The sequence below is a fragment of the Pseudomonas sp. SDT291_1_S447 genome (assembly GCF_054070155.1).
On record NZ_JBSVXS010000025.1, the window covers coordinates 1 to 57,671 of the forward strand.

Here is a 57,671-nt window from a genome sequence, read left to right on the forward strand (position 1 = left end):
AGTCACCGTAAATGGCACTGACACACCGCTATCGCGAGCAGGCTCACTCCTACAAGGGAATGTGCCCGGCCTCGAAATTTCACCCACAAAAAAACCGCATCGCTGCGGTTTTTTTGTGTCTGCAAGAAGCGCTTAAACGAACAGCGACAACAGCAGGATAAAGCCCAACGCGACGATGGAGAGGATGGTTTCCATCGCCGTCCAGGTCTTGAACGTCTCAGCCACGGTCATGTTGAAGTATTGCTTCACCAGCCAGAAACCGGCGTCGTTCACGTGCGACAGAATCAACGAACCAGCGCCAGTAGCGAGTACCAGCAGCTCACGGTTAACGCCCGGAATCATCCCCACCACCGGCACAACAATGCCCGCGCCGGTGATGGTCGCCACAGTTGCCGAACCGGTCGCGATACGGATCACCGCCGCCACCAGCCACGCCAACAGGATCGGCGAAATCTGCGCGCTGACCGCCATGTGGCCGATCACGTCGCCCACGCCGCTGGTCACCAGCATCTGCTTGAAGCCACCACCAGCACCGATGATCAGGATGATCGCCGCGGTTGGCGCCAGGCTTGCGTCGAGCCACTTGAGCATTTGCTGGGAACCGATGCCCTGCTTGTGCCCGAAGGTGTACAGCGACAGCAGCAACGCCAGCAGCAGTGCCGAGATCGGGTGACCGATCATGTCCATCCAGATACGGAAGAAGTGACCGTCCGGCAGCGCCACGTCAGCGAAGGTTTTCAGCAGCATCAGGAACACCGGCAGCAGCACGGTGATCAGGGTGATGCTGAAGCTCGGCAGCGTAGTCGAGTCGTCATTTTCGCGGGCCAGTTGATCGACCAGTTCCTGATTCGGGTGACCCGGAATGTGCTTGGCGATGAACGTACCAAAGATCGGACCGGCAATGATCGCGGTCGGCAGCGCAACGATCAGACCATAAAGAATGGTCTTGCCGATGTCAGCGCCGAACACGCCGATAGCCAGCAGCGGGCCCGGGTGCGGTGGCACCAGACCGTGCACGGCGGACAGGCCGGCGAGCAGCGGGATACCGATCTTGATGATCGACACGCCGGTGCGACGCGCAACGATGAACACCAGCGGAATCAGCAATACGAAGCCGATTTCGAAGAACAGCGGAATGCCCACCAGGAACGCGGCAAACATCATCGCCCACTGGACTTTATCCTTACCGAATGCGCGGATCAGGGTCTGGGCGATCTGATCCGCCCCGCCCGACTCGGCCATCATTTTGCCGAGCATGGTGCCCAGCGCGAGGATGATGCCGACGAAACCGAGCACGCCACCGAAGCCGTCCTGGAACGCCTTGATGATGGTGCCGATCGGCATGCCCGACGTCAGGCCGAGGAACGCTGCGGCGATGGTCAGGGAAATGAACGGGTGAATCTTGAATTTGGTGATCAGGATAATCAGGCCGATTACCGTGACCACTGCATCGAGCAGCAGGAACGTCTCATGGGACATGCCAAACATTGGGGGTGTCTCCTGGATTGTTGTTGTTATTAAAGCGGGTTAAACAGAAGTCGGGAGGACAGCGCTATCTCTTTCAACACACTCATACCGCCTGCTTCAGACCGTGGGCCTGCCACCAGACATGAGCCTGGGACGCCAGTTCTTCAACGCTGTGGATCGAAGCGTTCAGTGCCAAGGTCAACGGCTCGCCCTTGGGCGACTCGAGGGTGGCGAACTGGCTTTCGATCAGCGTGGCCGGCATGAAGTGGCCCGGACGATGGGACACACGCTCAGCGGCAACTTCAGGGGTCAATTCAAGAAACACGAAGCCCAGGCCCGGCAAGGCACTGCGCAACACTTCGCGATAACTGTGTTTAAGGGCCGAGCAGGTCAGCACCGGGCGTTTGCCCAGCGCATCGACGCGACGCAGTTCATCGCACAGGCTGTCGAGCCAGCCGGCACGGTCGTCGTCGTTCAGGGGGATCCCCGCGCTCATCTTTTCGATGTTCGCGGCCGGATGGAAAGTATCGCCTTCAATGGCAGTGGCGCCGCTCAATTGGCACAGGGCCTCGCTGACGCACGTCTTGCCGCAACCGGCAACGCCCATGATGACCAGGGCGGTGATGGGATGACTCATATAACACCTCAGCGCGCAGACAGCGCTACCTTTGCTAGCTATGACTCTAGTGCACAGGCAGAAGTTGCCGACGCCTTCTTGTCGTTTTTTTGGGTTGCAGCAGGTTTGTTCCCAACACCAAAAAGCGAAGATCAGGCAGGACCTCGCTTACGCATTTACAGCTGCATCAGGACAGCGCTACCTTAGTGCCTTGATTTTTGTTTGGCAAGCCGCCCGATGACCTCCCCTAAAAACGATAAAAACACTCGCACCACCGGCCGTCCCACCCTCAATGAAGTTGCCCGCCTGGCCGGTGTCAGCCCGATTACCGCCTCCCGCGCCTTGCGTGGGGTCAGCACGGTCGCCACCGAACTGGTGGAAAAAGTGCAGAAAGCCGCGCTCGAGCTCAACTATGTCGTGAACCCTGCTGCCCGCGCGTTGGCCTCGGCGCAGAGCCATTCGGTGGTGGTTCTGGTGCCTTCGTTATCCAACTTGCTGTTCATCGATACGCTGGAAGCCATTCATCGGGTGCTCACGCCCAAAGGCTTCGAAGTGCTGATCGGCAACTTCCACTACTCGCGCGATGAAGAAGAAAACCTGCTGCGCAACTACATGGCCTATCAGCCACGTGGTTTCTTGCTGACCGGGTTTGATCGCACGGAAAGTTCGCGGCGGATGATCGAGGCGAGCAACATTCCCTGCGTGTACATGATGGAGCTGGACAGCGCCGCCGGAGTGAACTGCGTGGGGTTTTCGCAACTGAGTGCCGGTGAAACGGCGGCCGAGCATTTACTCTCACGTGGACGCAAGCGTCTGGCTTACATTGGCGCGCAACTCGATCAGCGCACCTTGTTGCGTGGCGAAGGTTTTCGCAAAGCGCTGCAGAAGGCCGGGCGTTATGACCCGGATCTGGAAGTACTGACGCCGCGTTCTTCATCGGTGGGCTTGGGCGGGGAACTGTTTATGCAATTGCTCGCGGCGCATCCGGATGTTGATGCAATCTTCTTTGGTAACGACGACCTGGCGCAGGGAGCGTTGCTGGAAGCACTGCGCCACGGCATCAGGATTCCCGAGCAGGTGGCGATTCTCGGTTTCAACGACTTGCCGATGTCCGAACACATGGTGCCGCGCCTGAGCAGCATCAACACCCCGCGTGAAGCGATTGGCCGGCGCGCGGCGGAGCAGATGCTGACGTTGATGGCGGGTAACAGCGTAGCGCGCCCGGTTGAAGATATGGGCTTTGAACTGAAGATCCGCGAAAGTACCTGACCTCCCTCAGGTTTTTGTGGTGTTCACAAATCCAGGGTTCGACCACAATCCCTGTGGGAGCGAGCTTGCTCGCGAAGGCGTCATTTCAGTCGACATCTTTGTTGGCTGATCCACCGCTTTCGCGAGCAAGCTCGCTCCCACAGTTGGATCTGCGCAATGTTCAATGGCTGAGCAGGTCGACGAGGGCCAGCGCGCCTTTCTGTAGTGGTTGGCTCTTGAGCCACACCGCGTGCACCGGCATCACCAGACCGTTTTCGATGTTGCGGAAGTTCAGGCGCTTCAGCCGCCCGGACTCGATCCGCGACTGCACCACCGACAGCGGAAAATTGCCCCAGCCCAATCCTGCCTCAACCATTTCCATCGCCGTCTCAAGACTGTCGGTGCGCCAATACGACTCCGCCACCAACGGCCGCGTCTCACTGATCGGCAAGTCCCGGCTTGCGACGATGATCTGCCGCACATGCACCAGATCTTCCAGAAACAGGTCCTGCTGCCCCCGTAACAACGGGCTGTCCGCCGCCAGCGTAGCGATCATCCGTTCGCTGCCGACAAACTGAAAACGCTCCAGCACGTTCATGCTCAATCCGGCGAACGCCAGGCACACGCTGACCCGGCCGCTGTGCAGCATCGCCAGCACATCATCCTGCGGCGCGGTCAGCACTTCGATATCGAGCAGCGGATGACGCTCGGCGATCAGCTTGATCGCCGCCAGCAAACCGCGCCGGTCGATGTCCGCAACCACGCCGATCGACAACTTGCTCTCCAACCCCAACGACAATTCCACGGCATGCACTTGCAACTGCTTGAGCTGCTCGGCAATCAGCCGCGCATGCGGCACTAGCGACAGCGCCATTGCCGTGGGTTGAGGTTCGCGATGGCTGCGGTCGAAGAGCAGATAACCCAGCTCCGCTTCAAGATTGCCAATACTCATGCTGACGGCGGAAGGCACCCGACCTAACGCACGCGCCGCCGCTGAAAACGAGCCGCGTTCGATCACGGCAAGAAACAGCTCGATGCTATCGCTGTTGAAATTCACCCTGAACACCTATCAATAGAACTGAAAGTAGCTGACTTTTTCTGTCAGCCCTATTGAAGCTATCTTTCGCCGCCTTCGCCAGTCCCACTGGCCAACAAACGGCAAGAAAGAGGCAAATCCCCATGCAAGGCGTTAAACGCAAACTGGTCTATGTATCGCTCTACGAAGTGATCGGCATGACCTTCTCCGCCCTCGGTCTGGCGCTGTTGTCCGGCACCTCACCGGGCAGCACCGGGCCGCTGGCGGTGATCATCACCACCATCGCCGTGACCTGGAATTTCATCTACACCACGATGTTCGAACACTGGGAAAGCCGCCAGGTATCGCGCACACGCACGGTGAAACGACGCATTGCTCACGCCGTCGGCTTTCAACTGACGCTGATCGTGTTCCTGATTCCGTTGATCGCGTGGTGGATGAACATCAGTCTGGTGCAGGCGTTTCTACTCGATCTGGCGTTGATCATTTTCATCCCGTGCTACACGTTCGCCTTCAACTGGCTGTTCGACCGGATCTTCGGCTTGCCGGCCTCGGCGCTGCCAGATTCAGCCGCTGCGGCATAAATCGTTAATTCGTAAGCAGATATTGCAAGAATTCAGCGGTTTGTCTGTTTAATCCGCCGATATTCACAATCCGCCAACTCCGATAGCAGGCTAAGCTTTTCCATCAATAAAAAATGGATCAGCCCATGACTGCACACGCCCCCGCCGCCGCGACAAGCAACGGCATCGACCCGTTCCGCGCCGCCCAAGTGTCCGCCCGCATCGATCGCCTTCCGGCGGTCGCGACGATCTGGCGCTTGGTGGCGCTGCTGTCGATCGGTGGTTTTTTCGAACTCTACGATCTGTTCCAGACTGCGTACATCAGCCCCGGGCTGATCCGCGATGGCATTTTTGCCACCGGTAATCAGGGCGTGTTCGGTTTCTCCGATCAAGCGGCGTTTGCTTCGGCGACGTTCCTCGGCCTGTTCCTCGGCGCCAGCCTGCTCAGCCCGTTGGCGGATCGCTTCGGGCGTCGCGCGATCTTCACCTTCGCGCTGGTCTGGTACACGCTGGCGACGGTGTTGATGGGGATTCAGAGTTCAGCGCTGGGCATCATCTGCATGCGTTTTCTGGTCGGCATCGGTCTGGGTATCGAACTGGTGACCATCGACGCCTACCTCTCGGAACTGGTGCCCAAACGCATGCGCAGCTCGGCCTTTGCCTTCGCGTTTTTCATACAGTTCCTCTCGGTGCCGGCAGTGGCGCTGATGTCGTGGTGGCTGGTGCCACAAGCGCCGTTCGGCATCAGCGGCTGGCGCTGGGTGGTGTTGGCGAGCGCAGTGTTTGCACTGTTTATCTGGTGGCTGCGCAAGCGTCTGCCGGAATCGCCACGCTGGCTCGCGCAGCATGGCCGCTTTGATGAGGCCAACCGAATTCTCGACACTATCGAGGCTCGTTGCGAGAGGGATCACGGTAAACCGCTGGACGCCCCCGAAGCCGTTCCGGTCGACGTCGAAGGCAAGGGTCGTTTCGCCGATATCTGGCAACCGCCGTATCGTCGTCGCGCGTTGATGCTGATTGTCTTCCACATTTTCCAGGCGATCGGTTTCTTCGGTTTCGGCAACTGGTTGCCGGCGTTGCTGTCCGGCCAGGGCGTCAGCGTCACCCACAGTTTGATGTACGCCTTCATCATCACCCTCGCCTACCCGCTCGGGCCGTTGCTGTTCGTGAAGTTCGCCAACCGTTTCGAGAACAAATGGCAAATCGTCGGCTCGGCCCTCGGCGCGATGACCTTCGGCACCTTGTTCGCCTTGCAGACCAGCGCGTTCGGGCTGATCTTCTGCGGGGTGATGATCACCTTCTGCAACGCCTGGTTGAGCTTCAGTTATCACTCGTACCAGAGCGAACTGTTCCCGACCAACATCCGCGCCCGCGCCGTCGGTTTCTGTTACTCGTTCAGTCGCTTGTCGACGGTGTTCAGCAGCCTGTTGATCGGTCTGTTTCTCGACAACTTCGGCACACCCGGAGTGTTGGCGTTCATCGTCAGCAGTATGCTGATCGTGATGCTGACCATCGGCTGGTTCGGCCCGCGCACACGCAATCTGGCACTGGAGAACATTGCCCATCGCTGAAGCTGGCAACGGTCATCCTCTGCCGCTTATCGGCAAAGGATGACCGCCGCGAACGCCTGACCGACGATCAACCTTCTGAAATAAAAGGATTTATTCAGAAGGCACGGTAATTGCTCCGATACGCCAGTCAGCAATTACCTACAGGTCCACACATCATGTTGATCAGTGCCAAGCAACAGCAAATCATTCATCTGCCCAAAGCGCTGAATGACGATGCGACGTCCATCGCCGCAGCCGGTCTGCAAGGTGGTCTGCACGGCGCCATGCTGCAAACCCTGCAAAACCAGACCCAGGCGCAAACCGCCGAAGCCACTGCCAAGGTGCAGGACTCGGCCACGCAGATCGCTACCCAGCAAGTCAGCGAAGCCACGCGCATCAGCGACAACGTCGACGAAGCGTTCGCCAAGACCCGCGTCAACCTGCAAGCCACCGATGCCACCACTGTCGCCGGTAAAAGTGCGACCGACGAATTCAAGGACTACATGAGCAAGACGCCGGAGCAGCGTCTGCGCGACAAGATCCTTGATGAGCTGGGTATCACCGAGGAGGACATCAAGACCATGCCACCGGAGAAGCAACTGGCGATCGAAAAACAGATCGGTGAGCGTGTGAAGGACGAGATGAAGATGGCGCAGGTAGAGAAAGACAACGACGTGAAGGACAGCGACAAGCAAGCGGACAAGTTTCTCGCTGCGCTGTGATTTCCAGGTCGCCTGAAATCAAATGTGGGAGCGAGCTTGCTCGCGAAGGCGGTGTATCAGTGAAACTTCCACCGACTGACACACTGCTTTCGCGAGCAAGCTCGCTCCCACATTGATTGTATCCAGCTGAAGAAATCAGTTCAGTTGCAGGGTTTCATTGAACTGGCTGATTGCATCCACCACATGCCGCGATCCCTGCTGAATCTCCAGAATCACCTCCCCCGCTTCATTCGCCAGCTCAACCCCGAGCCCGGTGCGACTTAAGCTCGACTGCATGCTCGACACCGCACTCAGCGACAGGTCATGGTTCTTGCGCACCACGTCGACAATTTCCAGCGTCGCCTGACTGGTCCGCGCCGCTAGGCTACGTACCTCATCCGCAACCACCGCAAAACCGCGCCCATGCTCCCCGGCCCGCGCCGCTTCGATCGCAGCGTTGAGCGCCAGCAAGTTGGTCTGATCGGCAATGCCACGAATGGTCTGCACGATGGTGCCGATGATGTCCGACTGTTTGCTCACCGCATCGATACTCGCCGCGGCTTCGTTGAGGTCGCGGGAAATGTCCTGAATGATCTGCACGGTTTGCTGCACGACCTGTGAGCCTTTTTGCGCGCAGGCGTCGTTTTGTACCGAAGTGCTATGGGCCGATTCCGCAGCGTTCTGCAACGTGGTCATTTGATGGGTGATGTCGCTGGCGAACTTGACCACTTTGTACAGGCGGCCCTTGGCGTCGAACAACGGGTTGTACGACGCTTCGAGGTAAACCATCTGCCCCGACTTGTTCTTGCGTTCGAAACGATGCGAGTGATATTCGCCGCGATTGAGCGAGGCCCAGAATGCCTTGTATTGCGAGGACTCGGCTTCGGCGCGATGGCAGAACAGGCTGTGATGATGGCCGACGATTTCGTTGAGCGAGTACTGCATGGTCTTGAGGAAGTTGTCGTTGGCGGTGATGACATTGCCTTCCGGGGTGAACTCGATCACCGCCATGGAGCGACTGATTGCCGCCAGCATGCTTTCTTCTTCGTGTTCTTTATTCACCCGAGCGGTGATGTCGGCAGCCACTTTGATCACGCTCTGGACTTGCTTGTCCGGGCCATATACCGGCATGTAACTGGCTTCGAGCCAGACTTCCCTGCCGGCCTTGTTCAAGCGCAGGAAAGTCCCGCTGATCGGCTCACCGCGCGCCAGGTCACGCCACAATTTGGCGTACTCCTCGCTGCGATAGAAAGCCTCTTCACAAAACACCCGATGATGTTTGCCACGCACTTCATCGGCGCTGTAGCCCATGGTCTTGCAGAAGTTTTCATTGGCATCCAGAACGATGCCCTCAGGGGTGAACTCGATCATTGCCATCGAACGGCTGATCGCTTCCAGCTTGGCGTTGGCCTCGGTCAAGGCGCAGCTGAATCGCTCGATCTGCTGCAGGTCAGCCTTGTGATGTAGGTTGAACATGGTTGTATCACCTTCCGCGCGGACTTTTGATTTGATGAAAGTTCAGTTCTTTCACGATCCACCACTACGTTCCACAGAACAGGCACACGCATTCCTCCACGGGAGGAAGTTGTCAGGTGATAAATGATGATCAATCGGAGCGTCCATGCAGCGGCGCTCTAATCAAGACATCCTTCTCTTGATAGCCCGCACGCGGGCCAGCCCTAACGCGTTGAAGAACTTCCATGTAAGCGACGCTCCTTGTTGGTTCAGTGTCGGTGCCTCGGGTTGCGCACTCTGGCAGCATGAATTCACGGACTAACCCTGTGGATCAGCCATGTTTTGACATGACGGTCGACATAGTTAGTTACGAGAAGCATAGCCAGTGCAAAGACCTGCGCAAGGCCACTAGTCGGCCAGTATCTGGCACTTTTTGCACAAGAAACGGTTCAGCGCGGGGAGAATTGTTGCCGGGGCGGACGTTTTCGCGAGCAAGTTCGCTCCCACAGGAGAAACGCATTCCAATGTGGGAGCGAGCCTGCTCGCGAAGGCGCCATAGGAAGCACTACAAAAACAACAGAAATGACTTACAGACTTCCAGCCACTTTGGTCGCCACCTCAGCAGGCACCCAAGGCTTCCAGACCTGCGGCTGATCACGCAAGAACGCCTCCGCCACCAACCTCGGCTGCAAACGTTTTTCACTCATCCCGGCCAAGGTCTGGTTCAACAGATCAATCGGCAAATCGACCTTTTCAAAGAACGTCACCAGCTCCGGATACTGCGTCTTGAACGGTGCCGAGACACCAATCGCCAGGCTCGCCGGCATCGACCGCGTGCCCTTGGGGTTCGGGTTGTTAGCATCGGCCAGGGTCTTCCAGGCCTCAGCATCGAACGGCGGTTCTTCCAGTTTGACCAGTTTGAATCGGCCAAGCAGCGGCGTCGGTGACCAGTAGTAGAACAACACCGGTTTGCCCCGTTTGATTGACGATGCCACCTCGGCATCCAGCGCCGCGCCGGAACCGGTGCGGAAGTTGACGAAGCTGTCATTTAGCGCATAAGCCTTGAGCTTCTGGCTGTTGACGATCTCCGAGGTCCAGCCGGTCGGGCTATTGAGGAAGCGCCCGCGAGACGGATCTTCCGGGTCGCGGAACACGTCTTTGTAGCGCGGCAGGTCCGCCACCGACTTCAACTCCGGCGCCAACGCTTTGATCCCGCGTTCAGGGTCGCCCTTAATCACATACTCAGGTACCCACCAGCCTTCGGTGGCGCCTTTGACCGTATCGCCCAAACCGAACACCTTGCCTTCGGCGGCCGCCTTGACCCACGCCGGACTGCGCCCGGCCCATTCTTCGCCGATCACCTGAATATCGTTTTTCGCCAGTGCGGCCTCAAGGCTGACCGTACTGCCGGGCAACGTGTCGGTCGGGTAGCCATAGCCTTTTTCAACGATCAGGCGCAGCACTTCGGTGATGAAACTGCCGCTCTCCCAGGTGATGTCGCCGAAGTGGATCGGCGCGGTTTTCTCCGTAGCCGAAACAGCACCAACACTGAGGCTCAACGCCAGCAGCGAAGTGCCGAGCAGGGTTTTGATCGATCTCATGCAGACCTCTTGTTTTGCAGGAATTGGTTGGCGCTGTGGCGATCGCACAGCGCTTGGGAACGGCTCATGTACACGCTGACCGAACGCTGGGAGATACCCAGTTCGGTGGCGATTTGCGGGTAGGTCAGGCCGTCGATGCGGGCGAGCAGAAACGTCGCGCGGACTTTGCCGGGCAAGCGCTGCAAGCTGTGATCGATGCGGTTGAGGGTTTGCGACAGCGTTACGAGGTCTTCAGGCGAAGCGGCGTAATCGACATCGATGTGCTGGCGATGGTGACGCTCCAGATCACCGCGTCGCCAGCGCTGATAAAGCAGGCGTTGGGCGATAGTCGTCAGCAGGGCGCGAGGTTCACGAATGGCCCTCAGCGCTGGGGCTTCGAGCAATTGGGCGAAGGTTTCGGCGGCGATGTCTTCGCTGCTGGCCGCGTCATGCAGATGACGGCGCAGATAAGCACAGAGCCAACCATAGTGGGCGCGAAACAGGCCGTCCACGGTGTGACGATGGGAAAGGTCGGCGCCGGACATAGGGGCTCCTTGATGAGGGGTCGCTGAATGTCCGGTGTTCCGGTGGCGCGATCGTAGCAAGGCGCCTTATTCGTTAAAAATACTTAAAACGAATTCTTATATTCTCTAAATGCATTAGCGAAGACGGCCATAGCCCAAGCGATCGGCCTGCTGTTGATAGTCGAGGAGAATCTGGTAATCGCTGGTGTTCGCCGGAAGTACTTCCGGCAAGCCCAGTGTCTGCGAGACGTCGGGCTGTTCGCGCAAGGTCTGGTTCATCACGTGCCGAAGTGTTTCGATCTGCTCGTCCGTGGCGCTGGCAACGGTAATGAACGGCAGGGTCGGGCTCAGGGCGCTGCGCGCGATCACCCGCAAGGCGCTGACTTCTTCAGGCACATACCGGGCGAGATAGGCGTAGGTAACGCTGTCGATGGCGGCCAGATCGGCGCGGTTTTCGCGCAGCCAGCGCAGGCTCTCGCGATGGCCGCCGCTGATGCCGACCGAGGCGAAGAACTGCCCGTTTTGCTGCAACGACGCCAGACGCTGACGCAGCAGGTTCATGCCACTGTTGGAATCTTCGCTGTTGATCACCCCTCGACTGTTTTGAAAGTCCGCCAAGTTTTTGCGTGAGTCATCAGCGCGGCTGAGGATCAGGCTGCAATGGTAGCCGGCGCTGGCATCGGGGAGTTCGTAGCGCGGACGGCCGACGATACGCACCTGGCCGCGCAACGCGGTCATCAGCGGGTAGCCGCAGGTTTGTGTGAGCAGTAGATCGGGGGATAGCCAGAGTTCTGGCAGCGACAGGCCTTCAGCACTCAAGCGAGTGTGGCCAAGCAGCTCAAGAATGCGCGCAATCCAGCGCTCATTGGCCACGCGGATTGACTCGGGGGCGACGTACATCAGCAGTTCGGTGTGGTGTTGAGCCATACACATATTTTCCGAGTTACAAATAGCCAATGTGGGAGTGAGCCTGCTCGCGAAAGCGCTGGGTCAGACAACAGACCTATCAACTGACACGACGCCTTCGCGAGCAGGCTCGCTCCCACAGGGTTTTGCGGTGGTCTTGGGTCAGTGGAAGGGATGCTCGGGACTGTCGATTGGCTTGAAGCCATTACTCCGCCAGAACTCGCCATACCCCTTAACGAGAAACCCGCCACTGCGCGCGATCCATTGCTCGCGATGCATCCGGTAAACCCTGGGCAAGTCGTACCACGCCAGCTTCGGCAAGTCGTGATGCACCAGATGAAAGTTCAGATTCAGGAACAACCAGCGCCATGGCCAACCCGCTTCGTTCAAGACGGTGCGCTGCTCCGGCTGCGCATGCGGGCGGTGTTCATAGTAGGAGCGGATCATCGCGATCGACAGCGCCGGTACGCTGATCAGCAGCACGTAATGCCAGACCGGCAGCACGCTGACACGGGCGACAAACCACAGCATCAATAATGTAAACGCACCATGAGTCAACCACATCAGCCAAGCCTGGCGCTCGCCGCTTTTCAGCCGCAGCAACTGTTCTTTGGCCAACGCTAGCAGCGCCAGCGGGGCGCCAATCAGGAAGCGTCCGAGCACGGTTTTGTTCAACCAATGCAAGCTGCGCTCGAACAGCGAACGGCCCTGCCAGCCAACGCGGGTCAGATAGCGGCTTTCCGGATCGACGCCGGGCACGGTGAGATCCTCATCACGGTGATGCAGCAAATGGCTGTCGCGATACAGCGTGTACGGATACCACACGGCAAAAGGCGCGTAGCCAAGGATCTTGTTGAAGCGAACCCAGCGCGTCGGATGCCCGTGCAGCAACTCGTGTTGCACCGACAGCCACAGCACCAGCAACGGGATCAGCAACAGCGTGCTCAAGGCACGGCCCAGCCAATGACTATTGAGAACAATGGCAAACCAGCCGCCATAGACGCCGATCAGCAACAACCAGGTCGGCCACTCGGTACGGGCAGTAAAGCGTTGGCGCAGGGTTTCGATCTGCTGACGATGGGCGGCGTCGAAGTAATGGGGCATGGCATTGCTCGGAACGGGACTCTTGCCCTTCTGTGCAACGACGCGGTGCAATCTTGCAGATTATTTTCGGGTTCAGGCAGGAGCCCGAGAACCGGGCTCCGGAAAGGCGTGATCAGTGACCGAAGATGTCGACCTTTTTGGCTTTCTTCTCTGCGCGTTTTTCAATCGCGGTCTTGGCCGGTTTTTTCTTTGCGGCTTTCTTTGAATCCATACCTTTGGACATGATGCGTACTCCACTCATAGGGGATGTAGGCTCAGGTATACACCTATCCTGTTGCGCGCGTTCTTTTATAATCGCCGCTTTCAGCGCCGACAGTCCGATCCCATGCCCGACACCCAATACAGCCTGCTCGACGAGTCGTTATGGCCGTTGATGAACAAGTTTTACCGCAGCCATCAATCGTCGATGAAAGCTGTTCGCGATGCGCAGCTGTGGGTCGCGCGACGCGGAGAAATTGTTGCCGCGCTGTGCTTGCGGCCGGTCGCGGGCGGGCATTGGTTGACCGGGTTGTTCGTAGATCCGGGCTGTCGGGATCAGGGGCTCGCCGCGCAGTTGATTGCGGCGGCGGTGCAGGATGTGAGCGAGCCGGTGTGGCTGTTCTGTCATCCGGATTTGCGTGGATTTTATGAGCGACGCGGATTCACGTTCGACCCGACGCTGCCGCAAGCGATGGCAGAGCGCTTGAGTCGGTATGCGCGGAGCAAGCCGATGATTGCGATGGAGCTGATTACTGCTCAATCCTGAGGGACATGCAAAAACCAATGTGGGAGCGAGCCTGCTCGCGAAAGCGGTGTGTCAGTCACAGAATCTGCCACTGATATTGCGCATTCGCGAGCAGGCTCGCTCCCACAGGAGTATGTACTGGGTCTTGGATCAATCGTCGGCCGTGGGATCAAGGTCCGGGAACATCACTTCAGTGAAACCGAACTTGCTGAAATCGGTGATCCGCGACGGGTACAACCGGCCGATCAGGTGATCGCATTCGTGCTGCACAACCCGTGCGTGGAAACCCGACGCAGTGCGCACAATCGGCTCGCCCTTCGGATCAAACCCTTCGTAACGAATCTGCTGATAACGATCCACCGCACCGCGCAACCCCGGCACCGACAGACAGCCTTCAAAGCCCTCTTCCGTCAGCGGACTCAACGGTGTGATCAGTGGATTGATCAGGATCGTCTGCGGCACCGCTTCAGCGTCCGGGTAGCGTTCGCTGTGTTCAAAACCAAAGATCACCAATTGCAGATCGACACCGATCTGCGGCGCGGCCAGGCCAACGCCACCGACGCTTTCCATGGTCTGGAACATATCGTCGATCAGTTGCCACAGCTCGGGGCTGTCGAACATCTCGGCCGGCACTGGCGGGGCGATGCGCAGCAGGCGCTCGTCGCCCATTTTCAGAATTTCACGGATCATGATCAGACTTCGTCAGTGTCCGGCTTGAGCGAATGATCGCGGCCCAGGCCCGAGACGTGTTGTTTGGGATGCTCATCGAGTTCGCCGGGGACTTTCTCACCCGCATCCTTGCCCTCGCTGGACATGTGTTCGATCACCGCATTCATCTCGGCGCCAAGCAACAGCACCGCAGCAGAAATGTAGAAGTACAGCAACAGCACGATGATCGCCCCGATGCTGCCATACATCGCGTTGTAGTTGGCGAAGGTTTTCACGTAGAAGGCGAACCCCAACGAGGCGATGATCCACACCACCACCGCCAGGACCGAACCGGGCGTGATGAAACGGAATTCCTGTTTGACGTCGGGCATCACGTAGTAGATCAATGCAACGGCGACCATCATCAGAATCACGATCACCGGCCAGCGTGCGATCGTCCATACGGTGACGATGAAGTCTTCCAGCCCCACCTGTGCCGCGATCCAGCCCATCACCTGCGGCCCGAGCACCATCAGCGCGGCGGCCACCAGCAGCATGCCGGCAATGCCGACGGTGTAGAAAATCGACAGCGGGAAACGCTTCCAGACCGGTCGGCCTTCGACCACGTCGTACGCCGCGTTCATTGCGCTCATCATCAAGCGCACGCCCGCGGAGGCGGTGTACAGGGCGATGACGATACCGACGGAAAGCAGGCCCCCCTTGGACTGCTGCAACTGGTCGATCACCGGATTGACCTGCTCCAGTGCCTGCGGCGGCAAGACCAGTTCCGATTGCAGGCGCAGCCAGGAGAAGAAGTCCGGCAGGTGCAGGAAACCGATCAAGGCGATCAGAAACAGAATGAACGGGAACAGCGAGAACAGCATCTGGTAGGCCAGTGCCGAGGCGTAGGTCGACATCTCGTCGTCGACGAATTCAGTGACCGTGCGCACCATCACCCGGTGCAGGGGCAGACCTTTCATGTCCGGAAAAATCATTCGCGTCTCCTTTCGCCGCAATACAGGTTGAAGTCGTGGCGACTCAGGGGCCGTTTTTTACATCACGGTAGCCTGTTTGGCGAACCTCGTCGGGTCGCTGCAGGCTTTTGACACAAAAACGGCCATCCTTGGATGGCCGTTCATGTATTTCGTTCAAGGCTGGATTACGCCTTGTCGACGCCTTTTTTGACCGCGTCCTTGGCTTTGCCGACAGCTTGCTGGGCTTCGCCTTTTTTCTCTTGAATCTTGCCTTCGGCTTGCAGCTTGCTGTTGTCGGTGGCTTTACCGACGCCTTGCTTGACGTTGCCGACCGCTTCGTTGGCCATGCCTTTTACTTTATCGCCTGTGCTACTCATGGTGTTTCTCCTTGGTGCAATTAGGGGGAAAAGTCAGTACGTAATGATTGACTGGCCGGGTTTGCGCCAAGTTTCATTTATTTTCAGGGGTTCATTTCGTCGCGGCGTGCAGGTTGGGCTTTATGTTTGCGTGCGTAGCCCCGAGAATGCGCAACATATGGGCGCCAAGCGCCAGGAACTGATCCCGCAGGAATGTTATGAAACTCGATAAAACGCAGGCCATCGCCCGACGCAACAAGGAACTGGGCGGTGCCGTGCTCGGCACCAACAACTGCCACTTCGCCGAACTGAACCGCAACCGCAACATCTGGTGGTTCGACCTGCCGGTGTCGCGCCTGGCCATCGGTCAGTACGAGTGGATTCACCTGCTGATGCACACCCCGGCCACTGACGAGTTGCTACACCTGAAGGTGCCAACGGTGTTTTTGCGTGAAAAGCTTGAAGGGCTGGTGATTCGCAACGAAGGCAAGCGTAAAGCGGCGTTGAGCCTGGAGTTGAGTGCAGACAAGGATTCGTATCTGCAGGACATGCGTCCGGCGGGGACCAATGTGAATTTTGCGCCGTTCCGTCAGTAGGATTTGTGCTGTCCCCTTTTCCCCTCACCCTAGCCCTCTCCCAAAGGGAGAGGGGACTGACTGAGTTGTTTGGGCGAGCTACACCGACCTGAAATGTCGAGTCGAACTCAGGTCTTGAACTGCACGCGATCGGTTCCCTCTCCCAGAGGGAGAGGGAATTGAACGAAGTGTTTGCGTGAGATACGCCCGACTTGAGGTATCGAATCGAACTCAGGTTCTGAAAGGCCCCCGATCGGCTCCCTTCCCCCTCGCCCCCCTGGGGGAGAGGGTTGGGGTGAGGGGGTAGATTTACCAGGCACTGCAAATCTACAGCCTGCCCCAACAAAAAGCCCCGCATCTGCGGGGCTTCGTGTTTTCAGGCGGCGGACTTGGCCTTGATCTTCTTCAGCTCTTCATCCCGCAGCTCACGACGCAAGATCTTGCCGACGTTAGTGGTCGGCAGCGCATCGCGGAATTCCACCGAACGCGGCACCTTGTAGCCGGTAACGTTGGCACGCATGTGATCCATCACCTGTTCTTTGGTCAGGGTCACGCCTGGTTTGGCGACGATAAAGATCTTGATCGCCTCGCCCGACTTCTCGTCCGGCACGCCGATGGCCGCGCACTGCAACACGCCAGGCAGGGTCGCCAGCACGTCTTCCAGTTCGTTCGGATAGACGTTGAAACCGGAGACCAGAATCATGTCTTTCTTGCGATCGACAATGCGCATGTAGCCGTCCGGCTGGATCAGCGCGATGTCACCGGTCTTCAGCCAGCCTTCGCTGTCGAGCATTTCATCGGTGGCTTCCTGACGCTGCCAGTAGCCCTTCATCACTTGCGGACCTTTGACGCACAGTTCGCCGATTTCACCCAGCGGCTGCTCGACACCGTTATCGTCGATGACTTTGCACAAGGTCGATGGCACCGGAATACCGATGGTGCCGATCTGGATGTGCTGGATCGGGTTGACCGTGGCCACCGGGCTGGTTTCGGTCATGCCGTAACCTTCGCAGATGGCGCAACCGGTGACCGCTTTCCAACGCTCGGCAGCGGCCAGTTGCAGGGCCATGCCGCCGGACAAGGTGACTTTCAGTGCGGAGAAATCCAGCTTGCGGAAACCTTCGTTGTTGCACAGCGCCACGAACAACGTGTTGAGGCCGACGAAACCACTGAACTTCCACTTCGACAATTCCTTGACCATCGCCGGCAGGTCGCGCGGGTTGCTGATGAGGATGTTGTGGTTGCCGATCAGCATCATTGCCATGCAATGAAAGGTGAACGCATAGATGTGGTACAGCGGCAGCGGCGTGATCAGGATCTCGCAACCTTCATTGAGGTTGGAACCCATCAGCGCTTTGCACTGCAGCATGTTGGCGACGAGATTGCGATGGGTCAGCATCGCGCCTTTGGCCACGCCAGTGGTGCCGCCGGTGTATTGCAGCACCGCCACGTCGCCGCTGTGCGGATTGGCTTCGGCCACCGGTTGGCCCTGGCCCTTGCTCAGCACGTCGTTGAACTTGACGGCTTTGGGCAGGTGATAGGCCGGGACCATTTTCTTCACGTACTTGATGACGCTGTTGATCAGCAGGCGCTTGATCGGCGGCAGCAGGTCGGCGACTTCAGTGACGATGATGTGTTTGACGCCGGTTTTCGGCACCACGGCTTCGGCCAGGTGCGCCATGTTCGCCAGGCACACCAGCGCCTTGGCACCGGAGTCGTTGAATTGGTGTTCCATTTCCCGCGCGGTGTACAGCGGGTTGGTGTTGACCACGATCAGCCCGGCGCGAATCGCACCGAAGACGGCGACCGGGTACTGCAGAACGTTGGGCAGTTGCACGGCGATTCGATCGCCGGGCTGCAAATCGGTATGCTGTTGCAGATACGCAGCAAACGCACCGGACAATTCGTACAATTCACCGTAGGTGATTGTCTTGCCCAGGTTGCTGAAAGCCGGTTTGTTGGCGAAGCGTTGGCAGGATTGCTTCAACACTGCCTGAATGTTCGGATACTCGTCCGGATTGATGTCGGCAGCAATTCCAGCCGGGTATTTATCCTTCCAAAAGTCTTCGATCATGGAAGCCCACTCCTCAGCAACGCGAATTCTTCACCGCATTTGATGCGATTATTATTGGTGTGTGTTTGGTATTGGTGAATCTGGCTTTTACATAGGCCGAGAAGTCACAAAGCGCGCCGAGAGTAGCAGCTTTGCCAAGGGTCGACTAGAGCCAAAAGCGGCCCCTACAGTCATATTCATGACTCAAGACTATCTAGCAGTCATTTTAGAGCAAAAATCCTAGACCTCCTTGAAAGCCCCGGTTTTCGGGGACTCAAAGCAAAAGATCGCAGCCTTCGGCAGCTCCTACAGGAAATGCATTCCAAGGTAGGAGCTGCCGAAGGCTGCGATCTTTGTGTTTTTGACTTTTACGCGATATCGCGCAACTCGCGCCGCAGAATTTTCCCGACAGGCGTCATCGGCAATGACTCACGCAACACGATGTGTTTCGGCACCTTATACGCAGTGAAATTCTCTTTGCAGTAAGCCTTGAGCTCTTCGAGGCTGACCCCGGTTTCCCGCGCCACCACAAACAGCTTCACCGCCTCCCCCGAACGCTCGTCCGGCACACCGATCACTGCGCAGTTAGCGACTTTCGGATGGGCCATCACCACGTCTTCGATTTCATTCGGATAAACGTTGAAACCGGAGACGATGATCATGTCCTTCTTGCGATCAACGATGCGCACAAAACCGTCCGGATCGATCACCGCAATATCGCCGGACTTGAACCAGCCCTCGGCATCCAGCACTTCGGCGGTGGCTTCAGGTTTGTGCCAGTAGCCCTTCATGATCTGCGGGCCTTTGATGCACAGCTCGCCGCGTTCGCCCATAGCCAGCTCGACGCCATCGTCATTGATGACTTTCAGCAACGTGCCCGGCACCGGCAAACCGACCGTGCCCAGCCGCGATTGATCGCCGTACGGGTTGGTGCAGGCCACGGGTGAGGTTTCGGTCAGGCCGTAACCTTCGGTGATGCGGCAACCGGTTATCTGCTCCCAGCGCTCGGCGGTAGCCTTGACCAGTGCGGTGCCACCGGAGTTGGTGAGCTTGAGGCTGGAAAAATCGAGGGTCTTGAAATCCGGGTGATCCATCAACGCCACGAACAAGGTGTTCAAGCCCAGCAGCGCCGAGAAGCGCCAGTTTTTCAGCTCCTTGATGAATCCGGCGATGTCGCGCGGGTTGGTGATCAGCACGTTGTGGTTGCCGGAAACCATCATGCACATGCAGTTCGCGGTGAAGGCATAGATGTGGTAGAGCGGCAGCGGCGCGATCATCACTTCCTGGCCTTCGCGCAACAGCGGCTGACCGTCCGGGCCGAGTTGCGCGAGACAGGCGCGCACTTGCTGCATGTTCGCCACCAGATTGCCGTGGGTCAGCATCGCGCCTTTCGCCAGCCCGGTGGTGCCGCCGGTGTATTGCAGCACGGCGATGTCGTCGAGGCTGACTTTCAGCGGTTTGATGCCCAGACCTCGGCCCATGCGCAGTGCGCTCTTGAAGGAGATCGCCTGCGGCAGCGAATACGCCGGGACCATTTTCTTCACTTTGCTGACCACGGTGTTGACCAGCCAGCCCTTGGCGGTGGGCATCAGGTCGCCCATCTTCGCTTCGATCAGGTATTGAATATCGGTGTCGGGCAGCACTTCCTGGACTTTCTGCCCGAACATGTTCAGGTACACCAGCGCCCGCGCGCCGGAATCCTTGAACTGGTGGCGCATCTCCCGCGCGGTGTACAACGGGTTGGTGTTGACCACGATCAACCCGGCGCGCAAGGCACCGAACACGGCTATCGGATAGTGCAGGATATTGGGCATCTGCACCGCGATGCGATCACCCGGCACCAGATCGGTATGCGCTTGCAGGTAACCGGCGAACGCAGCGCTCTGGCGTTCGAGTTCGGCGTAAGTCAGGGTGATGCCCATGTTGCTGAATGCCGGGCGGTCGGCGAACTTCTTGCAGGAACGCTCGAATACCTCGATCACCGACTTGAACTCACCCATGTCGATGTCCAGCGGTACGCCGGCCGGGCGTTTGTCGTTCCAGAAATCAGGTTGCATTGTTCTTGTCCTCTTTACCTGAGCCGATCCGGGGCCGCTTTCTGTCATTTCTGAAAAAGCGGAGCTTCACGGACACTAGCAGCTATGGCCATTGAGGCAAATATGGACAAAGCCGTCATTGATCGTGTGAATCTTCCTGCCGTGGCGTGGGCTGATCAGACGCGCTATACAATGATCCGACTCTGAGCAAAGGAAGCGCCATGATCCACGACACCCTATGGCTGGACGCGAGTGACCGCAGCCGCCTCTTCGTCAATCAATGGATGCCCGCCGCGCCATTGAAAGCGGTGATCCTGCTGGCCCATGGCATGGCGGAACACAGCGGCCGCTATGCACGACTGGCCGAAACGTTTTGCGACAAAGGCTATGGCGTGTACGCCCCGGATTTACGCGGACATGGCAAAACCGCCAATCACGGCACCCTCGGCCACTTCGCCGATGACGATGGCTGGTGCAAAGTGCTCGGCGATCTGGCCAGCCTCAATCAGCACATTGGTCAACAACACCCCGGTGTGCCGATTATTTTGTTGGGGCACAGCATGGGCAGCTATCTTGCCCAAGGCTATTTACTGCACCACAGCGCCAGTCTGCACGGGGCGATTCTCAGTGGTTCCAACTTTCAGCCTGTTGCGCTGTACGGCGCCGCGCGGCAGATCGCCCGTGTGGAGAAAATGCGTCAGGGTGGCAAGGGCCGCAGCGCGTTGATCGAATGGTTGTCCTTCGGCTCGTTCAACAACAAATTCAAACCGGTGCGCACACCATTCGACTGGTTGAGCCGCGATTCGGCCGAGGTTGACCTGTACGCCAAAGACCCGTTGTGCGGCTTTCGCTGCACCAATCAACTGTGGATCGACCTGCTCGGCGGCTTGCAGCAGATCAGCAAAGCGTCCAATCTCGCGCAGATCGACCCGGGCCTGCCGCTGCTGGTAATCGGCGGCGAATGTGATCCGGTGAGTGAAGGCAAGCGTCTGACAGATCTGGCCAATGCCTTGCGCTCGGCCGGCAGCCAGCACCTGCAACTGAAGATCTACCCGCAGGCGCGGCACGAATTGTTCAACGAAACCAACCGCGACGAAGTGATCGCGGATGTGCTGGCCTGGATCGATCAGGCCCTGAGCCATCCGCGCCCTCAGCGCAGCGAATAATTTTTTCTGGATTCACTGAATCCGTCACAGGAATCGAGACCGATGACCCAGGTTACCAACATCCCTTACGAAGCCCTCGAAGTCGGCCAGACCGCCAGCTACAGCAAGACCGTCGAAGAGCGCGACATTCAACTGTTTGCCGCGATGTCGGGCGACCACAACCCGGTGCACCTGGACGCCGAGTTTGCCGCCGCGAGCATGTTCAAGGAGCGTATCGCTCACGGTATGTTCAGTGGCGCGCTGATCAGTGCCGCCGTTGCCTGCGAGCTGCCTGGGCCGGGCACTATTTATATCGGCCAGCAGATGAGCTTTCAGAAGCCGGTGAAGATCGGTGACACGTTGACCGTGCGTCTGGAAATCCTCGAGAAGCTGCCGAAGTTTCGTGTACGCATTGCCACTCGTGTGTTCAACCAGCGTGATGAGTTGGTGGTGGATGGTGAGGCGGAGATTCTGGCGCCGCGTAAGCAGCAGACGGTGACGTTGCCTACTTTGCCGGCGATCAGCATTGGCTGATTGATTGGTGGGGTGTCAGTGAGAGCTTTCCCCCTCACCCCAGCCCTCTCCCCCAGGGGGGCGAGGGGGAAAGGGAGCCGATCTTCGTGCTTTTCAAAACCTGAGTTCACCTAAGATCGCTCAAGTCGGTGTATCTCCAACATCCACCTCGGTCAGTCCCCTCTCCCTCCGGGAGAGGGCTAGGGTGAGGGGCTCTTGCTCTTGCTTTTCCCAGCCCCATAAAAAAACGCCAGACTAGCTGGCGTTTTTTATAACCGGCAAACGCTTACGAACGAGCACGAGCCTGGTTACGCAGCGCTTTCACCTGGTCGTGATTACGTTGCACGCCGTGGTATTGGCGTTCAACCAGGTCACGAATACCTACCAGATTGTGCTTGCTGATTTTCTCGAGAGCTTCTTTGTAAGCCTTCAGCGCATGGTCTTCACCACGCTCGGCTTCGTTCAGCACAGCCTCTTCGTCCTTGCCGGTGAACATGGCTTTGACGTCGACCCAACGACGGTGCAGGTCACCGCTTACGCTGGTGGAGGTTTCCGGATCGCCGCCGAGCTTGCGAACTTCGGCTTGCAGTTCTGCTGCAGCGGTTGCGCAATCGGCAGAGCGGGTGACAAACAGGGTTTTCAGTTCTGGATGCTTGATGTCTTCAGCGCAAGTCTTGAACCCTTCCTGACCGTCCTTGCTGGTTTCAATCAGGTCATTGAGTACAGAGATGGCTTCTTTATTCATGTCGGTCATTTTTCAATTCCTTGCGATTGGTTGAAGATGCAAGGGATATTGCAGTGTGCGTGCCAGCTTTTTTATTTTAAAAATTTCTTTAATTATCAATGATTTAAAGATAAGTGAACTATCTGTATCACGGTTATTTGCATGATCTGTCATTTGGCCTGCATGCAGAATGCCTGTATTTTCCAAGCTGATTTGAAGCCAGACGATCTCACTGATGAATCCCGAAAAACTCGAACTGTTGATCACCCGCGAAATGCCCTTCGGCAAGTACAAGGGCCGGATCATTGCCGACCTGCCGGGGCCATACCTGAACTGGTTTGCCCGTGAAGGTTTCCCGCACGGCGAACTCGGTGGCCTGCTCGCACTGATGCAGGAGATCGACCATAACGGCCTCTCGGACTTGCTCGAACCGCTGCGCGCCAAACACGGCAAACCTGCCCCGCGCCATTGAAGCGCGCTCCTCTCTAGAGTCAGCCGACCATGCCCGACAACACCCGCCGTGCCCGTGACGAAGCATTTTGGCAAACGTTCGCCGACCGTTACGACGTTCAACCCGGCCCCGTGAACCTGGAAAACGGTTACTTCGGGCGCATGTCGCGCACAGTAATCGAGGAATACCAGCGCAATATCGAGCTGATCAACACCAGCAATTCGGTGTACGTGCGCCAGCGTTTCGAGCAGCACGACAACCTCGATATCCGTGCGCAACTGGCCGAGCTGATCGGCGTGCGCGCGCAGAGCGTAGCCTTCACTCGCAACGCCACCGAAGGCCTGCAATCGCTGATCCGCAACTACAACCGCTTGCAACCGGGCGATCAGGTGCTGATCAGTGATCTGGAATACGACACGGTCAAAGGCGCCATGCGCTGGCTGGCCAGACATCGTGGTGCCGAGGTGATCGAGATTGCCCACGCGCACCCAGCGAGTTACGACAGTCTGTTGGAGACTTACCGCGAAGCGTTCAGCGGCCAGCCGAAGATCAAGCTGATGGCCCTGACTCACGTCACTCACCGCACCGGCCTGGTCATGCCGGTACAAGCCATCGCCGCGCTCGCCAAAGAGCATGGCGTCGATGTCATCCTCGACGGCGCCCACGCGCTCGGTCAGATCGAGTTCGATCTTGAAGCACTGGGCATCTCTTTCGCCGGATTCAACCTGCACAAATGGATCGGCGCGCCACTCACCCTCGGCTTCCTCTATATCGCGCCGCAACGCTTGGCCGATATCGATCCGGACATGGATGAAATGCATTACCCGGCCAATGATATCCGTGCGCGCACGTCGTACAGCACGCCCAACATTCCAGCGCTGATGACCTTGCCGCTAGTGTTCGAGGAGCACCGCTCCCTCGGCGGTGCGCCGGCCAAAGGCGCTCGCGTCAATTATCTGCGCAATCTGTGGGTCAGCGCGGTGCGGCATTTGCCGGGCATCGAAGTGATGACGCCAGACGATCCACGACTGTATTGCGGCATCACCTCACTGCGCTTCACACGCCACGACGATCAACAGGCGATGGCTGAGCGTCTGCTCAACGACTACAACCTGTTCACCGTGGTGCGCAACGGCGCAGCCAGCGGGCCGAGCATCCGCATTACGCCGGGGATGACCACCACCGCTGGCGACATGCAGTTGCTGGTCCGCGCGCTGAACGAGCTGCGCTAAAACACCGCGCCTGTGGACTTCTCGTAGCCAGCAAGGCCGATCTGCGACGACACCGCAAAGGTGTCGACGCCGATCGTCAGGCTGCCGAAGTAGCCGTCCTCAAGACCTTCCCCGCCAATCGGTCGCAACACCAGTCGCGAAGCATCATCCTCCGCCGTTTCACAGCTACAGACATCCGGAAGATGCAGCCGTCCTGCCCAGGCCTCCTGATGTGACTGCGGGTGTTGATCATCACTGGCGATGCACACGGTCATGGCGATGCACGAAGCCCCGCCAGAGTGCTGATCCGGATAAATACTGGTAAACCGCACGATGCCTTGGCTGTCGGTCGACTGGGCGCCGCACAGGCTGTCGGCGCCAATGTTCTGTTCGATCCGGACCTGGGCGCCAACCACTGGCTCACCGGTCATGGCGTCGACCAGGGCCAGACGCAATACCAGTGGCAGGCCTTCGATGCCGCCACTGATGTTGCGCACCTTGCCTTCGGTTTTGCGCCAATCGAAGCTGCCAGGGATATGCGTTTGCCGTTGCCGAAGAGGCTGATGGGGCAAGTCTGCTGATTGATGGTCGTCCATGAGGCGTTCTCTCTTCCGTAAGATGAAAGCAGATTAGCGCCACGCAAACGCGGCTGTGCGGTAACTATGTATCGCGTGATGTCCTGGCACTTTCTTCGAGGCAAAAAAAAACGGTGCACCGACCAAGCGCACCGTAAAGCCGTAGAACACACAACGAAGTGTCTGGTAACAATCAGTCCAGCAGTGCCAACGCCTCGGCGGTGCATTCCTGAATACGGGCCCAGTCGCCGTTCTTGATCCACTCCGGATCAAGCATCCAGCTACCGCCCACGCACATGACGTTTTTCAGCGCCATGTAGCTCTTGATGTTGGCTGGGCCGACGCCGCCAGTCGGGCAGAATTTCACTTCGCCGAACGGGCCGCCGAGAGCTTTGATTGCCGCCACGCCACCGCTGACTTCAGCCGGGAACAGCTTGAAGCGGCGATAACCCAGACCGTAGCCTTCCATGATGCCGGAAGCGTTGCTGATGCCCGGCAACAGCGGAATCGGGCTGTCGACGCTGGCTTCCAGCAGGTCACGGGTAATGCCCGGAGTGACGATGAACTGCGAACCAGCGGCTTCGGCAGCCGCGAGCATGTTGCGATCGAGCACGGTACCGGCACCGGTCATCAGTTCCGGACGCTGGTCGCGCAGGATCTGGATGGCCTTGAGACCGAACTGCGAACGCAGGGTCACTTCCAGCGCGGTCAGACCACCGGCAGCCAGAGCGTCAGCCAGTGGCAGCACGTCCTGTTCGCGAGCGATGGTGATCACCGGCAGGATCCGCGCCTTGGCGCAGAGGCTGTCGATCAGGGCAACTTTGTCCGCCATGGAAACGGTCGGGGATGGGGTTGTCATAGCGGCTGTTCCTTGGCTCATTGGCACCAGTAAATCTCTAACGTAGGTTGCAGAAACGCGCGCACCGGCATGGCGGCGACGTCGTCGGATGCCAGTGCGGCATTCAGGGTGGTCAGTTTCGACTGACCGGAAATCGACAGAATCTTGTGCTTGGCCGAGGCCAGCAGCGCACGGCTCATGGTCAGGCGCTGACGCGGCACACTCGGCGCCAGCATCGGCCAGCAACGGCGTGTGCCATCGGCTTGCAACGCTTCGGCAAGGTTCGGGCTGTCGGGGAACAGCGACGCGGTGTGGCCGTCATCGCCCATGCCCAACACCAGTACGTCAATCGGCGGCAACTCGGCGAGCAAGCGGTCAGCCTGTTCAGCAGCCTGCTCGACGTTGGCCGCCGCGCTATAAAGGCTGAGGAACTGCGCTTTCGCCGCTGGGCCTTTGAGCAGGTACTGCTTGAGCAGGCCGGCATTGCTGTCAGCGTGTTCAACCGGTACCCAGCGCTCATCGGCGAGGGTCACGACGACCTTCGACCAGTCCAGTTCCTGCTTGGCCAGGTGCTGGAAAAACGCCACCGGGCTACGACCGCCCGACACCACCAGCACCGCGTTGCCGCGTACAGCAATGGCGTCGCTCAATTGCTTGGCGACGTTCAGCGCCAGGCCTTCGGCCAACAACACCGGGCTTTTGAATTCGTGGGCATTCACGCCCGCGGGCAGTTGCACATCAGATATCGCCATACCACGACCTCCCGTCCCGCGTGATCAATGCAATGGAGCTCATCGGCCCCCACGACCCGGCCGCATACGGCTTGGGCGCGTCACCGGATTTTTTCCACCCGGCGATCAGCTGGTCACACCACTTCCACGCGGCTTCGATTTCATCTTTACGGACAAACAGGTTCTGATTGCCGTTCATCACTTCCAGCAACAACCGCTCGTAGGCGTCGGGGATCCGCGCGCTACGCCAGGTGTCGGAGAAATTCAGTTGCAGCGGCCCGCTGCGCAGTTGCATGCCTTTGTCCAGGCCCTGCTCTTTGGTCATCACGCGCAAGGAAATGCCTTCGTCCGGCTGCAGGCGAATGATCAGTTTGTTGCTGATCTGCAGGCGTTGTTCCGGCGCAAAAATGTAGTGCGACGGTTCCTTGAAGTGGATGACGATCTGCGACAGTTTCTGCGGCATGCGCTTGCCGGTACGCAGGTAGAACGGCACGCCGGCCCAGCGCCAGTTGCGGATGTCGGCACGCAGGGCGACGAAGGTTTCGGTGTCGCTCTGAGTGTTTGAATTTGGTTCTTCGAGGTAACCCGGTACGGATTTTCCTTCGCTGTGACCGGCGATGTACTGGCCGCGCACCACTTGCGTGGTCAGGCCTTCGGGGCTGATCGGCGCCAAGGCCTTGAGCACTTTTACCTTCTCGTCACGGATGCTGTCGGCGGAAAGATCGGCCGGCGGGTCCATGGCGATCAGGCAGAGCAGTTGCAACAGGTGATTCTGGATCATGTCGCGCAGCTGGCCGGCCTTGTCGAAGTAACCCCAACGGCCTTCGATGCCGACCTTCTCGGCCACGGTGATTTCCACGTGGGAGATGTAATTCTGGTTCCACTGGGTTTCGAACAGGCTGTTGGCGAAACGCAGGGCGATCAGGTTCTGAACGGTTTCTTTGCCCAGGTAGTGGTCGATGCGGTAGGTGCGGTTCTCCGGGAAGAACTGCGCCACGGCGTCGTTAACCTTGCGCGACGACTCGAGGTCGGAGCCGATCGGTTTTTCCAGCACCACGCGGGTGTTTTCCGCCAGACCGACTTTCGCCAGGTTCTCGCAGATCGCGCCGTACACCGCTGCCGGCGTGGCGAAGTAGGCAATCATGCGTTGCGTGCTGCCAGCCAGTTCGGCCAGCGCTACATAATCTTCGGATTTGAGGAAGTCGACGTGCAGGTAGGTCAGGCGTGCGAGAAAACGCTCGGCAACGGCCTCGTTCAGCTCTTTGCCCACATAGCGACGCAGTTCGGCGGCGATGAACGCCATGTGCTGTTGCTGGGAACCTTCTTCACGGGCCAACGCGATGATGCGCGTGTCCTCGTGCAGCAGGTCGGCGCCATCGAGGTGATAAAGGGCAGGAAACAGCTTGCGCAGGGCCAGATCGCCAAGCGCGCCGAACAAGGCAAAGGTGCACGGTTCAACCGTAATCGAAGGCATGATGTTTGTTCTTTTATCAAGTTAAGCTACAAATACCTTTTTTCAAGGCATCACTCAAGGGAAAATGTAGTAATAACCACAACATTTTCGCAAAATACAGATTCCGAGTGGTGGTCAGTCGGAGCCATCAGTAGGATAGGCCACCGTTACGGGCCATATCAAAGGCCCAATTTGCATAGCCCGGCGCACCTTTGCGCAGGTGAATTAGGAATTCCATATGGACCGCGTGCGAAATTTACTGGAACAGATCCAGAGTCGCCTTGAAGACCTGAACAAGGCCGAACGCAAAGTCGCCGAGGTGATCCTGCTCAACCCGCAGCAGGCCACCCGCTTCAGCATCGCCGCCCTCGCCCAGGCCGCCTCGGTGAGCGAACCGACGGTCAACCGTTTCTGCCGGTCGTTCGGTGTCAGCGGCTATCCCGAACTCAAGCTGCAACTGGCGCAGAGCCTGGCCAGCGGCGCGGCGTATGTCAGCCGCGCGGTCGAGGCCGACGATAATCCCGAGGCGTACACGCAGAAGATTTTCGGCAGCGCCATCGCCTCGCTGGACAGTGCTTGTCAGGCGCTCGATCCGAACCTGATCAGCCGCGCCGTCGACCTGTTGATTCAGGCGCGGCAGATCCACTTCTTCGGCCTCGGAGCTTCGGCGCCGGTGGCGCTGGATGCGCAGCACAAGTTCTTCCGTTTCAACCTCGCCGTCACCGCGCATGCCGATGTGTTGATGCAGCGGATGATTGCTTCGGTGGCGCACACCGGTGAGTTGTTCGTGATCATTTCCTACACCGGCCGTACCCGTGAGCTGGTAGAAGTGGCGCGTATTGCTCGCGAGAACGGCGCTTCGGTGCTGGGCCTGACGGCGGAGAATTCGCCGCTGGCCAAGGCGAGTACCTTGAGCCTGAATATTCCGTTGCCGGAAGACACCGACATTTATATGCCGATGACTTCGCGGATCATTCAGTTGACGGTACTGGATGTGTTGGCGACCGGGATGACCTTGCGTCGCGGGGTGGATTTCCAGCCGCATTTGCGCAAGATCAAAGAGAGCTTGAATGCCAGCCGGTATCCGGTGGGTGACGAGTTCAACTAAGGCGCTAAAAGCGAAAGCCAACCCTCACCCCAGCCCTCTCCCGGAGGGAGAGGGAGCCGACCGAGGTGTCTTGCGCTATACATCGACCTGAAACACTGAGTCGATTATGGATTCACCGACATTTGTTCAGGTCGGTGCATCTCTCGAATATCCCACATTCGCCCCCTCTCCCAGGGGGAGAGGGGGCCGATCGAGGTGTCTTGCGCTATACATCGACCTGAAAAATAAAGTCGATTATGGATTCAGCGCTGCACTTTCACGTCGGCGTAACTCTTGAGCATCCCGCAATCAGTCCCCTCTCCCTCCGGGAGAGGGCTAGGGTGAGGGTAGCGGTATACTTGACACACTAAGCCGCCGCCCACGCCTGCAAACTCAAATGCGCCTTCTCCCCCGGCGCCAGATGCAGGCTGTCGGTGCCACCCGCCGCCGCTTCCACACAGACAAACTCGGAAATCTCATCCCACGTCACGCCCAACAACGGCCGCGCTCCAGGATGCCAGACCACCGTGTCGGCACTGTCGCCAGTATCAATGCACAACTCGCGCTGCCAGGCGTGATCTTTCAGCTGCAATTCGCCGTCATGCTGGAACACTCGCTGACAGCCACCATCAACGCGCAATTCACCTTCCTGCTGACAAACCTGGCGATTCAACTGGTCATAACCCTGCGCCCCTTCGAGCCCAGACAGCGCTATCTCACCCACATCGCCAATACGCCAGTAAGCGTGCAAAGCCTGGCTCAACTGGCACGGCATGTCGTCCTGATGCTCGGTACTCAGGCGTAATTCCATGCGTTCACCCAGATGTGCGTGCAGGTCAACCTGCCAGTCGCACAGCTGCAATTGCCAGTGCAGGCGTACGCCATCTTCGGCGCTGCTGCTGTCGAGCAACTTCCAGTCGAGCAAACGCGCCCAACCATGCGATGGCCAGGCGTTTTCGCTCGGATGACGGCCATACCACGGCCAGCACACCGGCACACCACCGCGAATAGCGCCGACATGCGGCCACTTCGCCGCACACCACAACCACGGCTTTTGCCCGCGCGGCTGAAAGTGCAGCAACTGCGCGCCCTGACGACTGAACACCGCCTGACACAGCGGGTGATCGATCACCAACACGTCGCGCATCTGATAGCGCTCCCAGGCGAACACCGGTTGTTCACGCAGGGATTTGAAGAAGCGTTGTAGCGGATGCTCATGCATTTGCCACGATCCTGAACTCGTCTTTCACAGGGGTGCGCCGCCCCAAAAAAAAGCGGACAGCCTTGGCTGTCCGCAAATATGCGCACATAGAGAGGAGCTTATCGCAGACGCGTCAGAACGTAGACTGAATTTTCAGGCCAGCGACCAAAGCGTTATCAACTTCATCCACACCACCCGGGTGAGTGATGTACTGCAGGTTAGGACGTACGGTCAGCCAGTTGGTGACGTGGAAGCCGTAGTTGATCTCGTAGTTGTATTCGGTTTCACGAATCGGCGAGAACACCGGGTTGTCGTAATCCGAAACACCGTTGGAAGCGTTCAGCAGTTCGGCGTTTTTCTTCACGTCGTCGTTGACGTGGATACGCGCCGCACCGATACCGACGTCATCCTTCGGACGCGCGTCGAACGGGCCTTTGTAGACAAACATCACCGACTGATAGTTGTCGATGAAGTTGGTGTCTTTGTCGTGGAACGTGGCGTTGGCCGCGATGTTCAGACCGCGCGAGGCATCACCGTTGTGGCTGGTGAGTTGCTGCTGCGCCACGAACCAGTAGCCGCTTTTGCTGCTGTGGGTTTTGTAAGCGTCGCCCGTAGTAGCAGCGTCAAAACCGTTGACGTCTTCACGAACATCGTCGGCATCGGCCGTGCTCTTGTAGTAACCGACGCGGTATTCGCCCGGCAGGCTGTTGACCTTCGGCGACCAGACCAATTCAACCGGCAACACAGTACCTTTGGTGCCGCTGCCGCTCAGCTTGAAGCCGTTGCCGTGTTCCAGCTGCGACGGGTTCTGGTTGTACGCGCCGATCTGCGCGTAGAGCTCGTCGTTGATGTTGTACTTCACACGGATCGCGGCCTGGCTGACGGGCCAGTTGTACCAGATGTTGGTCGCCCAGTTACCCACTTGCGAACCGCAGAACGCGAGGTTCTGGAAGTCGCACGGGAAGGTGTTGAAGTCTTCGCCTTCACCGAAGTAACCGGCCTTGACGTCGAGCTTGTTGTCGAAGAACTGGTGCTGAATCCACAACTGGGTCAGACGCACCATGTGGCCACGACCGTAAACTTCTTGCGAGGAGCTGAGGGTGCCGGCACGCGGATCGCCAACGCGGTCGTTGGAAATGTTGTAGCCATTACGGTTGGTCAGCTGGATCTTCGCCTGGGTGTTATCCCAGCCCCACAGCTTTTGCAGATCGAGTGCCACGCCCAGACCGAACTGGTCAGCGTAACGCGCGGTCTTGTCGTCGTTGTAGCCACCGTTCAGGTTGCCACCGACTTCCCCAACGTAGTCAGCCTTGATGTCGATACCCTGCTCGATCAGCTTGGTACGCTCGCCACCCCAGTCGCCGGTCATCCATTTCGAATCGGAACTGAAGGCATCCGCCGCCATGGCGTTACCGGCCAGCACCAAGGCCGCCGCAGCCGACACTTGGCAGATCAACCGGGCATTGACGTGTTTCTTTTTCATCCCTACATCCTCGTCTTTATTGTTATTAACTGTTTTTATCTAACGCGGTTTACATAAATTGCGATGGACTACAGGCAATCCACCGCGTGCTCCTTTTGGAATCCAATCCCTGTGGGAGCTGGCTTGCCAGCGATGGCGGTGCTTCGGGCGACATCCATGTTGGATGTGCCGGCCTCATCGCTGGCAAGCCAGCTCCCACATGACCGCATTCCAGCATTGTTCTTCAGCGGCCTTTGAATTGCGCCACGTTCGCAGACCGCGCATCGGTCTGTGGTTGGCCGGCAGTGCCGAGGCGCTCGCCGGTGTTGGCATCGAACAACAACACTTTCGACGGATCGAATTGCAGCGTCAGGTTCTCGCCCACCTGCGGTGCCACGTCCGGCGCCAGACGGCAGCAGACTTTGGTGTCATTCAAATTGACGAACACCAGCGTGTCCGGACCGGTCGGCTCGGTCACCTGCACTTCGGCACGAATGCTCGGCAGGCCATTGCCCTCGCCGTTCGCCAGAACGATCTGTTCCGGGCGCAGGCCAAGGATCACTTCGCGATCTTCAAGCCCGGCGTCCTGCATGCTCATCGGCAATTCACAACGGGCCTGACCGCTGTCGAGCAGCGCCAGCAGACGACCGTCCTTGCGCTGCAAGCGCAGCGGGATGAAGTTCATCGGCGGCGAACCGATGAAGCTCGCCACGAACAGGTTGGCCGGGTCGTTGTAGATCTCTTTTGGCGTGCCGAACTGCTGGATGATGCCGTCCTTCATCACCGCAACCTTGTCGCCCAGGGTCATCGCTTCGATCTGGTCGTGGGTCACGTAGACCGTGGTGGTTTTCAGGCGCTGGTGCATCAGTTTCATTTCGGTGCGCATCTCGACGCGCAGCTTGGCATCGAGGTTGGACAGCGGTTCGTCGAACAGATAAATCTTCGGTCGACGCGCCAGTGCACGGCCCATCGCCACACGCTGTTGCTGACCACCGGAGAGCTGACCCGGCTTGCGATTGAGCAAGTGTTCGATCTGCAACAGCTTGGCCACGCGCGCGACTTCCTCGTCGATCGCGGCCTGCGGCATCTTGCGAATCTTCAGGCCGAATTCGATGTTCTCGCGCACGCTCATGGTCGGGTACAGCGCGTAGGACTGGAACACCATGGCGATGTCGCGATCCTTCGGGCTCATGCCGCTGACGTCCTGATCACCGATCATGATCGCGCCGCCGGTGATGGTTTCCAGACCGGCGATGCAGTTCATCAGGGTCGACTTGCCGCAGCCCGACGGGCCGACGAGGATCAGGAATTCGCCTTCCTTGATCGACAGTTCGATGTTCTTCAGGGTGTCCGGCAGGCCGGCACCGTAGGTCTTGTTGACGTTGCGAAGTTCGAGCGTTGCCATGATTACCCCTTGACCGCGCCGGCCGTCAGCCCGCGCACGAAATACTTGCCTGCGACCACATAGACCAGCAGGGTCGGCAGGCCGGCGATCATCGCCGCTGCCATATCAACGTTGTATTCCTTGGCGCCGGTGCTGGTGTTGACCAGGTTGTTCAGCGCCACCGTGATCGGTTGCGAATCACCGCTGGAGAACACCACACCAAACAGGAAGTCGTTCCAGATCTGGGTGAACTGCCAGATCAGGCAGACCATGATGATCGGCGTCGACATCGGCAGAATGATCCGCCGAAAAATCGTGAAGAAACCCGCGCCATCCAGACGAGCAGCTTTGACCAACGCATCCGGAATGCTCACGTAGTAGTTACGGAAAAACAGCGTGGTGAACGCCAGACCGTAAACCACATGGATAAACACCAGGCCGGTGGTGGTGCTTGCCAGGCCCATTTTGCCGAGGGTGAACGAGGCTGGCAGCAGCACAGTCTGGAATGGCAGGAAGCAGCCGAACAGCAGCAGACCGAAGAACAACTGCGAACCACGGAAGCGCCAGAACGACAGCACATAACCGTTCAACGCACCGATGGCGGTGGAGATGATTACCGCTGGCACAGTGATCTTGATCGAGTTCCAGAAGTAACCGTCAACCGTGGCCCAGGCCTTGACCCAGCCGATGCCGCTGACCACGGTCGGCCAGCTCAGCAGGTTGCCGGTGCTGATGTCTTCCGGGGTCTTGAAGCTGGTCAGCAACATGACCACCAGCGGCACCAGATAAAGCAGTACAGCGATGATCAGCACTGCGTAGATCGAGATGCGACTCAGGCTGATAGCAGGTTTGGCAGCGAGACTAGTCATTGCGCTTGGTCCTCAGCTCGGAATACAGGTAAGGCACGATGATCGCGAGGATCGCACCGAGCATCAGAATCGCACTGGCCGAGCCCATGCCCATCTGGCCGCGACTGAAGGTGAAGGAATACATGAACATCGCTGGCAGGTCGGAGGAATAACCCGGGCCACCGGCAGTCATCGCCGCGACCAGGTCGAAGCTCTTGATCGCGATGTGCGCCAGAATCATCACCGCACTGAAGAACACCGGACGCAGGCTTGGCAGCACCACTTTCCAGTAGATCGTCGGCATGCTCGCGCCATCGATCTGTGCAGCGCGGATGATCGATTGATCGACGCCACGCAGGCCGGCAAGGAACATCGCCATGATGAAGCCCGAGGCTTGCCACACAGCGGCGATCACCAGGCAGTAAACCACGCGATCCGGGTCGATCAGCCAGTCGAGACGGAAGCCTTCCCAGCCCCAGTCACGCAACAATTTGTCCAGGCCCATGCCCGGGTTGAGCAGCCATTTCCATGCGGTACCGGTGACGATCATCGAGAGCGCCATCGGGTACAGGTAAATGGTGCGGATAAAGCCTTCGCGACGGATGCGCTGGTCGAGAAACACCGCCAGCAACACGCCAATCACCAAGGTGATGCCGATGAACATGCCGCCGAACACCGCGAGGTTTTTGCTCGCGACCCACCAGCGATCGTTGTCGAACAACCGCGCGTATTGCGCCAGACCGGCCCACTTGTAGTTGGGCAGGAAGGTCGAAGTGGTGAACGACAGCACGAACGTCCACAGGATGTAGCCATAGAAGCCCACCAGCACGATGAACATGCTCGGCGCCAGCACCAGTTTGGGTAGCCAGCGTTGCAATGCATCGAACGGCGAGGCCTTGCTGAACACAGCAACAGAACTCATGGGGAAATCCATCAAAAAAAGTGAAGAACAGCTGCAAGCTGCAAGCTGCAAGCTGCAAGCTGCAAGACCGATAGAGCTCAAGCTTGTAGCTTGCGGCTCGCAGCTCGCAGCTTGCCGTTACGGCTTATTTGGACGACTTGATCGCTGCGCCAAGTTTCTTGGCAGTGTCGGCCGGGTCGGCTTTCGGGTCGTTGATGTAGTTGGTCACGACATCAAAGAACGCGCCTTGCACCGCCAGCGTGGTCGCCATGTTGTGCGCCATGCTTGGCTGCAGGCCGCCGGATTTGGCGTCCGCCAGGAAGTCCTTGGCAGCGGTTTGTGCGCAAGAATCGAAGCCGAGCTTGTCCATGTTGTTCAACATGTCGTTGCGCACCGGGATCGAGCCTTTGTTGATGCTGAAGACTTTCTGGAAGTTCTCACCCAGCACGACCTTGGCGATGTCCTGCTGACCGGCCGCAGTGCCTGCGTCCTTCTGCTTGAACACGGCCAGCGAGTCGATGTTGTAGGTGAACGCTTTGTCGGTGCCCGGGAAGGCGACGCACTCGTAGTCCTTGCCAGCGACTTTCTTCGCGGCGGTCCATTCCGACTTGGCCCAGTCACCCATGATCTGCATGCCGGCCTTGCCGTTGATGACTTTGGCCGCTTCCAGGTTCCAGTCCTGGCCTTTGCCGTCGGCGTCCATGTAGGTCGCGACTTTCTTCAGCTCGGTCAGCGCCTTGACCATTTCCGGGCCGGTCAGCGCGGCGTTGTCCAGGTCAACCAGGGCTTTCTTGTAACCATCGACACCCATGACCGAAAGCACGACGGCTTCGAACACGGTGCTGTCCTGCCAAGGCTGACCGCCGTGAGCCAGCGGAATGAAGCCCGCAGCTTTCAGCTTGTCGCCAGCGGCATAGAATTCTTCGAGGGTGGTCGGGTTCTTGGTGATACCGGCTTTCTTGAATACTTCCGGGTTGATCCACAGCCAGTTCACTCGGTGAATGTTCACCGGCACGGCCACGTAATCACCGTCGTACTTCACGGTATCGGAGACTTTCTTGTCGAGCAGGCTGTCCCACTTTTCCGACTTGGCGACGTCTTTCAGCACGTCGGTGTCGAGCAGGCCAGTGGACGCCCATTCCTGAATATCCGGACCTTTGATCTGGGCAACGCCAGGCGGGTTGCCGGCAACGGCACGGCTTTTCAGCACGGTCATGGCAGTCGCACCGCCACCGCCGGCGACAGCGCCGTCTTTCCAGGTGAAACCGTCTTTTTCGACTTGCGCCTTGAGCACATCAACGGCAGCTTTTTCGCCACCGGACGTCCACCAGTGCACGACTTCAACCGAACCTTTGGATTCGGCAGCGGAAACACTGAGAGGCAGAATTGCGAGCGGGAACAGGGAGGCGACAGAAATGACAGTAGCGAGGCGAGAAATCGCATTCATCTGAGATGTACCTTTCTTGTTGTTATGCATTGCAAGTCTGGTGCTTGCGCTGCACAGGAGTTTAAACAGGACGTTTCCCTTCGCAGGTAACGAAGGGACGCGCGAATGTCACCACATGGTTACACAGGACTGCTCTGGGATAACTGTGCCAGCGCAGTCGCCATACTGGGTGACAAGGGTAGACGCGGAATCAGCACGGCTTGCCAGGCGTGATACAGATCGGGTTTGCCCGGCCAGATATCGGCGCTGGGGATGTTTTGCGGGTTGAGTTCGTGGTGCCAGCTGCCGTCGCAACGGTCGATGAAATTCACCTCGCAGAATTCCCAGAACAGCCGGTACCAGGTTTCGTATTGCGCATCGCCGGTGCGCTTTAGCAACGCGCTCGCAGCAGCGCTGGCTTCAGCGTGAGTCCAATGCAAGCGGTGGCGAACTACCGCCTTGTTGTCCCAGTCGAGGGTGTAAACGATGCCCGGCAAACCATCGACGTCCCAACCGTTGCGGCAGTTGTTCTCGAACAGTTTTTGCGCATCGGTGGCGAGCCAACCGGGCGTGAGCATGCCGGCCTGAACCCGCGCCGCTTCGAGGTGCAGCAGCAGCCGCGCCCATTCGAAACCGTGGCCCGGTGTGGTGCCATAAGGGCGGAAACCGTCGGCAGGATTATCGTGGTTGTATTCACGCAGCGGTTGCCAGTCGCGGTCGAAATGTTCGATGACCATGTAACCGTTGCCGGCGGCATGACCGTGGATCACCCGCTCGACGATGCGTTGCGCACGCACCAGCCAGCGCGGATCTTCAGTGACATCGGCCAGCGCGAGGAACGCCTCGGTGGCGTGCATGTTGCTGTTGGCGCCGCGATAGGCTTCTTCTTCGCTCCAGTCGCGATTGAAGAATTCGCGCATGGCGCCTTCTTCTTCGCTCCAGAAATAGGTGTCGATGATGTCGATGGCATCGTCCAGCAGCGCTTGTGCGCCGGGACGTTGCGCAACCACCGCAGAGCTGGCCGCCAGTGCGACAAAGGCATGCAGGTAGGCGTTCTTGCCGGTGTTGTCGTCGCGGTGTTCGGCGACGGCAAACCAGCCGCCGTGCAACGCATCACGCAATGGCCCGCGCAGGGCAGCGATGCCGTGATCGACCAGTTCGGCGAAACCCGGCAGGCCCTGAATATGGGCCATGGCAAAGCTGTGGGTCATGCGCGCGGTGTTCATGGTTTCGGCTTGCGCGTTCGCTGGCAGACGGCCGCGTTCGTCGAGGTTGCCGAAGCCTTGTGGGAGTTTTGCTGCCTTAGCGAAATCCAGCAGACGCAGGCCTTCGGCGGCGAGCCATTGCTGGTGGGCAGGGGCATTCAGCCAACTGCTGAAGCCGGGTTGGAAGAGATCCATGGGTGGCCTTTTTTGTTGTTATGACTGCGGGGAGTCTAAACAACGGGTCGGGGTGGGCTTGTAACGAAGGGGGCGGGGTTTGTCACCAGATCGTGACAAAGAGCGACCCTCACCCCAGCCCTCTCCCAGAGGTAGAGGGGGCCGACCGCAGGATGCTGAAGAGTTGCGCCGACCTGAAAGAGCTGTACCGAATCCATAATCGACTCAATGCATCAGGTCGGCGCAATTCGAATGAAGAACGCGGTCAGTCCCCTCTCCCTCTGGGAGAGGGCTAGGGTGAGGAAAAGCTTTTGACTCAATCCGTCGAACGCGGCAACTGCAACGTCACCCGCAACCCACCCTCACGCAAATTCTGCAACGTCACTTCCCCACCATGGCTGTGGGCAATATTGCGCGCAATGCCTAACCCAAGCCCATACCCCTGCTGCTGCCCCGCCAATCTGAAGTGCGGCTCAAACACCTGCTCCAAACGCTGCTCCGGCACCCCCGGCCCTTCATCATCAACGTGCAAGACAAACGCGCTGTCATCGTCATCGATATGCAAGTGCGCGTTCTGCCCATACTTCAACGCGTTGTCGATCAGGTTGCCAATGCAACGCTTCAAAGCCAAAGGTTTGCCCGGATACGCCGCCAATGCGCGACCATGCTGAGTCACACGACCGTTGCCGTTCGGCGCCAGGTACGGTTCGACCAGACAATCAAGCACATGGTTGAGATCCACCGGTTCGATGTTCTCGTGGATATCAGTGTCTTTCACGCATTGCAGCGCACCTTTGACCAGCAGTTCCAGCTCATCCAGATCGCGGCCGAACTTGGCTTGCAGCTTTTCGTCTTCAAGCAATTCGACGCGCAAACGCAAACGCGTAATCGGCGTGCGCAGGTCATGGGAAATTGCGCTGAACAACTGGCTGCGCTCGGTCAGGTAACGGCTGATGCGCTCGCGCATGGTGTTGAAGGCGCGCCCCACTTCGACCACTTCACTGCCGCCGCCCTCGGCCACTGGCTCGACGTCGGCGCCCAGCGAAAGATCCCGCGCCGCTCGCGCCAGACGCTTGAGCGGCCGACTCTGCCAGTGCACCAGCAGACCGATGAACAGCAGCAAGAATCCGCTGGTGAGGACGATGAACCACACCTGCTGCGACGGCAGGCCTTGCTCTTCAAGACTGGTGTACGGCTCCGGCAACAGCGAGGCGATGTACAGCCATTCGCCCGGGGCCATTTGAATCTGCGTGACCAGCACGGGTGGATTCACCGGTTCCAGGGTCAGCGCGTAATGCGCCCAGGAACGTGGCAATTCATCCAGCTTCAGCCCGGCGTTGAAGATGCGCAGGTCTTCGGGACTGACGAAGGTCACCGAAATATCGGTGTCATGGCCCAAGGTCTGCCGCAGCACTTCGTCGACCGCTTTCATCACCGCCGCTTTACGCGGTGTGACTGGCAGCACGTCCATGCCCAGCGGCTTGTCGTTGAGCGTCACCACGAAGCGGGTGCCGCCCATGCTGCGCAATTGATCCAGCACCAGCGGTCGATAAGCCACCGGCAGAGAGCGGAAGTAACTGACGCTGGCGGTCATTGAATGGGCGAGGCTGCGGGCGCTGGTGACCAGGCCTTCGAGCTGCGTGGCGCGCAATTGCGAGACCCAGATCACGCTCGACAAGGTCTGCGCAAACAGCACCGCGAGCAGGGTCAGCAGCAGCATCCGCCCGAGCAGCGAACGCGGCACCGGCACCTTGGCGGCGAGTTTACGCAGCGAATCAGTGACCATTGCTGGCAACCACATTGGCTGCCAGTTGGTAGCCGCTGCCGCGTACGGTGCGGATCAGTCGTGGCGGTTTCTCGGTGTCGCGCAGACGCTGGCGCAAACGGCTGACGGCCATGTCGACAATGCGATCGAGCGGCATCAGGTCGCGACCGCGGGTGGCGTTGCCGATGGTGTCGCGGTCGAGGATTTCCTGCGGGTGATCGAGGAACAGTTTCAGCAGGGCGAAGTCGGCGCCGGAGAGAATCACTTCCTCGCCGTCGGTGTGAAACAGCCGATGGCTGACCATGTCCAGCCGCCACTCGTCGAAGGCCAGCACGTCACTGCCGCTGCGCTCCTGACCGAATTGCGCACGCCGCAGCAGGGCTTTGATGCGTGCTTGCAGTTCGCGCGGGCTGAAGGGTTTGCCTAGGTAGTCGTCCGCACCGAGTTCCAGACCGATCACGCGGTCGGCTTCGTCGGAACTGGCGGTGAGCATGATGATCGGCACCTGCGCCTGACGCGGATGCTGACGCACCCAACGGCACAGGCTGAAGCCGTCTTCGTCGGGCAGCATGACATCGAGGATCACCAGATCGCTCGGCGCCTCGTTGAGGGCCTGACGGAAACTGGCACCGTCGGCGGTGGCCCGTACCTGAAACCCGGCGCGGGTCAGGTAGGTTTCCAGCAACTCGCGTATTTCCTGGTCGTCATCGACCAACAATATCGACTTGTTGACTGAGCTCACTTCGAAGGCATCCTTGTTGTTGGAATTGGGGCGGATTATGCCTTAAGCACTGATTTTACAAACACCACAAAACAACCGTAGGAGTGAGCCTGCTCGCGATAACGGTCTTACATTCAACACATTCGTTGACTGACGTACCGCTATCGCGAGCAGGCTCACTCCTACAGTTTGATTGCATTTCAGGTTGGGATTGACTGGTCCAGCGCTACGCCGGCGCCAACCAGCCCGGAATACGGCGCTGTCACCAGCCACACCGGAATGCCTTTGAAGTAATCGCTCATGCAACCTTTGTCAGCGAAGCTGCGGGCGAAACCGCTTTCGAGGAAGAAATCGGCGAAGCGTGGAATCACACCACCGACGATATACACCCCACCACGCCCGCCCGTGGTCAGCACGTTGTTACCGGCGACACGGCCGAGCCAGCAGCAGAACTGCTCGAGCACTTCCAGGGCAATCGGATCACCCGCCAGACCGGCCGCCGTGATCGCTTCCGGCGTATCAAGCGTTGGCTCATGCCCGTCCACTGCGCAGATCGCGCGATAGACTCGCGGCAAACCGCCGCCACTCAACGCGGTTTCCGCGCTGACATGGCCAATCTCGTTGTGGATGTGCTGCCACAGCTGGGTTTCACGCGGACTGCTCAGCGGCAGATCGACGTGACCGCCCTCGCCCGGCAACGCCGCGAAACGGCCTTCACCGAGATCGAGCAAGGTGCCGACGCCAAGGCCAGTGCCCGGGCCGATCACCACCGCCGGACGCAACGGCTCCGGCGTGCCTTCGCAGACCACGCGGAATTCGCCCGGCTGCAAACGGGTCATGCCCAGCGCCATCGCCGAGAAGTCGTTGACCAGCAACAACTGCTCGACCTGCAAGGTTTTGCAGAACGCGCTGCGGCTCAGGCGCCAGTGGTTGTTGGTGAATTTGAATTCATCACCACTGACCGGGCCGGCCACCGACAGGCACACCGAACCGATCGAACCCGGCGCCAGACCGAGCCCGCTCAGATAGAGGCTGATCGCCTCTTCCGGGCTGGCATGGTCGGCCGTGGCCAGCACCTGAACCGATTGCAGTTGCTGGTTTTTCCACAACGCAAACCGCGCGTTGGTGCCTCCGATGTCACCGACCAAAGCCAGTTTCAATTAAGCGTCTCCAGGGCAGAAGTGAAGGCGCTGGCGCCCTGCTCCGCCGAGCTGAAGGCCAAACGCATAAAACCAAACAGTTCACGACCGCTGCCGATGTTGTTGCCCAACAGGCCTTTGGCGGGTTCGCGCGCTGCAAATTCGGCGGCGTCGACTTTAAGTTCCAAAGTACCTTTGACGCCATCGACGCGGATGATATCGCCCTCTTGCACGCGCGCCAAAGCACCACCGACATAAGCCTCGGGGCTGACGTGAATCGCAGCGGGGATTTTGCCCGAGGCGCCGGACATCCGGCCGTCAGTCACCAGGGCGACTTTGAAGCCACGATCCTGCAACACGCCGAGGAACGGCGTCATCTTGTGCAGCTCCGGCATGCCGTTGGAACGCGGCCCCTGGAAGCGCATCACGGCAACGAAATCTTTTTCCAGCAGACCGGCCTTGAACGCGTCAGCCAGGTCTTGCTGATCCTGGAACACCATCGCTGGCGCTTCGACGATCTGGTTCTCCAGGGCGACGGCGGACACCTTCATCACACCGCGACCGAGGTTGCCTTCCATCACCCGCAAACCACCCTCCGCCGAGAACGCACGGGCGACTGGGCGCAGGATGTTTTCGTCGAGGCTGTCGACCGGACCTTCACGCCAGACCAGTTCACCGTTATCAAGGAACGGCTCTTTGGTGTATTTGCTCAGGCCGTGGCCAAGCACGGTGTTGACGTCTTCGTGCAGCAGACCGGCGCCAAGCAGTTCGCGGATCAGGAACGACATACCGCCCGCTGCCTGGAAGTGGTTGATGTCGGCTTTGCCGTTCGGGTAGACGTGACTCAGGGTCGGCACGACTTCGGAGAGGTCGGCCATGTCCTGCCAGGTCAGTTGAATACCCGCGGCCATGGCGATGGCTGGCATGTGCAAGGTGTGGTTGGTCGAGCCGCCGGTGGCGTGCAGCGCGACGATCGAGTTGACCAGCGATTTCTCGTCGACGATTTCGCCGATCGGCATAAAGTTACCGTTCTGCTTGGTCAGGCGCGTGACTTGATGCGCGGCTTCGCGGGTCAGCGCATCACGCAGCGGCGTATTCGGGTTGACGAAAGACGCGCCCGGCAAGTGCAGGCCCATGACTTCCATCAGCAACTGGTTGGTGTTGGCGGTGCCGTAGAAGGTGCAGGTGCCCGGGCTGTGGTAGGACTTCATCTCCGATTCCAGCAGCTCTTCGCGGGTGGCTTTGCCTTCGGCGTATTTCTGGCGCACGTCGGCTTTTTCCTTGTTGGAAATCCCCGAGACCATCGGCCCGCCCGGGACGAAAATCGTCGGCAGGTGACCGAAGCGCAGCGAGCCCATCATCAGGCCCGGGACGATCTTGTCGCAGATGCCAAGCATCAGCGCGCCGTCGAACATGTTGTGTGACAGCGCCACCGCTGTAGACATGGCGATCACTTCGCGGCTCGGCAGGCTCAGTTCCATGCCCGGCTCGCCTTGGGTCACGCCGTCGCACATCGCCGGCGTGCCGCCAGCAAACTGGCCGACCGAGCCGATTTCGCGCAGGGCGTTCTTGATCTGTTCCGGGAAAACTTCGTACGGCTGGTGCGCCGAGAGCATGTCGTTGTAAGAAGAAACAATGGCGATGTTCGCAGAGTTCATCATCCGCAGGCTGTGCTTGTCTTCGCTGCCGCAACCGGCCACGCCGTGGGCGAAGTTGGCGCATTGCAGCTTGCCGCGCATCGGCCCGTCAGTGGCGGCGCCGCGAATCAGTGCAAGGTAAGCCTGACGCGTGGCGCGGCTGCGGGCGATAAGCCGTTCGGTGACCTCAAGGACGCGGGGATGCATGTGTAGAACTCCAGGCTAACGGATGTGGCGACCTGATTGTCTATGCTGATCAAACGCCGTTGTTGTTGGAATGACAGACGGCTTTTTTGACCATTCGGACCAGTTGATTCAGGTCACTCGTTGTAGATAAAACAAAATATTGCCACTAAAAAGGCTTGTTTTCTATTTTTATGCGAATAATCTTGTAATTCCAACAACAAAACGACGGCGGCGCTGTTCCATGACTCTTCGAATCGCAATCAATGGTTTTGGCCGCATCGGCCGTAATGTCCTGCGCGCACTGTATACCCAAGGCTATCGACAGGATTTGCAGATCGTCGCCATCAACGATCTCGGCGACAGCTCGATCAATGCTCATCTGCTCAAATACGATACCGTTCACGGCACGTTCGACGCGCAAGTCGAGCATGACAATGAAAGTCTGACCGTCAACGGCGACCGCATTGCGGTCAGCGCGATTCGCAACCCGGCCGAGTTGCCCTGGGCGGCGGAAAAGATTGATGTGGTGTTCGAATGCACCGGTCTCTTTACCGATCGCGCCAAAGCGGCCGCGCATATTACTGCCGGTGCACGCAAAGTGATCATCTCGGCTCCGGCAAAAGGCGCCGACGCCACTGTGGTTTATGGTGTGAACCACGACATTCTGCGCCAGTCGCACCAGATCATCTCCAACGCTTCGTGCACCACCAACTGCCTGGCGCCGGTGGCGCAGGTGCTGCACCGTGAACTGGGCATTGAAAGCGGCCTGATGACCACGATCCATGCCTACACCAACGATCAGAATCTGACTGACGTTTATCACACCGACCCGTACCGCGCGCGTTCGGCCACGCAGAACATGATCCCGAGCAAGACCGGCGCCGCTGAGGCCGTGGGCCTGGTGTTGCCGGAACTGGCCGGCAAACTGACCGGCATGGCCGTGCGTGTCCCGGTGATCAATGTGTCGCTGGTGGACCTGACCGTACAACTGAAGAAAGAAGCCAGCGCCGAAGAAGTCAACGCGCTGATGAAAGCCGCCAGCCAACATTCGAAGATTCTCGGTTTCAACACCCTGCCGCTGGTATCCAGCGACTTCAACCACAATCCGCTGTCGTCGATTTTCGATGCCAACCACACCAAATCCAGCGGCAAACTGCTGAAAGTGCTGGCCTGGTATGACAACGAGTGGGGCTTCTCCAACCGCATGCTGGATAACTGCCTGGCGTTGTGTAACGCGGAGTAAATCCCGTATCCCTTGTAGGAGTGAGCCTGCTCGCGATAGCTATCTGTCAGTCACAGATGTGTGGCTGATCTACCGCTATCGCGAGCAGGCTCACTCCTACAGGGGTTTTGTACTGTATTTGAAATCAGGGCTTGACCATTCGAATAGATGATAAGCATTATCATTCGCTTGAAATCGATCAGGTCCTCCCGTGAGTCAATCGCGCTTCAACCACGTCTTCCTCACCCAGCGCACCTCGCTACTGCGTACGCTGGAACGGATGGTCAACAATCACAGCACCGCTGAAGACCTGCTGCAGGAGACCTACCTGCGCGTGACGCGGGCGTTGAGCGAGCGGGCCATCGATCACCTCGAACCTTTTGTCTTCCAGACCGCGCGCAATCTGGCGCTGGATCATTTGCGTGCGCGCAAGATCCATTCGCGAACCATGGTCGATGATGTGCCGCAGGATGTCGTGCACAGCATCGCCGCCCCCGCCAGCAGCGCTGAAGATGCCGCCCACGCCGAACAGATGCTGGAGCGCCTGAACGTGAGCCTCAGTCAACTCAGCCCCCGCCAGCAGCAGATTTTCATCCTCAGCCGTTTGCACGGGAACAGCTATCAGGAAATCGCTGATGAGCTGAATGTTTCCCTCAGCACTGTGCAGAAAGAATTGAAGCTGATCATGAGCATTTGCATCGGTGTCGCTGAACGACACGACAGCAGCGGCAAGCTGTAAGCTTCAAGCTCCAAGTAAAAACGAAAAGCAGTACACGCATCTGGCTTGCAGCTTGCAGCTTGACGCTAGAAACTGCTTCGCCAGAAGCCCGAGGAAACACCGTGACGGACACCCACCGCTCGCCTTCGCCGGATTCGGCGCAGGACGCTGCAAACGCAATGGACCAGGCTTTGGACTGGCTCATCGTGCTCGGCAGCCCGGACGAGGAGCAGACCCGGCAGTTCCATGCCTGGCTGGCGGCCGATCCGTTGAATGCCGAAGCGTTCGCCAAGGCCCAAGCGATCTGGGACGGCCCGCAAGTCGCCCTGTGTGCGCAAAGCCTGGCGGCGAAACCTGCGAAAGTCACCGTCCTCAAGCGTCTGCGTCCGCACTGGAAACCGCTGGCCACCGCCGCCGTGCTGGTACTCGGTCTGTTCAGTTTCAGCAATTTGCCGATGCGCATTCAGGCCGATCATCTGACGGTGGTCGGCGAGCGTCAGCGCCTGCAATTGGAAGACGGCTCGAAAGTCCTGCTCAATACCAATTCGGCATTTTCCAGCACCATCAACGATCAGCAGCGCGTTGCCCGGTTGTTTCAGGGCGAGGCGTTTTTCGAAATTGCCAGCGGGCGCAGTCAACCGCTGGAAATCGATGCCGGGCCAGTCACTGCCAGCGTGCGCGATACCGCGTTCGCCGTGCGTTATCTCGATGGCGTCGCGCAGGTCAATGTGCAGCGTGGCGACGTCGATCTGCGCGCCACCCATAACGATGCCCGTGTACGTCTGACTGCCGGTGAGAGCATCCGCATCGGCCCCAACGGTTTCGACCGCCCGGCCAAACTCGACGCCAACACCGATCTGGCGTGGGTGCAGGGCCGACTGGTGTTCGAGAACTGCCCGCTGAATCAGGTGCTGGCCGAATTGCGCCGTTACTACCCGGGCTGGATCATCAACAATAACGAACAGTTGGCCGACGTCGCCGTAACCGGCAATTACCGTCTCGACCAGCCGCTCGACGTGGTTCGCTCCCTCGCTCAGATCACCTCGGCGCAACTGAAAGAATTCCCCGCGCTGGTCATCCTGAACTAAATGAGAATTATTTTTACTCGATAGCCAACGGTAGTACGTCTCGTTATAGCCAATGCAATTGATTCGCAACACGCGAGTCAATCAGCACCTATAAAGATTCGTGCGACACGGAGCGCTATCGATGTCCTCACGCCTTACCCGCCAGACCTCCTCCCCTTCCCGCGTATTGTCGCTGCTGACCGCGGCCATCCTGATGGCCGGCACTGCGCCGCTGATGGCGGCCACCGAGCAACCGACACGCAACATGGGCGATTACTCGTTCGCCATCGGCCAGCAGCCGCTGGTGTCGGCACTCAATGCCTTCACCGCCGTGACCGGTTGGCAGGTCGGCTTGCCGGCAGAATTGGGTCAGGGCGTGTCGTCGCCGGGCGTGCGTGGCTCGCTGCCCCCAGAAAAAGCCCTGGAGCGTCTGTTGGTGGGGACCAACCTGAGCTTCCGCAAAATCAGCAATAACAACGTCGTACTGGAAAAGCGCAACGCCAGCGGCACGCTCAATCTGGATCAGGTGACCATCAGCGCCACCCGTCAGGAGCAGTCGGTCAATAGCGTGCCGGCTACCGTCACCGTGCAGACCCGCCAGGATCTGGACCGCAACAACGTCAACACCATCAAGGATCTGGTGCGTTACGAGCCGGGCGTTTCCGTCGGTGGCGCCGGTCAGCGTGGCGGTATCAGCGGCTATAACATTCGCGGCATCGACGGCGACCGCATCCTGACTCAGGTTGACGGCGTCGAAGTGCCGGACGGTTTCTTCAACGGCCCGTACGCCAAGACCCAGCGCAACTACGTCGATCCGGAAATCGTCAAACGCGTGGAAATCCTCCGTGGCCCGGCCTCGGTGCTGTACGGCAGCAACGCCATCGGCGGCGCCGTCAGCTATTACACCCTCGATGCCGACGACATCATCAAACCGGGCAAAGACGTCGGTGCGCGCCTGAAAACCGGTTACAGCTCCGCCGATGACAGCTGGTTGAAGTCCGCCACCGTTGCCGGCCGCGCCGACCAGTTCGACGGTTTGCTGCACTACAGCCAACGCGACGGTCACGAAACCGATTCCTACGGCAGCAACAATGGCACTGGCCTTGAGCGCACCGCCGCCAACCCGGAAGACGTCAACGCCTACAACGTGCTGGCCAAGATCGGCTGGAACTACAACGAAGATTCGCGTCTGGGCCTGACCTACGAAAAGTACAAGGATGACCGCGACACCGATCAGAAAAGTGCCTACGGCGGCCCGTATTTCAATGGCGCCCCGACCATCCCCAACAGCGTACTGCCCGGCGGCATGTACCAGTGGCGCACCGGCAACGACACCATCACCCGTGAACGTATCGGCATCGAGCACTCGTTCGCCCTCGACAGCCTGCTGGTCGATAACGTGAAGTGGAGCCTCAACCACCAGATCGCCAAGACTGACCAGAGCACCACCGAGTTCTACTACCCGATCACCCGTAAAGTGCTGCGTACTCGCGACACGATTTACGAAGAGAAACAATGGGTCTTCGATGCGCAACTGGACAAGGCGTTCACCATCGGCGCCACCGATCACGTGCTGACTTACGGCACCACCATCAAGCAGCAGAAAGTCACCGGCTCGCGCAGCGGCGACGGCACCTGCCTGGCCGTCGGTCGTGGCTGCACCGCCATTGGTGCAACCAGTACTGCTGACGTATTGGCCAAAGCCACCGACTTCCCGGACCCGACCATCAACACCTACAGCGTGTTCGCTCAGGATCAGATCAGCTGGAACAACTGGACCTTCCTGCCGGGCCTGCGCTACGACTACACCCAGCTCAAGCCGCACATCACTCAGGAATTCCTCAACACCGTGGCGGCTGACGGTCAAGGCACGGTCAGCGACGAGAACAAGACCTGGCACAAAGTCTCGCCGAAATTCGGCCTGACCTACGCCCTGACCGAAAACTACACCTGGTACGGTCAATACGCCGAAGGCTTCCGCACCCCGACCGCGAAAGCCCTGTACGGCCGCTTCGAAAACACCACCACTGGCTACAGCGTGGCGCCGAATCCCGACCTGGAACCGGAAAAAAGCAAAAGCTATGAAACCGGTCTGCGCGGCAACTTCGAACACGGTTCGTTCGACGTGGCAGTGTTCTATAACAAGTATCGCGACTTCATCAACGAAGATGCTGTGACCCCGGGCCGCAACGAGCTGACCTTCCAGTCGGCCAACATCAAGCACGCCACCATCAAGGGGGCGGAAGTCAAAGGTCGTCTGAATCTGGATGCGTTTGGCGCGCCGCAAGGCCTGTACACCCAAGGTTCTATCGCCTACGCCTACGGTCGCAACAACGACAACGGCGAGCCGATCAACAGCGTCAACCCGCTGACCGGCGTGTTCGGTCTGGGTTACGACCAGGACAACTACGGCGGCCTGCTGAGCTGGACTGTGGTGAAGAAAAAGGATCGCGTCGACGACAGCAACTTCAAGTCGCCGGATGGCGTCAGCAGCCAATTCAAAACCCCGGGCTTCGGCATTCTTGATCTGGCCGGTTATTACAAAGTCACCGACGACGTCACCGTCAGCGGCGGCATCTACAACCTGACCGACAAGAAATACTGGCTGTGGGATGACGTGCGCGGTTACGACAGCGTTGGCGAAGCCTCGGTGACGCAGCCGGCCAACCTCGATCGCCTGACCCAACCGGGCCGCAACTTTGCGATCAACCTGATCTGGGACATCTGATCCGGCCAACCTCACTGCGCGTGTTCAGGCACTGCGCAGTGAGGTTTTTTTACGCTTGCACGTCGCCTTGTTCGTCTCGTTATCAAGCGCCTCTTTTATCAAGGACATGTCATGACCACTTCGGAAAAAGCCCTGCGTTCACAACGCCTGAACCAGATCACCCATGAGCCGCACAGCAAGCTCGACGCCCTGGTCAAAGCCCACGCGCCGTTCGAGACCCGCGCCAACTTCGCCCGGTTCGTCGTCGCGCAGTACCTGTTCCAGTCGGAACTGGTCGATCTGTACAACGATGCAGAATTGACTGCGATCGTCCCTGATCTGCCGGCGCGTTGCCGCGCCGAAGCGGCCAAGGCTGACCTTGCCGACCTCGACACTGAAGTACCGGCGCCAGTCGCAGGCGCAGTTAACAATCCGAGCAAGGCTGGCGCGCTGGGCTGGATTTTTGTCTCCGAAGGTTCGAAGCTCGGTGCGGCGTTCCTGATCAAACGCGCCGTGGCCCTGGAGCTGAGCGAAACCTTTGGTGCCCGTCACCTCGGTGAGCCTGAAGGTGGCCGTGCCGAAGGCTGGAAAAGCTTCGTACGCACCCTCGATTCGCTGCAGTTCACTGCCGAGGAAGAAGCCGAAGTCGAGCAAGGCGCGATCGACGCGTTCAACCGCTTCACCGTGCTGCTGGAACAGGCTTACGCCACTGAAGCCGAACCAGCCTGAAGCAACACACATACCCCTGTAGGAGTGAGCCTGCTCGCGATGGCGTCATGTCATTCAATATGAATGTCGACTGATCCACCGCTTTCGCGAGCAGGCTCACTCCTACAGGGGAACTGCGTAAGCCTGTAAGATCTCCCTTCCGCTTCAGAAGCCACCGCGTAGCCCATGCCGCAACCCGCCTCCTCGAAACTCGCCCGCGTGCTGTTCGGCCTCTTGGCCTACGTCAGCCTCGGCATCGGCCTGATCGCCATTGTCGTGCCCGGCCTGCCGACCACCGAGTTCATCCTCCTCGCCGCTTGGGCCGCGACTCGCAGTTCGCCGCGTTTGAGTGCCTGGCTGGAAAACCATCGCTTGTTCGGACCGATCCTCAGCAATTGGCGCAACGGCAAGATCATCGCGCGCAAGGCCAAAGTCAGTGCGACGGTGAGCATGTTGCTCTGTGCGACTCTGATGCTGCTGATGCTCGATCATGGCTGGCCGGTCTATCTGGCGATTGCCGGGATGAGCCTGGGCAATCTGTGGATCTGGTCGCGCCCGGAATCCATCCGGGTCTGCACTGACCCGTCATCACACTGAAACATCCCTGTAATTATTCGTTTTTTCAGCACTTTCCCCTGCGCAAACGTTTAGCGCTGACCGTCCGTCGGCACGCGCCTCATGCCCTCTGCTTCCACGCCGATGAGCATTGAATGGCGCTGAATGGATTTGGCGAACCGGATAGTTCATATCCGCCTGCCACCCGTTTATTCATTCGCGAGATCGCCCCATGTTCGACGCTCTGTCCATTCGCCTGAAAATCGTTCTGCTCTCCGGCCTGTGCCTGCTCGGTGTGGTTGCGCTGATCGTCGGCATGAACATCTACCAGACCAACCAGAACGACGAACTGGTCAGCAACTCCAGCAACCAGTTGCTCACCGCCAGCGTGCAGAATCTGTTGCAAGCCAAAGCCGCCGAACAAGCCGTGCGGGTGCAGAAGACCTTCGGCGAAAGCCTGACGGTGATCACTGCCGTCGCGGATCAGATCAAGGACCTGCGGGTAATGGCCGCCAAGCGTTCGCTGGACGCCGGCGCCTTGCGCGAAGAGTTGAACCTGAGCCTGAAAACCGCTTTTGAGCGCAACGACAAAGTGCTGGGCATCTGGCTCGCTTTCGAACCGAACGCTCTCGACGGCAAGGACAGCGAGTTCGCCAACGATGCCGCGCGCCAGTCCAACGAAGCCGGGCGCTTCGCCACGTACTGGAGCCGCGCCGCCGGCGCCTCGCTGAACACCATCATGGTCGAAGAAGACCTGACCAAAACCACCCTCAGCGTCAGCGGCACGCCCTACAACAGCTGGTACACCTGCCCTCGCGATGCCAAGCGCACCTGCCTGCTCGACCCGTATGCCGACACTGTCGGTGGCAAGGAAATGCTCATGACGACCATTTCCGTACCCCTGATCGTCGACGGTAAAGCCATCGGCGTGGTCGGCGTCGACATCGCCCTCGACGCCCTGCAAGCAGCGGCCGTGGATTCCCAGCGCAACCTGTTCAACAACGCCGGGCATATGCTGATCGTCTCCGGCAGCGGCGTGCTCGCTGCCGACAGTTCCGACGCGAGCAAGGTCGGCAAAAAGATCAGCGACACCCTCGGCGCCGATGGCAAAGATGTGCTGCAACTGCTGAGCTCCGGCACACCGAAGATTCTCGAACAGGGCGACCTGATTCGTGCGGTGTACCCGGTCGATCCGATCGGCAACTCGCGCGCCTGGGGCGTGGTCATCGACCTGCCGAAACAAGTGTTGCTGGCCGACTCGGTCAAGCTGCAAGCGGTGCTGGATGATGCGCAGGAAACCGGCGTGATCACCGCGCTGCTGGTTGCCGTGGTCGCCGGTCTGGTCGGCCTGTTGCTGATCTGGCTGACCGCGTCCGGCGTTACTCGCCCGATCAATAGCGTTGCCGAGATGCTGAAGAACATTGCCAGCGGCGAAGGCGATCTGACCCAACGTCTGAACTACAGCAAGCAGGATGAACTGGGCGAACTGGTGAACTGGTTCAACCGCTTTCTCGACAAGCTGCAACCGACCATCGCGCAGATCAAACAGAGCATCACCGAAGCACGCGGCACCGCCGACCAGTCTTCGGAAATCGCCCGTCAGACCAGCGAAGGCATGCAGGTGCAGTTCCGCGAAATCGATCAGGTCGCCACCGCCTCCAACGAAATGAGCGCCACCGCCCACGACGTCGCCAACAGCGCATCGAATGCCGCCAATGCCGCGAAAGGTGCCGATCAGTCGGCCAAGGACGGCATGTCGATCATCGAGCGCAGCACCCGCGACATCAATCAACTGGCCGATGAAGTCAGCAAGGCTGTGACCGAGGTTGAAGCGTTGGCGGTCAACAGCGAGCAGATCGGCTCGGTGCTGGAGGTCATCCGCAGCATCGCTGAACAGACCAACCTGCTCGCCCTCAACGCGGCGATTGAGGCGGCCCGCGCCGGTGAGAGCGGCCGTGGTTTTGCCGTGGTTGCCGACGAGGTGCGCAACCTCGCCAAACGTACGCAGGATTCGGTGGAAGAGATTCGAATCGTGATCGAGCGCATTCAGACCGGCACCCGTGGCGTGGTCGCGACCATGCATTCGAGCCAGACCCAGGCGCACAACAACGCCGGGCAGATTCGTCAGGCAGTGGATGCACTGGGCAAGATCAGCGATGCGGTGACGGTGATCAGCGACATGAACCTGCAGATTGCCAGCGCGGCTGAGCAGCAGAGTGCGGTGGCTGAAGAAGTAAATCGCAATGTCTCGGCTATCCGCACCGTGACCGAAACATTGACTGAACAAGCCACTGAGTCGGCAGCGATCAGCAGCCAGCTCAATGCCCTGGCCAGTCAACAGATGAAATTGATGGATCAGTTCCGCGTCTGACCGCGCCACTCAATCCACCACAAAACCTTGTGGGAGCTGGCTTGCCAGCGATGGCGGCACATCAGTCAGTACATTGTTGACTGACACACCGCTATCGCTGGCAAGCCAGCTCCCACAGGGTCAAGTGGCAACCCTGCAATCGGGGATTTCATCTGACTCGGGATTCTTTTGCACTATCATCGCCCTCTCGCTCCGGAGGGCCTTCGATGACTGATTTACTCACGTCCATTCAAGCCGCACTCGGCTTGCCGCACACGCCGATCCCGTTCACCGACCGTGGCGCCCTGCCCTCGGCGTTCGCCGTTACCGAGCTTGCCTGCGCCAGCATGGCCGCGGCCGGTCAGGCCGTCAGCGAATTGCTCCGGCAGCAGACCGGCCAGCGACCTGTCGTTGAAGTCGATCGTCGATTGGCATCGTTCTGGTTCGCCACATCAATCCGTCCCATCGGCTGGCAAGTTCCGCCACTGTGGGATCCAGTCGCTGGCGATTACCAGACCTGCGACGGCTGGATTCGCCTGCACACCAACGCCCCGCATCACCGCGCTGCCGCTGAAAGCGTGCTCGGTGCCTGCGCCGACCGTGCTGCGATGGCGGTAAAAGTCGCGCGATGGGCGAGTACGGATCTGGAGCAAGCGGTGGTCGACGCCAAGGGTTGTGCCGCCGAGATGCGCAGTTGGGCACAGTGGCAGACGCATCCGCAGGGGCTCGCGGTGAATGCCGAGCCGCTGGTGCATTTCCTCGATTCGCAAGATGAACACAGCCAAGCGTGGCAAGGCTCGGTGGCGCACCCGTTGGCCGGGATCAAGGTGCTGGATCTGACGCGCGTGCTCGCCGGCCCCACTGCCAGCCGTTTTCTCGCCGGCCTTGGCGCCGATGTATTGCGCATCGATTCCCCGACCTGGAATGAGCCTGGTGTCGTTCCGGAAATGACTCTCGGCAAACGCTGTGCGCGGCTGAACTTGCATGATCCGGCGAATCGCGCGGTGTTCGAAGGATTGTTGAAAGACGCCGACATTTTGCTGCACGGTTACCGCGCCGATGCCCTGGAAAATCTCGGCTTCGGCGCCGAACGCCGCCGGCAACTGGCACCGGGCCTGATCGATGTCGCCCTCAACGCCTACGGCTGGAGCGGCCCGTGGCAGAACCGCCGCGGCTTCGACAGTCTGGTGCAGATGAGCAGCGGCATTGCCGAGGCCGGGCAGCGCTGGCTGCAAGCCGAGAAACCGACGCCGTTGCCAGTGCAGGCACTGGATCATGCGACGGGGTATTTGATGGCGGCGAGTGCGCTCAGGTTGCTGACTGAGCGGTTGGCGAATGGCCGAGCGGGCTCAGCGCGATTGTCGCTGGCGCGGACGGCGAAGTTGTTGATCGAGCATGGGCCGGGAACAACGCAAGCGTTGCGCGTCGAGGATGAACAGGATCAGAGCTTGTCGTTGGAGCAGACCCCGTGGGGACCGGCGCATCGTTTGCAGGTGCCGATGAAGATCAGCGGCACGCCGATTCAGTGGGCGTTGCCGGCTACAGAACTGGGTTCACATCACCCACAGTGGAATTAAAAGCCCCTCACCCTAACCCTCTCCCAGAGGGAGAGGGGACCGATCGGGGAATATTGAAGAGATCCACCGACTTGAACGCTTGGCGCTGAATCCCTAATCGACTCGGTCTTTCAGGTCGATGTAAAACGCAAAACACCTCGGTCGGCCCCCTCTGTCAGAGAGAGAGGGACTGATTCGGGGATACTGAAGAGATTCACCGACTTGAACGCTTGGCGCTGAATCCATAATCGACTCGGTCTTTCAGGTCGATGTAAAACGCAAGACACCTCGGTCGGCCCCCTCTCCCTCCGGGAGAGGGCTGGGGTGAGGGCTGCAATTTCAGGCCGAGCGATAATGTATCAATCTGCCCGGCTCAAGGACGTCCACAAAAGCTGCGCCGCATACCCCCGATACGGCCGCCACGCCTCAGCGCGCAACGACAATTCCCGCGCTGTCGGCCGCTCTCCTTCCAGCACCTCCAACGCTCGCAGCAACCCGACATCGCCATGGGGAAATCCATCCATATCCCGCAACTGCCGCAAAGCAATGTACTGCGCCGTCCACTCGCCAATCCCGTGCAATGCCAACAACCGCGCCATGCCACCCTCGCGATTCGGGTCAAACAACGAGGGTTCATCCAGCAACGCCTGCGCCACGCCCGACAACGTGCGCCCCCGACTTTTCGGCATGCCCAGCGCCGCCAGATCTGCCGCCGCCAAGACGTGTGCCTCGGGAAACACATGGGTCAATCCAGGCACGCTCGAATCCAGCGGCGCGCCATATTGCGCAACCAGTTTCCCCGCCAGACGAATCGCCGCCACCACCGTAATCTGCTGCCCGAGCACCGCGCGAAAGGCCAACTCCAACCCATCCCACGCACCGGGAATGCGCAACCCCGGACGCTCGGCGATCAACCGCGCCAGCAACGGATCATTTGCCAGATGCCCTTGCATCACCGCCAGATCCGCATCCAGATCAAACATTCGCCGCAATCTGATAACGATCTCGGGCACCGCTGCCGGATCAGTAAAACTCAACTCAACCTGCAGCGCATCTACCGCTTCCTGCCAAATCGATACTGTCCCGTGGACACCGTTCAATCCAATGCTGCGCGAATACACACCTTCAACGACGGTCTCCATCCCAGCCACCGCCCGCGCCGCGAGAAACCCCAACATTGCCTCCCAGTCATACGGCGGCGCATACGCAAGCGACAACCTCACAACGACAGCACACCGCTGTACAACCCATACGCCGCCAGCCCCGCGCCGATAACCACGCAGGTGAAAATGCCTTTCTCGACATGGGTGAACAACGGCTCGCCCTGCTCATGTTTAGCCTTGGCAAACAGGATCACCCCCGGCGCATACAGCAACGCCGACAGCAGCAAATACTTCACCCCGCCGGCGTACAGCAACCACACCGCATACCCGAGGGCGATGCCACCGATCAGCAGATCCTTGGTGCGCTCGGCCGAAGCATGTTCGTAGGTTTCGCCGCGCCCGCTGAGCAACACCGCATAGGCCGCCGACCACAGGTACGGCACCAGAATCATCGACGACGCCAGATAAATCAGGCTGGTGTAAGTGCCCGCCGAAAACAGCGTGATCAACAGGAAAACCTGGATCATCGCGTTGGTCAGCCACAACGCGTTGACCGGCACATGATTCTTGTTTTCCTTTTTCAGGAACGCCGGCATGGTCTTGTCCTTGGCGGTGGCGAAGAGGATTTCCGCGCAGAGCAATGCCCACGACAACAACGCACCGAGCAGTGAAATCGCCAGGCCAACGCTGATCAATAAAGCGCCCCACGGCCCGACAATGTGTTCGAGTACCGCCGCCAGCGACGGGTTCTGCAGATTCGCCAGGTCCGGCTGGCTCATGATCCCCAGCGACAGCACATTGACCAGCACCAGCAGCGCCAGCACGCCGACAAAACCGATGACCGTGGCGCGACCGACGTCGCTGCGCTTTTCCGCCCGCGCCGAGTACACGCTGGCGCCTTCGATGCCGATGAACACGAACACCGTGACCAGCATCATGTTGCGCACCTGATCCATCACCCCGCCGAAATTCGGGTTGCTGGTGCCCCAGATGTCGCGAGTGAAAATGTCAGCCTTGAATGCCACCGCCGCGATGACGATGAACATGATCAGCGGCACCACTTTGGCCACCGTGGTCAGCTGATTGATCAGCGCCGCCTCCTTGATCCCGCGCATCACCAGAAAATGCACGGCCCACAGCAGTACCGAGGCGCAGCCGATGGCGATCGGCGTGTTGCCCTGGCCAAACACCGGAAAGAAGTAACCGAGGGTGCTGAACAGCAGCACGAAATAGCCGACGTTGCCCAGCCAGGCGCTGATCCAGTAACCCCAGGCGGACGAGAAACCCATGTAGTCGCCAAACCCGGCCTTGGCGTAGGCATAGACGCCCGAGTCCAGTTCCGGCTTGCGATTGGCCAGCGTCTGAAAAACGAACGCCAGAGTCAGCATGCCGATCGCGGTAATCCCCCAACCGATCAGGATCGCCCCGGCATCGGCACGCGCCGCCATGTTCTGCGGCAGCGAGAAAATCCCCCCGCCAATCATCGAACCCACCACCAGGGCGATCAACGCGCCTAATCGCAGCTTTTGCGTCGGTTGCGACATTTCAGTTTCCCTTTGAAGTGTGGTGAGCGTGCATTTGTAACAACTATTAACTAAACGGATAAAGGTAGATGACGTTTATCAGGTAACGCCAATTAACGCCTGTTTATATATAGCGGATGACGCTAACGCCTAGCACGTTAAGACAGTTTTGTGCGCTGATCCCGATAATTCAATTCTGTACTGAAAACAGAGGCTGAAAATTTGCCAAAAGCTGAAAAAGAACTAGCGTGATAATTCGAAAGTAATAATAGCCATTCCCAACAATGTAGCCACAACGCCTCTAGGACGGGCCTTGCGGGCAGAGTATTTATGCCTTCAGTCGAAGCCTAAGTCATTCATTAACAATGGAATGTGACCATGCACTGATCTAAGTCAGCTGTTTGAACAGACAACAGAACTACGCTGTGATCTCTTCTCTCCTGCAATGGAGTCATGCAATGTCTGAAGCTCCCGGAAAACTACGACTAGGTGCACTGGTTGCATTGGTAGTCGGCTCAATGATCGGTGGCGGGATATTCTCCTTGCCGCAAAACATGGCCGCCAGCGCCGACGTCGGTGCGGTACTTATCGGTTGGGCCATCACTGCTGTCGGCATGCTCACCCTCGCTTTTGTCTTTCAAACCCTTGCCAATCGCAAGCCTGACCTGGACGGCGGTGTCTACGCCTACGCCAAGGCCGGATTCGGCGATTACATGGGTTTCTCATCTGCCTGGGGTTACTGGATCAGCGCCTGGCTGGGTAACGTCGGTTACTTCGTTCTGCTGTTCAGCACTCTCGGCTATTTCTTTCCGATTTTCGGTGAGGGCAACACCGTTGCTGCGGTGATTGGCGCCTCGGTGCTGCTGTGGGCCGTGCACTTTCTGGTGCTGCGCGGGATCAAGGAAGCGGCGTTCATCAACCTGGTGACCACGGTCGCCAAAGTCGTACCACTGCTGCTGTTCGTGTTGATCGCGGTGTTCGCTTTCAAACTGGACATCTTCACCGCCGACATCTGGGGCATCAAGAATCCGGATCTGGGCAGTGTGATGAACCAGGTGCGCAACATGATGCTGGTCACCGTGTGGGTGTTCATCGGCATCGAGGGCGCGAGCATCTTCTCGGCCCGCGCCGAAAAACGCTCGGACGTCGGTAAGGCCACTGTGATCGGCTTCATCACCGTGCTGCTGTTTCTGGTGCTGGTCAACGTGCTGTCGCTGGGCATCATGACCCAGCCGGAACTGGCGAAACTGCAGAACCCGTCGATGGCGG

The 57,671-nt window shown here is 59.0% G+C and carries 51 protein-coding genes and 2 pseudogenes (1 of these 53 running past the window's edge); 21 read left to right on the forward strand and 32 right to left on the reverse strand.

All coding sequences use genetic code 11. From position 1 onward, the window contains the following. Positions 1–132: 132 nt before the first annotated feature. Both ACW9IR_RS11185 and ACW9IR_RS11190 read right to left on the reverse strand, forming a co-directional pair. The gene (locus ACW9IR_RS11185) at positions 133–1,488 is read right to left on the reverse strand and encodes a GntP family permease (RefSeq protein ID WP_127929471.1); all 1,356 of its coding nucleotides are present in this window, start codon (positions 1,486–1,488) and stop codon (positions 133–135) included. A gap of 82 nt (positions 1,489–1,570) precedes the next feature. After that, positions 1,571–2,104, reverse strand: a complete 534-nt coding sequence (locus tag ACW9IR_RS11190; protein WP_095048167.1) for a gluconokinase — start codon at positions 2,102–2,104, stop codon at positions 1,571–1,573. A 216-nt stretch (positions 2,105–2,320) separates the two neighbouring features. Between ACW9IR_RS11190 and gntR the strand changes: the two genes are divergently transcribed. Then, positions 2,321–3,352, forward strand: a complete 1,032-nt coding sequence (gntR, locus tag ACW9IR_RS11195) for an HTH-type transcriptional regulator GntR (RefSeq protein WP_150693305.1) — start codon at positions 2,321–2,323, stop codon at positions 3,350–3,352. 160 nt (positions 3,353–3,512) lie between these two features. On the opposite strand, the gene ACW9IR_RS11200 is transcribed toward gntR, so the two are convergent. Beyond that, positions 3,513–4,388, reverse strand: coding sequence for a LysR family transcriptional regulator (locus ACW9IR_RS11200; protein ID WP_457463198.1), 876 nt, complete (start codon positions 4,386–4,388; stop codon positions 3,513–3,515). A 122-nt stretch (positions 4,389–4,510) separates the two neighbouring features. Here ACW9IR_RS11200 and ACW9IR_RS11205 point away from each other — a divergent pair, with 122 nt between their 5' ends. From ACW9IR_RS11205 to ACW9IR_RS11215, 3 genes are all read left to right on the forward strand, one after another. After that, positions 4,511–4,951 (forward strand): PACE efflux transporter, encoded by a 441-nt coding sequence (locus ACW9IR_RS11205; RefSeq protein ID WP_102900210.1) that lies wholly within the window; start codon positions 4,511–4,513, stop codon positions 4,949–4,951. A 125-nt stretch (positions 4,952–5,076) separates the two neighbouring features. Next, entirely contained in the window at positions 5,077–6,501 is a 1,425-nt protein-coding gene (locus ACW9IR_RS11210; RefSeq protein ID WP_457463201.1) for an MFS transporter, read from the forward strand. A 155-nt stretch (positions 6,502–6,656) separates the two neighbouring features. Beyond that, positions 6,657–7,202 (forward strand): hypothetical protein, encoded by a 546-nt coding sequence (locus ACW9IR_RS11215; RefSeq protein ID WP_457463203.1) that lies wholly within the window; start codon positions 6,657–6,659, stop codon positions 7,200–7,202. Between the two features lie 135 nt (positions 7,203–7,337). Here the strand turns inward: ACW9IR_RS11215 and ACW9IR_RS11220 are convergent, their stop codons facing one another. The 6 genes and pseudogenes from ACW9IR_RS11220 to ACW9IR_RS11245 all read right to left on the reverse strand — a co-directional run bounded on the left by ACW9IR_RS11220 (position 7,338) and on the right by ACW9IR_RS11245 (position 12,750). Then, on the reverse strand, positions 7,338–7,877 hold the full coding sequence (locus tag ACW9IR_RS11220) for a methyl-accepting chemotaxis protein (protein WP_224789345.1): 540 nt from the start codon (positions 7,875–7,877) through the stop codon (positions 7,338–7,340). 3 nt (positions 7,878–7,880) lie between these two features. Beyond that, positions 7,881–8,657, reverse strand: a pseudogene (locus ACW9IR_RS11225) (PAS domain-containing protein); the annotation flags it as partial. A 566-nt stretch (positions 8,658–9,223) separates the two neighbouring features. Next, positions 9,224–10,237, reverse strand: coding sequence for an ABC transporter substrate-binding protein (locus ACW9IR_RS11230; RefSeq protein WP_457463205.1), 1,014 nt, complete (start codon positions 10,235–10,237; stop codon positions 9,224–9,226). Continuing rightward, entirely contained in the window at positions 10,234–10,761 is a 528-nt protein-coding gene (locus tag ACW9IR_RS11235; RefSeq protein WP_095048175.1) for a sigma-70 family RNA polymerase sigma factor, read from the reverse strand. Before ACW9IR_RS11235 ends, ACW9IR_RS11230 begins: the two co-directional genes overlap by 4 nt. 114 nt (positions 10,762–10,875) lie before the next feature. Further along, positions 10,876–11,667, reverse strand: a complete 792-nt coding sequence (locus ACW9IR_RS11240) for a phosphate/phosphite/phosphonate ABC transporter substrate-binding protein (protein ID WP_457463207.1) — start codon at positions 11,665–11,667, stop codon at positions 10,876–10,878. 141 nt (positions 11,668–11,808) lie between these two features. Beyond that, positions 11,809–12,750 carry a fatty acid desaturase gene (locus ACW9IR_RS11245; protein ID WP_457463209.1) on the reverse strand — a complete coding sequence of 314 codons (942 nt, stop codon included), beginning with the start codon at positions 12,748–12,750 and terminating at the stop codon, positions 11,809–11,811. A gap of 325 nt (positions 12,751–13,075) precedes the next feature. Between ACW9IR_RS11245 and ACW9IR_RS11250 the strand changes: the two genes are divergently transcribed. Further along, the gene (locus ACW9IR_RS11250) at positions 13,076–13,495 is read left to right on the forward strand and encodes a GNAT family N-acetyltransferase (protein WP_457463211.1); all 420 of its coding nucleotides are present in this window, start codon (positions 13,076–13,078) and stop codon (positions 13,493–13,495) included. A 129-nt stretch (positions 13,496–13,624) separates the two neighbouring features. On the opposite strand, the gene def is transcribed toward ACW9IR_RS11250, so the two are convergent. From def to ACW9IR_RS11265, 3 genes are all read right to left on the reverse strand, one after another. Further along, complete coding sequence (def, locus tag ACW9IR_RS11255; RefSeq protein WP_038362614.1) at positions 13,625–14,164, reverse strand: peptide deformylase; 540 nt, start codon at positions 14,162–14,164, stop codon at positions 13,625–13,627. A 2-nt stretch (positions 14,165–14,166) separates the two neighbouring features. Beyond that, positions 14,167–15,117 (reverse strand): YihY/virulence factor BrkB family protein, encoded by a 951-nt coding sequence (locus ACW9IR_RS11260; RefSeq protein ID WP_034153379.1) that lies wholly within the window; start codon positions 15,115–15,117, stop codon positions 14,167–14,169. A 164-nt stretch (positions 15,118–15,281) separates the two neighbouring features. Next, entirely contained in the window at positions 15,282–15,473 is a 192-nt protein-coding gene (locus ACW9IR_RS11265; RefSeq protein WP_007917841.1) for a CsbD family protein, read from the reverse strand. Between the two features lie 197 nt (positions 15,474–15,670). Here ACW9IR_RS11265 and ACW9IR_RS11270 point away from each other — a divergent pair, with 197 nt between their 5' ends. Further along, positions 15,671–16,048, forward strand: a complete 378-nt coding sequence (locus ACW9IR_RS11270; RefSeq protein ID WP_007917843.1) for a hypothetical protein — start codon at positions 15,671–15,673, stop codon at positions 16,046–16,048. Between the two features lie 355 nt (positions 16,049–16,403). Here the strand turns inward: ACW9IR_RS11270 and fadD1 are convergent, their stop codons facing one another. Next, positions 16,404–18,101 carry a long-chain-fatty-acid--CoA ligase FadD1 gene (gene fadD1 / locus ACW9IR_RS11275; protein WP_457463215.1) on the reverse strand — a complete coding sequence of 566 codons (1,698 nt, stop codon included), beginning with the start codon at positions 18,099–18,101 and terminating at the stop codon, positions 16,404–16,406. A 347-nt stretch (positions 18,102–18,448) separates the two neighbouring features. Beyond that, positions 18,449–20,137 carry a long-chain-fatty-acid--CoA ligase FadD2 gene (gene fadD2 / locus ACW9IR_RS11280; RefSeq protein WP_102900200.1) on the reverse strand — a complete coding sequence of 563 codons (1,689 nt, stop codon included), beginning with the start codon at positions 20,135–20,137 and terminating at the stop codon, positions 18,449–18,451. 200 nt (positions 20,138–20,337) lie between these two features. Here fadD2 and ACW9IR_RS11285 point away from each other — a divergent pair, with 200 nt between their 5' ends. Both ACW9IR_RS11285 and ACW9IR_RS11290 read left to right on the forward strand, forming a co-directional pair. Next, the gene (locus tag ACW9IR_RS11285; RefSeq protein ID WP_457463218.1) at positions 20,338–21,282 is read left to right on the forward strand and encodes an alpha/beta hydrolase; all 945 of its coding nucleotides are present in this window, start codon (positions 20,338–20,340) and stop codon (positions 21,280–21,282) included. Between the two features lie 42 nt (positions 21,283–21,324). Then, on the forward strand, positions 21,325–21,795 hold the full coding sequence (locus ACW9IR_RS11290) for a MaoC family dehydratase (RefSeq protein WP_003227420.1): 471 nt from the start codon (positions 21,325–21,327) through the stop codon (positions 21,793–21,795). Between the two features lie 265 nt (positions 21,796–22,060). Here the strand turns inward: ACW9IR_RS11290 and ACW9IR_RS11295 are convergent, their stop codons facing one another. Next, positions 22,061–22,528 carry a ferritin-like domain-containing protein gene (locus tag ACW9IR_RS11295; RefSeq protein ID WP_016983691.1) on the reverse strand — a complete coding sequence of 156 codons (468 nt, stop codon included), beginning with the start codon at positions 22,526–22,528 and terminating at the stop codon, positions 22,061–22,063. Between the two features lie 205 nt (positions 22,529–22,733). On the opposite strand from ACW9IR_RS11295, the gene ACW9IR_RS11300 reads away from it, so the two are divergent. Both ACW9IR_RS11300 and ACW9IR_RS11305 read left to right on the forward strand, forming a co-directional pair. Continuing rightward, positions 22,734–22,970 (forward strand): DUF3820 family protein, encoded by a 237-nt coding sequence (locus tag ACW9IR_RS11300; protein WP_003227425.1) that lies wholly within the window; start codon positions 22,734–22,736, stop codon positions 22,968–22,970. A 29-nt stretch (positions 22,971–22,999) separates the two neighbouring features. After that, positions 23,000–24,181: an aminotransferase class V-fold PLP-dependent enzyme gene (locus tag ACW9IR_RS11305; RefSeq protein WP_457463221.1), complete on the forward strand. Its 1,182-nt coding sequence runs from the start codon at positions 23,000–23,002 to the stop codon at positions 24,179–24,181. Here ACW9IR_RS11305 and ACW9IR_RS11310 read toward each other — a convergent pair. From ACW9IR_RS11310 to zwf, 4 genes are all read right to left on the reverse strand, one after another. Further along, positions 24,178–24,756, reverse strand: coding sequence for a peptidase associated/transthyretin-like domain-containing protein (locus ACW9IR_RS11310; RefSeq protein ID WP_110718795.1), 579 nt, complete (start codon positions 24,754–24,756; stop codon positions 24,178–24,180). The genes ACW9IR_RS11305 and ACW9IR_RS11310 overlap by 4 nt on opposite strands. A gap of 172 nt (positions 24,757–24,928) precedes the next feature. After that, entirely contained in the window at positions 24,929–25,594 is a 666-nt protein-coding gene (locus ACW9IR_RS11315; protein ID WP_008082815.1) for a bifunctional 4-hydroxy-2-oxoglutarate aldolase/2-dehydro-3-deoxy-phosphogluconate aldolase, read from the reverse strand. Between the two features lie 17 nt (positions 25,595–25,611). Further along, positions 25,612–26,325, reverse strand: a complete 714-nt coding sequence (pgl, locus tag ACW9IR_RS11320) for a 6-phosphogluconolactonase (RefSeq protein WP_457463224.1) — start codon at positions 26,323–26,325, stop codon at positions 25,612–25,614. Then, the gene (zwf, locus tag ACW9IR_RS11325; protein WP_186614516.1) at positions 26,312–27,778 is read right to left on the reverse strand and encodes a glucose-6-phosphate dehydrogenase; all 1,467 of its coding nucleotides are present in this window, start codon (positions 27,776–27,778) and stop codon (positions 26,312–26,314) included. The genes pgl and zwf overlap by 14 nt, the downstream gene beginning before the upstream one ends. A gap of 226 nt (positions 27,779–28,004) precedes the next feature. Between zwf and ACW9IR_RS11330 the strand changes: the two genes are divergently transcribed. Then, entirely contained in the window at positions 28,005–28,865 is an 861-nt protein-coding gene (locus tag ACW9IR_RS11330; RefSeq protein WP_171057240.1) for a MurR/RpiR family transcriptional regulator, read from the forward strand. Positions 28,866–29,211: 346 nt separating this feature from the next. On the opposite strand, the gene ACW9IR_RS11335 is transcribed toward ACW9IR_RS11330, so the two are convergent. From ACW9IR_RS11335 to edd, 11 genes are all read right to left on the reverse strand, one after another. Beyond that, a complete protein-coding gene (locus ACW9IR_RS11335; RefSeq protein WP_007917868.1) occupies positions 29,212–30,066 on the reverse strand; it encodes a D-hexose-6-phosphate mutarotase in 855 nt (284 codons plus the stop codon). Positions 30,067–30,178: 112 nt separating this feature from the next. Next, positions 30,179–31,528 (reverse strand): carbohydrate porin, encoded by a 1,350-nt coding sequence (locus ACW9IR_RS11340; protein WP_007917870.1) that lies wholly within the window; start codon positions 31,526–31,528, stop codon positions 30,179–30,181. Positions 31,529–31,751: 223 nt separating this feature from the next. Beyond that, a complete protein-coding gene (locus ACW9IR_RS11345) occupies positions 31,752–32,912 on the reverse strand; it encodes an ABC transporter ATP-binding protein (RefSeq protein ID WP_102900194.1) in 1,161 nt (386 codons plus the stop codon). A gap of 2 nt (positions 32,913–32,914) precedes the next feature. After that, the gene (locus tag ACW9IR_RS11350; RefSeq protein ID WP_457463228.1) at positions 32,915–33,760 is read right to left on the reverse strand and encodes a carbohydrate ABC transporter permease; all 846 of its coding nucleotides are present in this window, start codon (positions 33,758–33,760) and stop codon (positions 32,915–32,917) included. Next, positions 33,753–34,661 (reverse strand): carbohydrate ABC transporter permease, encoded by a 909-nt coding sequence (locus ACW9IR_RS11355; protein WP_007917874.1) that lies wholly within the window; start codon positions 34,659–34,661, stop codon positions 33,753–33,755. The genes ACW9IR_RS11350 and ACW9IR_RS11355 overlap by 8 nt, the downstream gene beginning before the upstream one ends. Before the next feature lie 124 nt (positions 34,662–34,785). Continuing rightward, positions 34,786–36,087, reverse strand: coding sequence for an ABC transporter substrate-binding protein (locus tag ACW9IR_RS11360; protein ID WP_016983700.1), 1,302 nt, complete (start codon positions 36,085–36,087; stop codon positions 34,786–34,788). 119 nt (positions 36,088–36,206) lie between these two features. Continuing rightward, positions 36,207–37,466, reverse strand: coding sequence for a D-mannose isomerase (locus ACW9IR_RS11365; RefSeq protein WP_095121284.1), 1,260 nt, complete (start codon positions 37,464–37,466; stop codon positions 36,207–36,209). 295 nt (positions 37,467–37,761) lie between these two features. Next, positions 37,762–39,231, reverse strand: a complete 1,470-nt coding sequence (locus ACW9IR_RS11370) for an ATP-binding protein (RefSeq protein WP_110718798.1) — start codon at positions 39,229–39,231, stop codon at positions 37,762–37,764. Further along, entirely contained in the window at positions 39,221–39,952 is a 732-nt protein-coding gene (locus tag ACW9IR_RS11375) for a response regulator (protein ID WP_102900192.1), read from the reverse strand. The genes ACW9IR_RS11370 and ACW9IR_RS11375 overlap by 11 nt, the downstream gene beginning before the upstream one ends. 179 nt (positions 39,953–40,131) lie before the next feature. Further along, positions 40,132–41,091, reverse strand: a complete 960-nt coding sequence (locus ACW9IR_RS11380) for a glucokinase (protein ID WP_110718800.1) — start codon at positions 41,089–41,091, stop codon at positions 40,132–40,134. Further along, positions 41,088–42,914, reverse strand: coding sequence for a phosphogluconate dehydratase (gene edd, locus ACW9IR_RS11385; protein WP_007917882.1), 1,827 nt, complete (start codon positions 42,912–42,914; stop codon positions 41,088–41,090). Before edd ends, ACW9IR_RS11380 begins: the two co-directional genes overlap by 4 nt. A 220-nt stretch (positions 42,915–43,134) precedes the next feature. Between edd and gap the strand changes: the two genes are divergently transcribed. From gap to ACW9IR_RS11430, 9 genes and pseudogenes are all read left to right on the forward strand, one after another. After that, positions 43,135–44,136 carry a type I glyceraldehyde-3-phosphate dehydrogenase gene (gene gap / locus ACW9IR_RS11390; RefSeq protein WP_034153396.1) on the forward strand — a complete coding sequence of 334 codons (1,002 nt, stop codon included), beginning with the start codon at positions 43,135–43,137 and terminating at the stop codon, positions 44,134–44,136. Positions 44,137–44,326: 190 nt separating this feature from the next. Beyond that, complete coding sequence (locus tag ACW9IR_RS11395; RefSeq protein WP_064391734.1) at positions 44,327–44,854, forward strand: RNA polymerase sigma factor; 528 nt, start codon at positions 44,327–44,329, stop codon at positions 44,852–44,854. Between the two features lie 101 nt (positions 44,855–44,955). Beyond that, positions 44,956–45,921 carry a FecR family protein gene (locus tag ACW9IR_RS11400; protein ID WP_110718801.1) on the forward strand — a complete coding sequence of 322 codons (966 nt, stop codon included), beginning with the start codon at positions 44,956–44,958 and terminating at the stop codon, positions 45,919–45,921. Between the two features lie 121 nt (positions 45,922–46,042). Then, positions 46,043–48,628 carry a TonB-dependent receptor gene (locus ACW9IR_RS11405; RefSeq protein ID WP_110718802.1) on the forward strand — a complete coding sequence of 862 codons (2,586 nt, stop codon included), beginning with the start codon at positions 46,043–46,045 and terminating at the stop codon, positions 48,626–48,628. Positions 48,629–48,739: 111 nt separating this feature from the next. Next, positions 48,740–49,336, forward strand: a complete 597-nt coding sequence (locus ACW9IR_RS11410) for a biliverdin-producing heme oxygenase (protein WP_457463234.1) — start codon at positions 48,740–48,742, stop codon at positions 49,334–49,336. A 165-nt stretch (positions 49,337–49,501) separates the two neighbouring features. Continuing rightward, positions 49,502–49,912, forward strand: coding sequence for a YbaN family protein (locus tag ACW9IR_RS11415; RefSeq protein ID WP_150730550.1), 411 nt, complete (start codon positions 49,502–49,504; stop codon positions 49,910–49,912). Positions 49,913–50,375: 463 nt separating this feature from the next. Continuing rightward, positions 50,376–51,383: pseudogene (locus ACW9IR_RS11420) on the forward strand (PDC sensor domain-containing protein); the annotation flags it as partial. A 102-nt stretch (positions 51,384–51,485) separates the two neighbouring features. Continuing rightward, positions 51,486–52,241 (forward strand): methyl-accepting chemotaxis protein, encoded by a 756-nt coding sequence (locus tag ACW9IR_RS11425; RefSeq protein WP_400507418.1) that lies wholly within the window; start codon positions 51,486–51,488, stop codon positions 52,239–52,241. Positions 52,242–52,447: 206 nt separating this feature from the next. Then, positions 52,448–53,797 (forward strand): CoA transferase, encoded by a 1,350-nt coding sequence (locus ACW9IR_RS11430; protein ID WP_457463236.1) that lies wholly within the window; start codon positions 52,448–52,450, stop codon positions 53,795–53,797. Between the two features lie 338 nt (positions 53,798–54,135). On the opposite strand, the gene ACW9IR_RS11435 is transcribed toward ACW9IR_RS11430, so the two are convergent. Both ACW9IR_RS11435 and arcD (ACW9IR_RS11440) read right to left on the reverse strand, forming a co-directional pair. Beyond that, positions 54,136–54,999, reverse strand: coding sequence for a DNA-3-methyladenine glycosylase family protein (locus ACW9IR_RS11435; protein ID WP_457463238.1), 864 nt, complete (start codon positions 54,997–54,999; stop codon positions 54,136–54,138). Continuing rightward, a complete protein-coding gene (arcD, locus tag ACW9IR_RS11440; RefSeq protein WP_102900181.1) occupies positions 54,996–56,423 on the reverse strand; it encodes an arginine-ornithine antiporter in 1,428 nt (475 codons plus the stop codon). The genes ACW9IR_RS11435 and arcD (ACW9IR_RS11440) overlap by 4 nt, the downstream gene beginning before the upstream one ends. A 437-nt stretch (positions 56,424–56,860) precedes the next feature. Between arcD (ACW9IR_RS11440) and arcD (ACW9IR_RS11445) the strand changes: the two genes are divergently transcribed. Further along, positions 56,861–57,671, forward strand: the 5' portion of a protein-coding gene (gene arcD / locus ACW9IR_RS11445; protein ID WP_007908042.1) for an arginine-ornithine antiporter. The gene runs 617 nt beyond the window's last position; 811 of the gene's 1,428 nt are visible here — the first part of the coding sequence; its start codon is at positions 56,861–56,863; the stop codon falls past the right edge of the window.

Coding starts and splice junctions, on each gene's coding strand:
- ACW9IR_RS11185 (WP_127929471.1), bottom strand. CDS start 1,488: ATGTTTGGCATGTCCCATGAGACGTTCCTGCTGCTCGATGCAGTGGTC.
- ACW9IR_RS11190 (WP_095048167.1), bottom strand. CDS start 2,104: ATGAGTCATCCCATCACCGCCCTGGTCATCATGGGCGTTGCCGGTTGC.
- gntR (WP_150693305.1), top strand. CDS start 2,321: ATGACCTCCCCTAAAAACGATAAAAACACTCGCACCACCGGCCGTCCC.
- ACW9IR_RS11205 (WP_102900210.1), top strand. CDS start 4,511: ATGCAAGGCGTTAAACGCAAACTGGTCTATGTATCGCTCTACGAAGTG.
- ACW9IR_RS11210 (WP_457463201.1), top strand. CDS start 5,077: ATGACTGCACACGCCCCCGCCGCCGCGACAAGCAACGGCATCGACCCG.
- ACW9IR_RS11215 (WP_457463203.1), top strand. CDS start 6,657: ATGTTGATCAGTGCCAAGCAACAGCAAATCATTCATCTGCCCAAAGCG.
- ACW9IR_RS11220 (WP_224789345.1), bottom strand. CDS start 7,877: ATGACCACGTTGCAGAACGCTGCGGAATCGGCCCATAGCACTTCGGTA.
- ACW9IR_RS11230 (WP_457463205.1), bottom strand. CDS start 10,237: ATGAGATCGATCAAAACCCTGCTCGGCACTTCGCTGCTGGCGTTGAGC.
- ACW9IR_RS11235 (WP_095048175.1), bottom strand. CDS start 10,761: ATGTCCGGCGCCGACCTTTCCCATCGTCACACCGTGGACGGCCTGTTT.
- ACW9IR_RS11240 (WP_457463207.1), bottom strand. CDS start 11,667: ATGGCTCAACACCACACCGAACTGCTGATGTACGTCGCCCCCGAGTCA.
- ACW9IR_RS11245 (WP_457463209.1), bottom strand. CDS start 12,750: ATGCCCCATTACTTCGACGCCGCCCATCGTCAGCAGATCGAAACCCTG.
- ACW9IR_RS11250 (WP_457463211.1), top strand. CDS start 13,076: ATGCCCGACACCCAATACAGCCTGCTCGACGAGTCGTTATGGCCGTTG.
- def (WP_038362614.1), bottom strand. CDS start 14,164: ATGATCCGTGAAATTCTGAAAATGGGCGACGAGCGCCTGCTGCGCATC.
- ACW9IR_RS11260 (WP_034153379.1), bottom strand. CDS start 15,117: ATGATTTTTCCGGACATGAAAGGTCTGCCCCTGCACCGGGTGATGGTG.
- ACW9IR_RS11265 (WP_007917841.1), bottom strand. CDS start 15,473: ATGAGTAGCACAGGCGATAAAGTAAAAGGCATGGCCAACGAAGCGGTC.
- ACW9IR_RS11270 (WP_007917843.1), top strand. CDS start 15,671: ATGAAACTCGATAAAACGCAGGCCATCGCCCGACGCAACAAGGAACTG.
- fadD1 (WP_457463215.1), bottom strand. CDS start 18,101: ATGATCGAAGACTTTTGGAAGGATAAATACCCGGCTGGAATTGCTGCC.
- fadD2 (WP_102900200.1), bottom strand. CDS start 20,137: ATGCAACCTGATTTCTGGAACGACAAACGCCCGGCCGGCGTACCGCTG.
- ACW9IR_RS11285 (WP_457463218.1), top strand. CDS start 20,338: ATGATCCACGACACCCTATGGCTGGACGCGAGTGACCGCAGCCGCCTC.
- ACW9IR_RS11290 (WP_003227420.1), top strand. CDS start 21,325: ATGACCCAGGTTACCAACATCCCTTACGAAGCCCTCGAAGTCGGCCAG.
- ACW9IR_RS11295 (WP_016983691.1), bottom strand. CDS start 22,528: ATGACCGACATGAATAAAGAAGCCATCTCTGTACTCAATGACCTGATT.
- ACW9IR_RS11300 (WP_003227425.1), top strand. CDS start 22,734: ATGAATCCCGAAAAACTCGAACTGTTGATCACCCGCGAAATGCCCTTC.
- ACW9IR_RS11305 (WP_457463221.1), top strand. CDS start 23,000: ATGCCCGACAACACCCGCCGTGCCCGTGACGAAGCATTTTGGCAAACG.
- ACW9IR_RS11310 (WP_110718795.1), bottom strand. CDS start 24,756: ATGGACGACCATCAATCAGCAGACTTGCCCCATCAGCCTCTTCGGCAA.
- ACW9IR_RS11315 (WP_008082815.1), bottom strand. CDS start 25,594: ATGACAACCCCATCCCCGACCGTTTCCATGGCGGACAAAGTTGCCCTG.
- pgl (WP_457463224.1), bottom strand. CDS start 26,325: ATGGCGATATCTGATGTGCAACTGCCCGCGGGCGTGAATGCCCACGAA.
- zwf (WP_186614516.1), bottom strand. CDS start 27,778: ATGCCTTCGATTACGGTTGAACCGTGCACCTTTGCCTTGTTCGGCGCG.
- ACW9IR_RS11335 (WP_007917868.1), bottom strand. CDS start 30,066: ATGCATGAGCATCCGCTACAACGCTTCTTCAAATCCCTGCGTGAACAA.
- ACW9IR_RS11340 (WP_007917870.1), bottom strand. CDS start 31,528: ATGAAAAAGAAACACGTCAATGCCCGGTTGATCTGCCAAGTGTCGGCT.
- ACW9IR_RS11345 (WP_102900194.1), bottom strand. CDS start 32,912: ATGGCAACGCTCGAACTTCGCAACGTCAACAAGACCTACGGTGCCGGC.
- ACW9IR_RS11350 (WP_457463228.1), bottom strand. CDS start 33,760: ATGACTAGTCTCGCTGCCAAACCTGCTATCAGCCTGAGTCGCATCTCG.
- ACW9IR_RS11355 (WP_007917874.1), bottom strand. CDS start 34,661: ATGAGTTCTGTTGCTGTGTTCAGCAAGGCCTCGCCGTTCGATGCATTG.
- ACW9IR_RS11360 (WP_016983700.1), bottom strand. CDS start 36,087: ATGAATGCGATTTCTCGCCTCGCTACTGTCATTTCTGTCGCCTCCCTG.
- ACW9IR_RS11365 (WP_095121284.1), bottom strand. CDS start 37,466: ATGGATCTCTTCCAACCCGGCTTCAGCAGTTGGCTGAATGCCCCTGCC.
- ACW9IR_RS11370 (WP_110718798.1), bottom strand. CDS start 39,231: ATGGTCACTGATTCGCTGCGTAAACTCGCCGCCAAGGTGCCGGTGCCG.
- edd (WP_007917882.1), bottom strand. CDS start 42,914: ATGCATCCCCGCGTCCTTGAGGTCACCGAACGGCTTATCGCCCGCAGC.
- gap (WP_034153396.1), top strand. CDS start 43,135: ATGACTCTTCGAATCGCAATCAATGGTTTTGGCCGCATCGGCCGTAAT.
- ACW9IR_RS11405 (WP_110718802.1), top strand. CDS start 46,043: ATGTCCTCACGCCTTACCCGCCAGACCTCCTCCCCTTCCCGCGTATTG.
- ACW9IR_RS11410 (WP_457463234.1), top strand. CDS start 48,740: ATGACCACTTCGGAAAAAGCCCTGCGTTCACAACGCCTGAACCAGATC.
- ACW9IR_RS11415 (WP_150730550.1), top strand. CDS start 49,502: ATGCCGCAACCCGCCTCCTCGAAACTCGCCCGCGTGCTGTTCGGCCTC.
- ACW9IR_RS11425 (WP_400507418.1), top strand. CDS start 51,486: ATGCAGGTGCAGTTCCGCGAAATCGATCAGGTCGCCACCGCCTCCAAC.
- ACW9IR_RS11430 (WP_457463236.1), top strand. CDS start 52,448: ATGACTGATTTACTCACGTCCATTCAAGCCGCACTCGGCTTGCCGCAC.
- arcD (WP_102900181.1), bottom strand. CDS start 56,423: ATGTCGCAACCGACGCAAAAGCTGCGATTAGGCGCGTTGATCGCCCTG.